We start from the raw sequence: 57,671 nt of genomic DNA, 5'->3' as shown, positions 1-57,671 counted from the left end.
ACGGCGAGGATGCCGGCCATGACCAGCGGGGCCGGCGCGGTGAGAACGGCGTCGATGCCGTCGTACAGGCCCTCGACCACCGCGCGGATCGCGTCGAACAGCCAGGACATGTGGGCGACCAGCCAGTCGACACCCGAGTCGACCCAGTCGCCGATGTGCAGCCTAGGCACGGGCGATCACCTTCTCCCCGTCGTTCTCCGGGTGGTCGCAGGCGGTCGGCTCGCTCTCCTCGTCGCCGAGGAAACCGACCAGACGGCCGCGGGGCACGACGCCCACGAGGGCGCCGTCGGCGTCGAGCACGGCGACCGGGTGGGTCAGCCGGGCGCTGAGGGCGCACAGCTCGTTGAACGGCGTGTCGGGGGTGGCCGTCGCACAGGCGCAGTCGGCCTCGTCGCCGCGCACCTCGGTGTCCATGACGGCGGTGGCGGTCAGCACGCGGGAGCGGTCGACGTCCTGGATGAAGGAGGCGACGTAGTCGTTGGCCGGGCGCAGCAGGATGTCCTCGGCGGTGCCGTCCTGCACGATGCGGCCGTCGCGCATGACGGCGATGCGGTCGCCCAGGCGCATGGCCTCGTTGAGGTCGTGGGTGATGAAGACGATGGTCTTCTTCAGGCTCTTCTGGAGTTCCAGGAGCTGGTCCTGCATGTCGCGGCGGATCAGCGGGTCCAGGGCGCTGAAGGACTCGTCCATCAGCAGCAGGTCGGCGTCGGTGGCGAGGGCGCGGGCGAGGCCCACGCGCTGCTGCATGCCGCCGGACAGCTCGTCGGGCCAGGACTTCTCCCAGCCGGCCAGGCCGCACAGAGCGAGCGCCTCGTCGGCGCGGCGTTCGCGCTCGGCGCGGGGCACGCCCTGCACGGCCAGGCCGTAGGCGGCGTTGTCGCGGACACTGCGGTGCGGGAAGAGCGCGAAGTGCTGGAAGACCATGCTGATCTTCCTGGAGCGGACCTCGCGCAGCTCGCGGTCGCTGAGCGCGGTCAGGTCCTGGCCGTCGAAGCGGACCCGGCCGTCCGTCGGCTCCAGCAGGCCGTTGAGCATGCGCAGCAGGGTGGACTTGCCCGAGCCGGACAGGCCCATGACCACGAAGATCTGGCCCGGCTCCACGGTGAAGGAGGCGTCGATCACCGCCGCGGTGGTGCCGTCGGAGCGCAGCTCCTCCCGGTCGGCGCCCTGTTTCAGCCGCTCCACCGCCTGGTCCGGTCGTCTGCCGAACACCTTGAACAGGTGCTCGGCCTCAAGCCTGGATGACACGCGTACCTCTCGTCTCTGCCGACAGAAAGGGAGCGACCGGCCACCAACAGTTGAACAGGCAACCGGCATCGCTCCGAGGCCGCGCCTGCCCGGGTTCCTTCACCACAAACGCACAAGTGGGCCGCCTCACGGCGATGCGCATACCGCAACGCGTTCCGGTGCGTCCCGGCGCGGGGGCCCGCTGTCGGTGCCGTGCGGCATGATGCGAGCGTGACCGGACGACTGATGCTTCTCGACACCGCCTCGCTCTACTTCCGCGCCTACTTCGGCGTGCCGGACTCCGTGCGGGCGCCCGACGGCACGCCGGTGAACGCCGTGCGCGGACTGCTGGACTTCATCGACCGGCTGGTCAAGGACCACCGTCCGGACCGCCTGGTGGCCTGCATGGACGCCGACTGGCGGCCCCAGTGGCGGGTGGACCTCATCCCCTCCTACAAGGCGCACCGCGTCGCCGAGGAGCACGAGGCGGGACCGGACGCGGAGGAGGTGCCGGACACCCTGGCCCCGCAGGTGCCGGTCATCGAGGAGGTGCTGGACGCGGTCGGCATCGCCCGCGTCGGGGTCGAGGGGTACGAGGCCGACGACGTGATCGGCACGTTCACCGCGCGCGCGGACGGCCCGGTGGACATCGTCACCGGCGACCGCGATCTGTACCAGCTGGTCGACGACGAGCGCGGGATCCGGGTGCTGTACCCGCTCAAGGGCGTGGGCACGCTGCAGCTGACCGACGAGGCGGTGCTGCGCGAGAAGTACGGGACCGGCGGGCGCGGGTACGCGGACCTGGCCCTGTTGCGCGGCGACCCGAGCGACGGCCTGCCGGGCGTGCCCGGGATCGGCGAGAAGACGGCCGCCAAGCTGCTGGCCGAGTTCGGGGACCTGGCCGGGATCGTCGCGGCGGCCGAGGACCCGGAGGCGAAGCTCACCCCGACGCAGCGCAAGCGGCTCACCGAGGCGGGACCGTATCTGGCCGTCGCGCCGAAGGTGGTGCGGGTCGCCGACGACGTCCCGCTGCCGGACGTGGACACCGCGCTGCCGCACGCACCGCGCGACCCGGCCGGGCTGGACGCGCTGGCGGCCCGCTGGGGGCTGGGCGGCTCCCTGCAGCGGCTGCTGACCACGCTGGAACGGTGAAGCCGATCATGCCCGAGCGGTGAAGCCGATCACGATCGAGCGGCGGATCAGGAACCCTGGGACCCGGCGCCGGACGCTTCGGTGCCGATTCCACGGGAATATTCCGGCAAAGGGATCTCATTCCCCACCCGGGAAAGGCTGTTGACCGAATCAAGATGCTAACTTAGGCAAACCTAACCAATACCGCAGCAGTGCAGCAGGAGGCCGCCATGGCAGAGCGTCCGGGACGAAAGCCGCGCAAGCCGCACACCGCACACGTGGTGCGCACCGAGCGGCTGACCCCGCACATGCAGCGCGTGGTGCTCGGCGGTGACGGACTGGCCGGATTCACGGCGGACACCTGCACCGACCACTATGTGAAGCTGCTGTTCGGGCCCGCGGGCGTCACCTACCCCGAGCCCTTCGACCTGGAGCGGATCCGCGCCGAGTTCCCGCGCGAGCAGTGGCCGGTGACCCGGACGTACACCGTGCGCGGCTGGGATCCCGAGCACCTCGAACTGACCCTGGACTTCGTGATCCACGGCGACGAGGGGCTGGCCGGCCCCTGGGCCACCCGGGTACGGCCGGGTGAGACCGTGCGCTTCATGGGACCCGGCGGCGCCTACGCGCCCGACCCCGGTGCCGACTGGCATCTGCTCGTCGGCGACGAGAGCGCGCTGCCCGCGATCGCCCGCGCCCTGGAGACGCTGCCCTCGGGTGCCCGTGCGCACGCCTTCGTGGAGGTGTCCGGGCCCGAGGAGGAGCAGAAGATCGACTCCGATGTGAAGGTCGTCTGGCTGCACCGCGGGGACCGGCGGGTGGGCGAGGCCCTGCTGGAGGCCGTACGAGCCCTGGAGTTCCCGGAGGGCCGGCTGCAGGCGTTCGTGCACGGCGAGGCGAGCTTCGTGAAGGAGCTGCGCCGGATGCTGCGGGTCGACCTGTCGATCCCGCGCGAGGACCTGTCCGTCTCCGGGTACTGGCGCCTCGGCCACGACGAGGACGGCTGGCAGGCCTCCAAGCGGGACTGGAACGCCCGTATCGAGGCCGAACAGGAGAGCGGCGGCCGGGCGACCGACGGCGCGGCGGCCGCCTGAACGGCACCGGGCGGATTGGGCTGACGGCGCGGGATCGGTGACGGTGCGGGATCAGTGACGGTGCGGGATCAGTGACGGTGCGGGATCGGTGACGGCGCGGGATCGGTGACGGCGCGGGATCGGTCACGGCGCGGGATCGGTCACGGCGCGGGATCGGTCACGGCGCGGGATCGGTCACGGCGCGGGATCGGTCACGGTGCGGGATCGGTCACGGCGCGGGATCGGTCACGGTGCGGGACTGCGGGGAGGGCAGGACTGCTTACAGGGTGGGAGCGGTGACCGCGCGGGATCGCTGAGAGAGCTGGACCGCTGACCGCGCGGGAATCAGCCCGTCCGTGATCAGTCCGTCAAGGGTCAGTGACCGTGCAGGATCGGTGATAGCGCGGGATCAGCCCGTGCGGGAATCAGTCCACGCGGGAATCAGCCAGCGCGCGATCAGCCCACGCGGGAATCGGTCCGCGCGGAATCAGTCCGTGCGCAGGCGTGCGTGCAGATGCATGTCGTGCCAGCCGTCCCGGTGCAGGAATCCGTTGCGCTTGGTGCCCTCCAGGGCGAAGCCGGTCTTCGCGGCGACGCGGCAGGAGGCCGGGTTGGCGGTGGAGTGCAGGAGCTCCAGGCGCATCAGGCCGACCTCCTCGAAGGCCCAGCGGGTCACGGTGGTCGTGGCACGGGCGGCGACACCCCGGCCCCGGGCCCCCGGCACGGTCCAGTACGCCACCTCGGCCACGCCGTCGCCGAGCGCGATCTCGCGCAGCGCGACCCTGCCCAGCAGTTCGTCCGTGTCCGCGTCGGCGACGGCCCACTGGGCGTTGTCCTCACCCTCCCAGGCCGTGCGCCACTCCTCGATCCAGCTCGCGGCCTCCTCCTCGGAGTCGCAGGAGCGGATGTGCCACTGGTGCAGCACCGGGTCCTGGAAGGCGGCGTGGACGGCGGGCGCGTCCCCGGCCCGCCAGGGGCGCAGGACCAGACCGTCACCCGTCAAAAGCACGGGCTGCGGGGCACGGGCGAGGGTTCCGGCGGCCAGCACCGGTGCGGTGAGATACGGCATGATCCGCATCCTGCCAAGGCGGCGGCCCGCACCCCGGCGCTTTCCCGCCGCCGTACCCTTGTGTCCTGATGAGCCGCCGTACGCCTCCCCCGCCCGCCCCGCTCCCCCAGCGCGACGGTGTCGACCCCGTGCGGGTGCGGCTGCCGTTCGACGGGGCGTGGGCCACGGTGCGGGAGCATCTCGTGGAGCGGCTCACCGGCGCCGGGCCCGGCGTGGTCGAGGCGATGTTCGGCTCGGGTCTGATCGTGGGCGCCGACGGCCGGGCGGTGGCGCCGGACGCGCCGTACGAGCCGGGGATGTTCGTGTGGTTCCACCGGGAGCGGGCCCCGGAGGTGCCGGTGCCGTTCCCGCTCGACGTGGTGTACCGGGACGCGCACATCGTCGTCGCCGACAAGCCGCACTTCCTGGCCACCACCCCGCGCGGCTCCCATGTCACCGAGACCGCGCTGGCGAGGCTGCGCCGCGAACTGGGCCTGCCGACGCTGACCGCCGCACACCGTCTCGACCGACTCACCGCCGGGCTGGTGCTGTTCACGGTGCGGCCCGAGGAACGGGGCGCCTACCAGACGCTGTTCGGGGACCGCCTGGTGCGCAAGGAGTACGAGGCCCTCGCGCCGTACGACCCGACGCTCGCCCTGCCCCGGACCGTGCGCAGCCGGATCCTGAAGGAGCGCGGGGTGCGGGCCGCGCGGGAGGTCGAGGGCGAGCCGAACGCGGTGACCCACGTGGAACTGGCCGAACGGCGGGGCGGCCTGGCCCGGTACCGGCTGCTCCCCCGCACCGGTCAGACCCATCAGCTGCGGGTCCATCTGAACGCGCTCGGCATCCCCGTCCTCGGCGACCCGCTGTACCCCGAAGTGACCGCCCCCGTGCCGCCGGGCGACTTCCGGCGCCCGCTGCAACTGCTCGCGCGCAGGCTGGAGTTCACCGATCCGGTCACGGGAACGGAACACCGGTTCGTCAGCGGCCGCACACTCCAGGCGTGGACCGACCCGCAGAAGTAGGCCGACGGAGAGCCGTAGCGGACACACACTCCGCGCTCTCCGCCGCCGCTCACTTCCTCACCGCGTCCTGACTCCCCGCTTCCTCGCTCTCCGCACCCTCGCTCTCCGCACCCTCACTCTCCGCTTCCTCACTCTCCGCGCCACCAACGCAGTACGCGCCGCCACGCGTTCGGGCGGCGGGCCGGTTCCGGGGCGGCCATGGGGGTGGGCGGGGGCCACTCGGGGGCGGGCCGTGGTGCGGCGAGCGTGGGTGCCTGGCTGGGCGGCTCGGGGGCCGGTGCCGGGTCCGTGCTGAGGCTGCCGACCTGCCAGGCGGCCCGCTGCGGCGGGATGGCCGAGAGGCTCGGGGAGTGGGAGACGTCCTGCTTGGGCTGGGCCTCGAAACGCACCGGCAGGGACACCAGATGCCGTGAGGCGATCGAGGAGCGCCAGGTCAGCTCATTCTCGTGGCAGTCGAGCCCGATGTCCGGGAGCCGGGTCAGCAGGGCGTCCACACCCACGTCGGCGATGGCCCGGCCGATGTCCTGGCCGGGGCACTCGTGCGGCCCGCCACCGAAGGCGAGGTGGGAGCGGTTGCCCATCATGTTGGCCCTGGGCTCGGGGCGCACACGCGGGTCGACGTTGCCCGGGGCGGGGGCGAACAGCAGCCCGTCGCCCTTGCGGATGCGCTGTCCGCCCAGCTCGGTGTCCTGCTTGGCGTAGTAGCCGAACACCGTGCTGAACGGCGGCTCGTCCCACAGCGACTGCTCGATCGCCTCCGGCACGGTCATCTGGCCGCCGTTGAGCTGGGCGCGGAAACCCGGTTCGGTGAGCACCATGCGCAGCGCGTTGGCGAGCAGGTTCGCGGTGGCCTCGTAGGCGGCGAAGAGGACGAGCCGCAGGTGTTCGCGGACCTCGTCGTCGGTCAGGCCCACCGGGTGGATGACCAGGTGGCTGGTGATGTCGTCCTCGGGGCGGGCGCGGCGGCGGGCGGTGAGCCGGCTGAGCGCGTCCATGACGTAGGCGTGGCTCTGGATGGCGGTCTCGGTGCCCTTGAGCGCGTCGCGGGCGGCCTGCACCATCCGGTCGTTGTACTCCTCGGGCATGCCGAGGACCTCGCACATGACGGCCATCGGCAGGTGCTCGGCGAACTGGGAGACCAGGTCGGCCCGGCCCCGCTCGCAGAAGCCGTTGACCAGTTCCTGGGTGGAGCGGCCGATGTGGCGGCGCAGGGCGCGCTGGTCGATGGTCGCCATGGCGGCCGTGACGGCGGAGCGCAGCCGCTGCTGCTCGTCGCCCTCGGCGTGCGAGCAGATGGGCTGCCAGGCGATGTGCGGCATGAGCGGGTGGTCGGGCTTGACCATGCCCTCCAGCAGGGGCGTCCAGACGCGGCTGTCGCGGGTGTACTGCGAGGGGCTGCGCACCATGTGGAGGTTCTCGGCGTGCCCGAGGACCACCCACATCGGCACGTCGTCGTGGAGCAGGACGGGCGCCACCGGGCCGTGCTGTTCGCGCAGCCGCTCGTAGAGGTCGTCCAGGACCTCGGCGTCGGGGCCGTAGAGGCGGTGCAGTGCCCCGGGGCCGAGGCCGTGCGCCGGGCAGCCGGGCGGCGGGCCCGGGGTGGGTTCATAGCCGGGTTCATAACCGGGTTCGTGGGCGGGTTCGTGGGTTCCGGTCAGGGATCGGGATTCTGGCGTCACAGTGGTCGCTCCGGAACGGATGGGGTGGGGGTGGGTCGGATGGACACCGGGTCAGGTGAGGGCGCCTGACATGGCGAGGGAGTGCAGGAAGTGCATGAGCGTCATCAGCGCCTCCTTGCTGGAGGCGCGTCGGCGTACGTCGCACTCGACGATCGGGATCTCCTCGGACAGGTCCAGCGCGGTGCGCAGTTCCTCGACCGGGAAACGGGGCGCGTCCGGGAAGGAGTTGACGGCGACGATGAAGGGGACTCCGCGCTCCTCCAGCCGGCCCATCACGTCGAAGCTGACCTCCAGGCGCCGGGTGTCCGCCAGGACGACCGCGCCGAGCGCGCCTTCGAACAGGCCGTTCCACAGGAACCAGAAGCGCTCCTGGCCGGGGGTGCCGAAGAGGTAGAGCACCAGTTGTTCGGTGATGCTGATCCGGCCGAAGTCCATGGCGACGGTGGTGGCCGTCTTGGACTCGGAGCCGTAGTCGTCGTCCACCCCGATGCCGGCCTGGGTCATGGTCTCCTCGGTGGTCAGCGGCCTGATGTCGCTGACGGAACCGACCATGGTGGTCTTGCCGACACCGAACCCGCCCACGATCACGATCTTCACGGCGGCCTGGGCCGTGTGCGGGAGCTGGTCCTCGGTCCGTGGACCTGGGAGGGTGTCAGAGCCGTTGAAGTCCATGCATCACCGCTTCGAGGAGTGAACGGTCGGGGAGCGCCTGGCGGACGATCGGGGCGCGCGCCTGCACCAGTTCAGCCGTGATCAGCTCGGTGATCAGTACGGTCATCGCGCTGAACGGCAGGCTCAGGTAGGCGGACAGTTCGGCCACGGACAGGGGGGCGGTGCAGAGCCGCAGCACCGCGGCCTGCTCGGGGGTGGCGGAGGGCTGCGGTGCGGAGCGGGAGACGATCAGGGTGACCAGGTCGAGTTCCGCCCGTGCCCCGTCCGCGAGGCCGGTGACGGCGTAGAGCCGCTCGGGGTTCTTCGGCGGACGCTCGCCGTCCGCCTGCTGCGGGCGTGGCGGCGGCGGAGGGGGCGGCAGGTCGTCGGGGCGGCGCCGTTTGCGTCGTGGAGGAGTCATACGGTCTGCCCGTTCCGCCGGGGCGGACTGGTGAGATGCGCGCCGATCCGGACGACGAGGTCGCGCATCATGCCGCTCATCCGGCCGGGTTCGCAGGTGACGTCGGCGAGCACGGCGAGAAAGGCGTTGTCTCCCGCGTTCATCAGATAGAAGTAGCCGCCCTCGATCTCGATGACGACGAGCTTCATGTCGCCGGTGCCGTGGATCTCCTGGATGATGGCGCCGGCCAGGCTCTGCACGCCCGCGCAGGCGGCGGCCACGCGGTCGGCGGCGTCGGGTTCGCCGCCGTAGCGGGCGATGCGCAGGCCGTCGGCGGAGAGGACCACGATCATCTGGATGCCCGGCACACCGTCGTTGAGCTGCTTGAGCATCCAGTCGATGTTGCCTCGCTGCTGGATCACTTGAAGTCCCCCTCGTCGTCGGCGCCGGTGGCGGCCTCGGGTGTGAAGTCCGAATCGTCGAGCAGGTGGACGTACTTTTCCGGATGCCGCGTGAAGTCGGTGAGTTCGGGCGCGGTGGCGTCCGCGGGCATGCCCTTGCGCAGGCCGTCCCAGAACGCGTCGACCCACATGCCGGGCGGACGCTCCATCAGCTTCTTGCGCTCGGGGTCGATCTCCGGCTCGGGCTCGGGTTCGGGCTTGGGCTGCGACCAGATGGTCGGCCTGCCCTCGCGCTCGGCGCGCTCGATCTCGGCCTGTTCGCGCAGCCGCTGGCTGAGCGGGGTCTTCATCCGGCTGCGGCGCTGCGGCAGCCCGCCCGCGGTCCACTCGGTGACGACGGGGACGTCGTCCTCCATGGAGATGCCGGCGGGGATGCGGGGGCTGGTGGGGCGGCGCTTCTTCGGCGGGCGCTTCGGGCCTTCCACGGCGCCGAGTTCGGGCATCGGAATGCCGGTGGCGCCGATGCCGTGGGCCGCTCCGACGCCGGGCTCGGTGGTGGTCATGACGCGCGGTACGACGAGGATCGCGCGCACGCCACCGTAGGCGGAGGCGCGCAGCGAGACCTCCATGTCGAACTGCCGGCACAGCCTGCCGACGACGGCGAGGCCGAGACGCGGGTTGTCGCCGAGGTTCTGGGCGTCGTCGAGCCTCTTGGCGTCCTCGATCATCTTCTCGACGCGTGCGCGGGACTCCTCGTTGAGGCTGACGCCGGAGTCCTCGATCTCGATGGCGATACCGGTCTGCACCTCGACGGCGGTGACGTGCACCTTGGTCGAGGGCGGCGAGTAGCGGGTGGCGTTGTCGAGGAGTTCGGCGGCAGCGTGGATGAGCGGCTCGACGGAGGTGCCCTTGATGTTGATGTTGACGATGGAGCTGAGGTCGATGCGCCGGTACTCCAGGATCCGGGACATGGCGCCGCGCAGCACGCTGTAGAGCGACACGGGCAGGGGCCACTGACGCCCGGGGCGGCCACCGCCGAGGACGGAGATGGAGTCGGCGAGCCGGCCGATCAGCGAGGTGCCGTGGTCCAGGCGCAGCAGGTCGTCGAAGACCTCGGGGTTGCGGCCGTGGTCCTCCTCCATCTCGCGCAGTTCCTTGGCCTGCTGGTGGACGATGGCCTGGACGCGCCGGGCGATGGCGACGAAGGCACGCTCGGTGGCGTCACGCATCGAGATCTCGTCGTCCGCGCCCTTGAGGGCGGTGCGCAGCAGGGTGCGCTGGGACTCCGGGAGGTCCCGCAGTTGGGGGTCCTTGTCGATGACGTTGATGAGCACGTCGCGCATCGACTCGCCCGCCCGCAGCCGGTACAGCGCGGTGGGCAGGATCTCGCTGCCGAGCCGGACGATCTCGGCGTCGTGGATCGCGAGGCGGTGCTCCAGGTACGCGGTGTGACGGGCGTGCTCGGCCTGGGCCTCCCGGAGCCTGCGCCCGCGGCGGACGACCTCCGCCGCGGTGACGAGGACGAGGACGGTGGCCACGGCCCCGCTGCAGCCGACGGCGACCCGGGCCGGGGCCGCCACCAGGGCGACGGCGGCACCGGTCGCCGCGGCCATCAGGACGGCGGGCAGCAACAGCACCCGCGCAAGGGGTCGTTCACGGCCACCGGGAGGCTTCTGAACACTCACCATGGATGCCTTCTGAGACGGATCGGCTGGGTGTCGGGGTGCTTGTGGGGGGAAGGTTCATGGAACTGTCGGTATCTTCCGCACATTTGGGAACAGGCGCGCGAATTACCTCAACTCGGTGCACCGCGGGCGAGCTTAGTCCGACCGGATCATCGCCGTGTCATATTCGGCAAGCACCTGAAATCACCCTCGGGACAGGAGTAGCCTCGTCCCATTTACACGCAAGGCATCCATTCGAACACACACAGTAATGGCACGTGGGTATGCGAAAGTAACTCGCTGTGAAGACGAAAAGGGACCTCAGTCCCTGAGATCACCGAGCACGACAGCAAGCCAAAGGGGCGCGGGGCTGTGTCTGATGTGTGGCTCCGCCGCGTGGGCGCGACAAGCCACCGATCACCCGCACCCGCACCCGCACCCGCACCCGCCCGGCGCTGCCTCACCCCACCGACGAGTAGGCCACAACCCCCCTCAGCAGCTGATCAACAGCCTTCCGCGCGGCCTTCGCCACCGTCGAGCCCTCCGCAGGAGAAGCCGCCGAGATCTGCCCCAGCACGTCGATCACCTGCTTGGACCACCGCACGAAGTCGCCCGCGGGCATCTCCGCCTCGCGCAGCACCTCGTCCAGGCCCGCCCCCGAGGCCCACATGTACGCGGCCCAGGCGAACCCGAGATCCGGCTCGCGCTGGCCGACGCCCTCGGTCTGGTTGATCCGGAAGTCCTCCTCCAGGGCGTCCAGCCGTCCCCAGATCCGCACCATCTCGCTGAGCGCGGCCTTCGCCCTGCCGGAGGGCAGCTTCGGCGCCATGGCGTCGTCGCCGACCCGGGACTCGTACACCAACGCCGAGACGCAGGCGGCGAGTTCGGCCGGGCCGAGCCCTTCCCAGACGCCCTCGCGCAGGCATTCGCTGGCGAGCAGGTCGAGTTCGCCGTAGAGCCGGGCGAGCCGCTTGCCGTGCTCGGTGACCTCGTCGCCGCGCAGGTAGTCCAGCTCGGTCAGCAGGGCGACGATGCGGTCGAAGGTCCGCGCGATGGTGTTCGTACGGCCCTCGATGCGCCGCTCCAGCTGGGAGGTGTCGCGCATCAGCCGGTGGTAGCGCTCGGCCCAGCGCGCGTGGTCCTCGCGGTCGTCGCACCCGTGGCAGGGGTGCGCGCGGATCGCGGTGCGCAGCCGGGCGATCTCGCGGTCGTCGGCGGCCTGTGAGCGCTTCTTGCGGGCCCGCTCCGGCGGGATGTGCCCGGCCTTGGTGCGCAGCGCGGAGGCCAGGTCGCGGCGGGACTGCGGGGAGCGCGGGTTGAAGGACTTCGGGATCCGCATCCGGTCCAGGGCCTCGACCGGCACCGGGAAGTCCATGGATGCCAGCCGCTTGACCTGCCGCTCGGCGGTGAGCACCAGGGGGCGCGGGCCGTCGTGGTGCTCCAAGCCGCGGTGTCCGTTGGAGCGGCCGGCGGGCAGGCCCGGGTCCAGTACGAGGGCGAGGCCCGCGTACTTGCCCGTCGGCACGTGGATGACGTCGCCGGGCTTGAGCTTCTCCAGGGCGACGGCGGCCTCGGCGCGCCGCTCGTCGGCGCCCTGGCGGGCCAGTTCGGTCTCGCGGTCCTTCAGTTCGCGGCGCAGCCGCGCGTACTCCTCGAAGTCGCCGAGATGGCAGGTCATGGAGGCCTTGTAGCCCTCCAGGCCCTCCTCGTTGCGCTGCACCTGCCGGGAGATGCCGACGACCGACTTGTCGGCCTGGAACTGCGCGAAGGAGGTCTCCAGCAGCTCGCGGGAGCGGTGGCGGCCGAACTGCTCGACCAGGTTGACCGCCATGTTGTACGACGGCTTGAAGCTGGAGCGCAGCGGATAGGTGCGGGTGCCCGCGAGGCCGGCGAGGTGCTCGGGGCTGGTGGCCCGCTGCCACAGCACGACCGCGTGTCCCTCGACATCGATGCCGCGCCGTCCCGCACGGCCGGTGAGCTGCGTGTACTCGCCGGGCGTGATGTCGGCGTGCTGCTCGCCGTTCCACTTGACGAGCTTTTCCAGCACGACGGAGCGGGCGGGCATGTTGATGCCGAGCGCGAGGGTCTCGGTGGCGAACACGGCCTTGACCAGGCCGCGCACGAACAGCTCCTCGACGACCTCCTTGAAGGTCGGCAGCATGCCGGCGTGGTGGGCGGCGATGCCGCGCTCCAGGCCCTCCAGCCACTCGTAGTAGCCGAGGACGTGCAGGTCCTCCGTGGGGATGGAGGCGGTGCGCTCCTCGACGAGGGAGCGGACCTTCTCCCGCTCGTCCTCGTCGTTGAGCCTGAGGCCCGCGTACAGGCACTGCTGGACGGCCGCCTCGCAGCCGGCCCGGCTGAAGATGAACGTGATCGCGGGCAGCAGGCCCTCGGAGTCGAGGCGCTCGATGACCTCGGGACGCCCGGGGGTCCACACCCGCGAGCGCTGTCTGCGTTCGCGCTCGCGGTCGGCCTCGCGCATCGCACGTCCGCGCCGGCGGTCCTGGTAGGAGGGCCGGCTGGCCTCCATCCGGGCGAGGCGGACGAGGTCGGGGTTGACGGCCCTCTTGTGGCCCTCGCCCTCCTCGAACAGGTCGTACATCCGGCGTCCGGCGAGCACGTGCTGGAACAGCGGCACGGGCCGGTGCTCGGAGACGATCACCTCCGTGTCGCCGCGGACGGTGTCCAGCCAGTCACCGAACTCCTCGGCGTTGGACACGGTCGCCGACAGTGACACCAGGGTCACCGACTCGGGCAGGTGGATGATCACTTCCTCCCAGACGGCGCCGCGGAAGCGGTCGGAGAGGTAGTGCACCTCGTCCATGACCACGTAGCCGAGGCCGAGGAGGGTCTGGGAGCCGGCGTAGAGCATGTTCCGCAGCACCTCGGTGGTCATCACGACCACCGGGGCGTCGGAGTTGACGCTGTTGTCACCGGTGAGCAGGCCGACCTTGTCGCTGCCGTAGCGACGGCACAGGTCGGCGTACTTCTGGTTCGACAGCGCCTTGATGGGTGTCGTGTAGAAGCACTTCTTGCCCTGTCTCAGGGCGAGGTGGACGGCGAACTCGCCCACGATCGTCTTGCCGGATCCGGTGGGGGCGGCGACCAGTACGCCCTTGCCGTCCTCGAGTGCCTGACAGGCCTCGACCTGGAAGGCGTCGAGTCCGAAGTCGTACATCTCGCGGAAGGACGCGAGCGCGGTGGCCTGCTCGGCTGCCCGCAGGCGGGCTGCCGCGTACCGCTCGGCGGGTGAGAGGTCCTCTGTCATCGTCTTTCGAGCGTACCGGGCCGCACTGACAACAGGACGATCATTATCCGTCCCGGTCCCGTGCGGGCCCGCGCACATGCGTGAGGGGCCGGACGGGAGTTCCGAAGTTCCCGTCCGGCCCCTCACGCATGCCGTGACCTGTGTGCCGTGCCGGGCGGCTCAGGTGATGTCGTCGTAGCCGTTGTACTTGCCCGAGTGCGTGCCGTCGACGCCCGCGCCTTCGGGCAGGGCCGAGGCGGCCGGGACGGGTTCCACGTCGTCGAGCGCCTGCGGGGTCAGGTCGAGGGAGGAGGCCTCGTCGTCGTCCAGCTCCGCGTCGGGGTTGGCGCGTCCGCGGCGGCGGTCGTTGAGGATGGAGATGCCGACCGCGATGAAGTACAGCACCACGATGGGGCCCGCGAGCGCGATCATGCCGAAGGGGTCGGTGGTGGGGGTCGCCACGGCACCGAAGACGAAGACGCCCATGACGACTCCGCGCCACCAGCCGAGCATGCGGCGTCCGGACACGATGCCGACGAAGTTCAGCATGATCAGCAGCAGGGGCAGTTCGAAGGCGCCGCCGAAGATGAGGATCATCCGGACGATGAAGTCCAGGATCTTGTCCATCGGCAGGATGTTCGCCGAGCCCTCGGGCGTGATCCCGAGCAGCACGCGCATGCTGATGGGCAGGATCGTGTAGGCCAGCCAGGCACCGGCCAGGAAGAGCGGCGCGGCCGCGGCGACGAACGCGTACGTGTACTTGCGCTCGTGCTTGTGCAGGCCCGGCGCGATGAACGCCCACAGCTGGTACAGCCAGACGGGGCTGGAGATGATCACGCCCGCCATGAAGCAGACCTTCACCGTGGTGGTGAAGGGGGACAGCAGGTCGGTGTAGGCGATGACGGCGCAGTGGCCGCCCGTGGACTCACCGAGGCCCTTGGTGCAGCGCGGGACCGGATGCATGAGGAAGGACATCAGGTCCTGGCTGTAGAAGGCGACCACCACGGAGACCACCGTGATCGCCAGCATGCCCTTCGCGAGCCGGTTGCGCAGCTCCCGGAGGTGCTCCACCAGGGGCATCCGCCCCTCGGGGTCCTTCTCTTTCTTGCGGGCAGACTTGAGCAACCCACGTCCTCATCTCGTGCGGCAGGCCGGGGGATCCGGCCGCGTGTCAGCGCTGGGTGGTGTCCGTCGGCTCGTTGACCGGGCGCGAGCTGCTCACGTCGCCGGGGGCCGCCTGGATGGTGCGCTGGGCCGGGGGCTCCTCCTTGGTGCTCGGCTGGGCGGCCGGGGCGGAGGTGTTGCCCTCCTCCTTCATCGCCTTGGCCTCGCTCTTGAGGATGCGTGCGGACTTGCCCAGCGAGCGGGCCATGTCCGGAAGCTTCTTCGCGCCGAAGAGAAGAAAGACGACGACGAGGATGAGAATGATCTCGGTAGGACCGAGCCTTCCGATCATGAGTGTTTACCTTCTCACCGAGGCGACTGGGTGGGTGCTGTCCGACCTTTCGGACATCCGTCCGAGCGATCGTGCTGGCAGCGATCGTAACGCTCAGGGGTAAACGGCGGGCAATCCCCGTGCGTACTCCCGGTCAGCGGTACGCGCCTCGCTCTTCGCACCGCGAAATGCAGCGTACCTGGCCCGGTGGGCGGCGTGACAGGGCGAAGCGATACAAAACGCGTGCATCACCGCAGCCCAGGCCGTCACTGTACGTGTCACAGAGTGTCGGCGGTGCGGGCCGCGCCGACCGCCGCGCGCTCCAGGTCCTCGGCCGCCCTGTTGATACGGCGCGCGGAGTCCGCGACCTGCGCGCCCAGGCGCCGGGCCTCCAGGAACACCCGGACGGCGAGCACCCCCAGGACGGCGAGACCCAGGAAACCCACGGCTACCGCGAACATCGGCCAGAACATGACACCGAGCCTAGACCGTCCTACACGGTGGAGTGCAGCCGCAGGGTGCTGACACCGCCGCCGGTGAGCAGCTCGACGATCCGCTCTCCCGCGGGCTTGCGCACCGAGGCACCGCAGTCGGGGCAGGTGAAGGAGTAGAACGTCGTCCGGCTGCTCGCGCCGATCGCCAGGCGCAGAGCACTCGCGGCGAGCTCGAAGCGGCCCCGGCAGTCCGGGCAGCCCGCCCTGAACACCACGGGGACCACTCTGCGCATCCCGGCGAAGGCCGCCGCCACCGACATCTGACCCACGTCACCCGCACCCGGCATCGCAGACTCGTTCAAAGCCCTCGCTCCTGCCTCTCGTACGACCCGTCATGAACCGCGTGCGCCGCCACGGGCGCGCTGTCGTAGGCCTCCAGCGCCCCGCCGGCCGCCTGCCGGGCGCTGTCGGCCAGCTCGGGCGGCGAGACGATCCGGCCGTCGCGGCCCAGCCGCAGCGCGAGGCGCCGCAGCGAGGCCGGGTCGGGGGTACGCAGGGTGATCCGCAGCCCGCCGTCGGGCAGTTCGTCGGCGCTGTCGTGCGGGTAGTACTCGGCGACCCACCGGCCGCCCGGGGCCACCTCGATCACGACCTCCGGGTCCTCCGCCGCGGGCTGTACCAGGGCCTCGGACAGGTCGCGCAGTTCTATCTCGGGCGGCGCGGACGGCTCGTCCAGGACCCGGATCTCCGCGACCCGGTCGAGCCGGAAGGTGCGCCGCGCCTCGGAGCGCCGGCACCACGCCTCCACATAGGTGTGGCCGACGCTGACCAGGCGGATCGGGTCGATCTCCCGCTCGGTGACCTCGTCACGGGCCGGCGAGTAGTAGCGGATCCACAGCCGGCGGCGCTCGGAGATCGCCCGGTCGACGTCGGCGAAGACACCGCCCTCGGACTCGAACGTCACCGACAGTCGGGCGCTGGCACCGGCCGCCTCACCGGCCGCCCCCTCCACCTTGGCGGTCGCCCGCAGCAGCGCCTGGCGGTCGCTCTCCCGCAGTCCGGGCAGCGTGGAGACCGCGCGGGCGGCGACCAGCAGGGCGGTGGCCTCGTCGGCCGCAAGGCGCAGCGGCTCGGCCGCCTCCTCGCCGAGCGCGGCCGGGTTGTGCCACCAGATCCGCTCGCCGTCCGTGTCGATGTCCAGCAGATCGCCGCCGCGGAAGCTGGTGCCGCACATGGGCAGCAGATCCAGGTCGGAGACCAGCTCGTCCTCGGTGATCCCGAAGGCGCGCGCGACGTCCGCGATCCGGGCACCGGGACGCTCACGCAGATACGTCACCAGGGAGAGCATCCGCCGGGTCTGGTCGATGGCACTCGCGGGCCTGACCGGTTTTCCTGCCATGGTTCTTCCGCTCCCCCTCAGCCCTTGGCCACGGCACGCAGCCGGTCAACCACGTCCGCGCGCAGCTCGGCCGGCTCCAGCACCACGACGTCCGGGCCGAACTCCACCAGCCAGGCGTCCAGGCCGTGCCCGTACGGAATCTCCAACTCGTCCCACCCGTCGCCGAGTTCCCGGACCCGGGTGGCCTTCGCCCGAAGGGGGTAACCGGCACCGGCGCGCAGCCGGATCAGCGCCGACCGGTCGGCGATCTCGCCCGCCCAGCCGGCGACGGTCTCGCGCACGGTGACGACATCGGGCACGGCAGCGGTGAAGCCCGTACCGCGCGAGCGGACCTTGCCGGTGATCCGGGACAGCCGGAAGACGCGCTCGGCGCCCCGGTCGCGGTCCCAGCCGGCCAGGTACCAGTGGCCGCGCCAGCACTCCAGCGCCCACGGCTCGACATGCCGGGGCTCGGGGCGGGCGGCGGAGGCCTTGCGGTAGTCGAAGACGACCGTGCGCCGGTCGCGGCAGGCCAGCATCAGCGGCTCGAAGGCGGCCTCGTGCACCGGGATGCGCGGCTCCAGCGCGCCGTGCGCCTCGTACGGGTCGACGTCCTCGGGCAGACCGGCCGCGCGCAGCTTCTGCAGGGCGCCGCTGGCCGCACCGGCCAGACGCGCCTGCTGCCACACCTTGGCGGCCAGGCCCAGAGCGGCGGCCTCCTCGGCGTCCAGGGTGATCGGCGGCAGCCGGTTGCTGTCACGGCGGGCGAGATAGCCGACCTCGCCGTCGAGGTTCTCGACGGTCTCGATGACCAGCCCCAGCTCGCGCAGGTCGTCCTTGTCCCGCTCGAACATCCGGTTGAAGGAGTCGTCGCCACCCGCCTCGAGGTACGCCTCGATCGAACCGCGCAGCTCACGCTTGCTGAGCGGCCGCCGTGTGCCGAGCAGACACAGCGCGAGGTTCATCAGCCGCTCGGCCTTGGCAATGGCCATCGACGCCCTTCGCCTCCCTGAAGTGGTCCCGATCAACGACCGTACCGCTCCGGAGTGTCGCGGCAAAAGCCGAAGCCGGGAAGGCGACCGGTCACGGACCGCGAAGAGCACGGCGAAGGGGCCCGTGCGAACAGCACGGACCCCTTCACTGCCATGTCCGGTCGGCTACCGCCAAGTCCGGTCAGCGCTTGCCGACGCCCACCAGGTCGCAGACGAAGATCAGCGTCTCGCCCGGGGCGATACGGCCGCCGGCACCACGGTCGCCGTAGGCGAGGTGCGCCGGGATGACCAGCTGGCGGCGACCGCCGACCTTCATGCCCTGCACACCCTTGTCCCAGCCCTGGATGACCTGGCCGACACCGAGCTGGAAGTCCAGCGGGGTGCCCCGGTTCCAGGAGGCGTCGAACTCCTCGCCCGTGGAGAACGCGACACCGACGTAGTGAACCTTGACGAAGTCGCCGGCCGCTGCGACCTCGCCGTCACCCTCCCAGATGTCCTTGATCTCGAGGTCCGCCGGGGGCTCTCCGCCCGGGAAGTCGATCTCGGGCTTATCGATGTTCACGTCAAAAGCTCCTGCTTGTGTACGACACGAATCACGGACAGTCTGTCATCCCCGCAGGCCCCCCGCCCGCCCTGGGCCACCCCGCCACAGCGGAGCGTCACATCGCCGCCAGGATGTCCACCGTGAACACCAGCGTCGACCCCTTCTTGATGACACCACCGGTCGGCGGCGTGTCGCCGTACCCCAGATCCGGCGGCACGACGACCAGGACCCGGCTGCCCACCTTCTTGCCGGTCACCCCCTGCGCCAGACCCTTGACGATCTGCTGCATCTGCTCCACCGGGAACTGGCTCAGCCGGCCCGAGCCGTACGTCCGCTGGAACGTCTTGCCGCCGTCCCACACCAGCCCCTGGAACTGGCACAGGATCGTCTGGTCCGCCTTGACCTCCTCGCCGTCACCCTCCAGGACGTAGTCCGACACCAGCCGCTTCGGCGGGTCCGTCTTCGGGACGGTGACCGAGGGCACCTTGCCGTCGGTGTTCGTCCCCACCTTCGGCAGCGCCGCGTCGGTCTGCGGAACCTCCGTCCCCTTCACCGAACTCTTCGAGTTGAACGAGTCGATCACATCGATCACGAACACCAGCGTGTCGGTGCCCTTGATACCGGCCTGCGGATTACCCGACTTGCCGTAACCCCAGGTCGGCGGCACCGCGATCTGCACCCGGCTGCCCGTCTTCTTCCCCGCCAGCGCATACCGCCAGCCGTCGATGATGCTGCCCTGCGCGAGCTGCATCACCAAGGGCCGGTGCCGGTCGTAGGAGTTGTCGAAGACCTTCCCGGTGCTCCAGATCTGACCCAGGTAGTTCGCCTGGATGAAGTCGTTCTCCGCGATCGTCCGGCCACCGCCCACGATCACCGCCTTGACCGCCAGGTCTGCGGACGGATCACCCGTCCCCTTGGCGACCGTCGGCTTCTCACCGAACTTCGTACCCGCCGTGATCGCCGGCAGCGGCCCCTCCACGATCTTCGGCGGGGGCGCCGCGGACACCGACGGCGACGGCGACGCACCCGCCTTGTCGGAGCCCGACTTTCCGTCACCGCACGCGGCGAGCGTGACCAGACCTGCGGGTACTGCGGCCAGGAGAAGTGAACGTCGGCGCACGGAGATGCCTCGTAATCGGTCGATCTTGCGGAATGGCGTGCGCGCAACTCTACGACGCGAGAAGAGCGCCGTACGGGAAACGTACGGCGCCCGTGTGGCGTTCCGGCGACGACCCGCCCGAACGCTTGACACACCCTCTCTCGTCACATTCCGGCGATCAGCTTCTCCACCCGGTCGTCCACCGAACGGAACGGGTCCTTGCACAACACAGTGCGCTGCGCCTGGTCGTTCAGCTTCAGATGCACCCAGTCGACCGTGAAGTCCCGGCGCTGCTCCTGCGCCCGCCGGATGAAGTCACCACGCAGCCTGGCCCGAGTGGTCTGCGGCGGAACCGACTTGGCCTCGAAGATCTTCATGTCGTTGCAGATCCGCGTGGCCTGGCCCCTGCGCTCCAGCAGATAGTAGAGACCACGACGACGGTGGATGTCGTGATACGCGAGGTCTATCTGGGCGACCCGCGGATGCGACATCGTCATGTTGTTCTTCGCCCGGTACCGCTCGATCAGCTTGTACTTCATGACCCAGTCGATCTCGGTGCCGATCCGGTCGAGCTCCTCGGTCTCGATCGCGTCCAGCGTACGGCCCCACAACTCCAGGACCTGCGCGACCGTACCCGTGCGGATGCCACGGCGGTCACAGAAGTCCACGGCCTTGTCGAAGTACTCGCGCTGCACCTCAAGCGCCGACGCCTCCCGGCCACTGGCCAGACGCACCTTGCGCCGGCCCGTGATGTCGTGGCTGACCTCACGGATCGCCCGGATCGGGTTCTCCAGCGTCAGATCACGCATCACCGTGCCCGCCTCGATCATGCGCAGCACCAGGTCGGTCGCCCCGACCTTCAGCAGCATCGTCGTCTCCGACATGTTCGAGTCGCCCACGATGACATGCAGACGGCGGTAACGCTCGGCGTCCGCGTGCGGTTCGTCGCGCGTGTTGATGATCGGACGCGAACGGGTCGTCGCCGAGGAGACGCCCTCCCAGATGTGCTCCGCACGCTGGCTCACGCAGTACACGGCACCACGCGGCGTCTGCAGCACCTTGCCCGCGCCGCACAGCAACTGCCTGGTCACCAGGAACGGAATGAGAATGTCCGCGAGACGGGAGAACTCCCCGTGCCGCGCCACCAGATAGTTCTCGTGGCAACCGTAGGAGTTGCCCGCCGAGTCCGTGTTGTTCTTGAAGAGGTAGACGTCGCCCGCGATTCCCTCCTCGTGCAGGCGTCGCTCCGCGTCCACCAGGAGTCCCTCGAGAATGCGCTCGCCGGCCTTGTCGTGGGTGACCAGTTCGGTCACATTGTCACATTCGGGTGTCGCGTATTCCGGATGTGAGCCCACGTCGAGATAAAGCCGGGCACCGTTGCGCAGAAAAACATTGCTGCTTCGGCCCCATGACACGACACGGCGGAAGAGGTACCGCGCCACCTCGTCAGGAGACAGGCGGCGCTGTCCCCTGAACGTGCACGTGACGCCGTACTCGTTCTCCAGCCCGAAAATGCGGCGGTCCATGACTGAACATTACGCCCGATCCCCTGAGCTGAAACGGGGTTCGGCAGCACGATTTGGATCATTTTCCGATGACGCCGCAACAACCCCGTCCCGCACGGGAGCTGCGAGGACCCTCCCCGTCGCCAGCAGGACCAGCAACGACACCGCCCCCGCCACACCCGGCAGCGCGAACCCCCACACCGCCCCGCCCGCCTCCACCACCGGCCCCGCCAGGCCCGTTCCCACCGAAGCGCCCACCGTGAACGTCGTCACCAGCCACGAGAAAGCCTCGGTGACCGTCCCGCCCGGCGCATGCCGGTCCACGATGATGAACGCACACGCGATGCACGGCGCCAGGAACACCCCCGACACCACCGACAACCCCACCATGGCCACCACCCCAGGCATCAGCGTCAACGGCAGATAACACACCGCCAAAAGCGCCACCAGCACCCGCAGTCGCCGCTCCGGCACACCACCCCACTGCCGCGCCCCGTACACCACACCCCCGAACAGCGCACCCAGCCCCAGCCCCGCCATCAGCCAGCCGTACACCGCGTCACCACCATGGCCGTCGGCGTACGACACCGAAGCCACCGTGATCGAACCCAACGCGATCCCCACGAAGAAGAAGGCACCCAGCAACGCCAGCAGCCCCGGCGAACGCAGCGCACCCAGCCAATGCGCCTCCCGCGGCGCCGAACGCCACGCACGCGAAGGCCCCGACACCACCACCGACAGGGCCCCCAGCACCCCCACCGCGTTCAGCACCAGCAGGGCGGCCCGCTCCGACCACAGCGACGCGCACACGGTCACCAGCAACGGGCCCACCGTGAACATCACCTCCTGCGCGATCGCGTCCATCGCGTACGCCGTGTGCACCTGCTCCTCACGGCGCAGCACCGACGGCCACAGCGCACGCAGCCCGCCCTCCAGAGGCGGCGCGAACAGACCCGCCGCCGCGACGGCCACGTACGCCGACGGCAACGGCTCGATACCCGAGAACGCGAACACCGACATGGCGAACGCCGACACCACCGCCGCGGGCAACTGCACACGCGGCTGCCCGTACACATCCACCAGCCGGCCCAGAACCGGCTGACCGACCGCGTTCGCCACGCCGTACACCGCCGCCAGAGCACCCGCCAGGCTGTACGTGCCACCCTGGGCCCGCACGAACAGCACCAGGGCGATCGCCGCCGTCGCGTTGGGCAGCCGGCCCACCAGGGTTCCGGTGAGCAGCCGCAGCGCGTGTCTCGCCCTGAGGATCTCCAGATAACCCGTGGCCATGCCCTGCCCCTCACCAACCGCCCCGGAACGCCGAAGCTCCGAAGTGTTACGTATAACGTCGTCTCCCATACGTACCATGTGCGCTGTTCACCCGTCCAGACGAAGGAGCAGGCACACGGTGGCACGCAGCAACACGCGACCGACCAGCCGTGACGTCGCCCAGGCAGCCGGAGTCTCCCAAGCCGCCGTCTCACTCGTCCTCGGCGACAAATGGCGCGGCCGCGTCTCCGAGACCACCGCCGAACGCGTCCGCGAAGCCGCACGCGACCTCGGCTACCGGCCCAACCTCGCCGCCCGCAACCTCCGCCTCGGCCACACCCGCACCGTCCTGCTCGTCGTCCCCGCCCTCACCACCGAATTCTTCGCCGGCGTCTACACCGGCGCCGCCCGCATCGCCGCCCAGCACGGCTTCGGCGTCGTCCTCTACCCCTCCCCCCAAGGCATCGGCCCCGCACGCGACCCCTTCGCCTCCGCACAAGCCGCCCTCGACGGCGTCATCGCCTCCTCCATGGCCGCCGACGCCCTCACCGCCATCCGCGGCGACCAACTCCCCCTCGTCATGCTCGACAGCGACCCCCACGGCAGCCTCGGCGCCGCCACCGTCAACCTCGACATCGCCGACGGCGTCCGCCAGATCACCGACCACCTCCTCGGCCTCGGCCACCGCCACATCCTCCACCTCGCCGCCGACGTCCCCTCCTGGACCTTCGACGTCCGCGCACAGGAACTCACGGCCCGCCTCGCCGCCGTACCGGGCACACACCTGCGAACCGCCGCCGCCCCCATCTCCATCGAAGGCGCCCGCACCGCCACCGAAACCGCCCTCACCGCACCCGGCCCCCGCCCCACCGCCATCATCTGCGACGACGACAAACTCGCCGCCGGCGCCTACAAAGCCCTGCGCCGCCTCGGCCTCAAAGTCCCCGACGACGTCTCCGTCACCGGCCTCGACGACCTCGCCCTCGCCACCGCCATCGACCCCGAACTCACCACCGTACGACTGGACGCCGAACTCTTCGGAGAACGCGGAATGCAAGCCCTCCTCGCCGTCCTCGACGGCCGGGAACCCGAAAGCGGAGACATCCCCGTCGAACTCGTCGTCCGCGGCTCCACAGCACCGGCACGCCACCCCTGAAAACAGTGGTGCCCCGGCCGGAAACCCGACCGGGGCACCACCGCACGACGTGAATCACTCCTCGTCGGAACTCTCCGCCTCCGTCGCCGCACCGTCCGCCTCCAGCAGACGGGACAGCTGACGCCCCACGATCCGCTTGAACTTCCGCTTCTGCGGACGCGTACGGTCCAGCACCGCCACCTCCAGGCGCTCCGCGGGGATCTCCCGCTCACTGCCGTTGGTGTCACGGGACAGCGCCTGCACAGCCAGCTTCAGCGCCTCCGCCAGACTCATACCGTCACGGTGCTGCTGATCCAGGAAACTGCTGATCTGCTCCGCATTGCCACCCACCGCGACCGAACCGTGCTCATCCACGATCGAACCGTCATGCGGCAGCCGGTAGATCTGGTCACCCTCCGGAGTCTCACCGACCTCCGCGACCACCAGCTCCACCTCGTACGGCTTCTCCGCCGCCGAAGAGAAGATCGTGCCCAGCGTCTGCGCGTACACGTTCGCCAGACCACGCGCCGTCACATCGTCACGGTCATAGGTGTAACCACGCAGATCCGCATAGCGCACACCACCGATGCGCAGATTCTCGTACTCGTTGTACTTACCGGCGGCCGCGAAACCGATCCGGTCATAGATCTCGCTGAACTTGTGCAGCGCACGGGACGGGTTCTCACCGACGAACACAATGCCGTCGGCATACTGCAGCACAACCAGGCTGCGGCCACGCGCGATGCCCTTACGGGCGTACTCCGCCCGGTCGGCCATGGCCTGCTGAGGTGAGACATAGAACGGCGTCGACACCGGTTATCCGTCCCTTTCTGTCATGGTCACTGGATCACCTGGAAAACAACCCGGCCCGCACTCAGAGCAGGGCGGCCTTGGGGCCGTCCGGCTCCTCCAGACGCCGCTGGAGCACCGCGCGGGAAAGCTCCGAGGACTCCGCCTCGGTCAGCCGGCGGAAACCGTCCTCCGTGATCACGGTGATGATCGGGTAGATCCGGCGGGCGACATCGGGACCACCGGTCGCCGAGTCGTCGTCAGCCGCGTCGTACAGAGCCTGCACCACCAGCGTCGTGGCCTGCTCCTCGGACAGGTCGTCACGGAACAGCTTCTTCATCGCACCCCGCGCGAACAACGAGCCCGAACCCGTCGCCGCGAAGTTGTGCTCCTCGGAACGCCCACCCGTGACGTCGTAGGAGAAGACGCGCCCCTTCTCCCGGTCCACGTCGTACCCCGCGAACAACGGCACCACGGCCAGACCCTGCATCGCCATGCCGAGATTCGAACGGATCATCGTCGACAACCGGTTCGCCTTGCCCTCCAGCGACAGCTGCGCACCCTCGACCTTCTCGAAGTGCTCCAGCTCCAGCTGGAAGAGCTTCACCATCTCCACGGCGAGACCGGCGGTGCCGGCGATACCGACGGCCGAGTACTCGTCCGCCGGGAACACCTTCTCGATGTCCCGCTGCGCGATGACATTGCCCATCGTGGCCCGGCGGTCACCCGCGAGCACCACGCCACCGGGGAACGTCACCGCCACGATCGTCGTGCCGTGCGGGGCCTCGATCACGCCCTGCGTGGGCAGCTGCCGCTTGCCGGGCAGCAGCTCGGGCTGGTGGTCCGAGAGAAAGTCCATGAACGACGAGGACCCAGGCGTCAGGAAGGCAGCTGGTAGACGCCCGGTGCTACGAGTGTTGGCTTCCACGCGTTTCCTTCCAAGTAATCGGCAGCTCGGTTCATCGCTTCGGGGTCGTCCCTCAACAGGCCGAGGCCGGAATTGCAGTTGAAGCACAGTACGCCACGGACCCTACCCGTCTCATGGCAGTGATCCACATGCGTTGCAGGGGCGAACAGACAGATGCAACAGACTCCCCCTTGAGAGGCGACCAACTGGTCTCGCCGATCTTCGGTGAGACCGTACTTGCGCCGCAGATGCTGCGCAGGAGCCACCGCCGCCCTACAGGCCTTGCAGCGGCTTGCCAGGCCGTTGCCCTGTCGATGCCACTCGCTGTGCGGCTTCACTTCACCGCACCCGCGACAGCGTTTGTGCCCCTCGGGCACGTGGTCTGCGGGCCCGAGTACCGGAGGCTCCGGAGCCCGGCAGTGATAGTTGGTCGCACAGTCGCGGCAATGGCGCTGCAAGCCATCCAAATTCGACCGCTTACGGGCGAACGCTGCGTGCGACTTGTACTCGCCACACCGCACGCAGCGCTTCACTCTTCCTTCGCTTGCCATCCGAGGAGCCCCCGGCAACCTTCGATTCGAAGGCTACTCGCCGCCCTTCTGAACGAAACTTCGAACGAAGTCCTCTGCATTCTCCTCGAGGACATCGTCGATCTCGTCCAGGACGGAGTCCACGTCGTCGCTCAGCTTGTCGTACTGCTCCTGGCGGTCCTTGGAGGCCTGCGCGTCCTGCGCCTGCTCCTCGACCTCCTCGGTGGAGCGTGTGGCCTTCTGCTGGCCGCCGCCGGTGTCCTTGGTTGCCATAACCCTCACCCCGCTCAGTTCGCCCGACATGATCGACGGGTCGGCTTTCCTGCCGATCGGTGATGATCAGACCCTACAAGCCGGGTCCGACATCGGCCCCGCAGTTTCGACAACGTACGGGGGCCACCTCGATGATTCCCGGGCGGTGGGATTTCCACCCCGTCCGCCCGGGGTGATACGTGTTCCCGCTGGTACCGCTCAGCCGCCTGACAGGACCCTGACCAGGTCTTCCGCCGTGCGGCAGCGGTCCAGCAGTTCCTTGACGTGATTTCGCGTTCCGCGTAGTGGTTCGAGGGTTGGGACCCGCTGGAGCGAGTCGCGTCCGGGCAGGTCGAAGATGACCGAGTCCCAGGAGGCGGCGGCCACGTCGTCGGCGTACTGCTCCAGGCAGCGGCCGCGGAAGTAGGCGCGGGTGTCCTCCGGGGGCTTCGTGCGGGCCCTGTCGACCTCGGACTCGTCCAGGAGCCGCTTCATGCGTCCCCGGGCGGCCAGGCGGTTGTAGAGGCCCTTCTCGGCGCGTACGTCGGCGTACTGGAGGTCGACGAGGTGGAGCCTGGCGGCGTCCCAGTCGAGGCCGTCGCGGCGGCGGTAGCCCTCCATGAGTTCGCGTTTGGCGACCCAGTCGAGTTCGCCGGCGAGGCTCATGGGGTCGTTCTCGAGTCGGTTGAGGGTGTCCTCCCAGCGGGAGAGGACGTCCTTGGTCTGGTCGTCGGCGTCGGCTCCGAAGCGTTCCTCGACGTACTTGCGGGAGAGCTCGAAGTACTCCATCTGCAGTTGGACGGCGGTGAGTGTGCGGCCGCTGCGGAGGGTGACGAGGTGCTTGAGAGAGGGGTCGTGGGAGACCTGGTGGAGGGTGCGCACGGGCTGGTCGACAGCGAGGTCGACGGCGATGAAGCCGTCCTCGATCATGGAGAGGACCAGGGCGGTCGTGCCGAGTTTGAGGTAGGTGGAGATCTCGGAGAGGTTCGCGTCGCCGATGATCACGTGCAGGCGGCGGTATTTCTCGGCGTCGGCGTGGGGTTCGTCGCGGGTGTTGATGATGGGGCGTTTGAGGGTGGTCTCAAGACCGACCTCGACCTCGAAGTAGTCGGCGCGCTGGCTGAGCTGGAAGCCGTGTTCGTGGCCGTCCTGGCCGATGCCGACGCGGCCGGCTCCGGCGAAGACCTGGCGGGAGACGAAGAAGGGGGTGAGGTGGCGCACGATGTCGGAGAAGGCGGTTTCCCGCTTCATCAGGTAGTTCTCGTGCGTGCCGTAGCTGGCGCCCTTGTTGTCGGTGTTGTTCTTGTAGAGGTGGATGGGCTGGGCGCCGGGGAGCTGGGCTGCTCGTTCGGCGGCCTCGGCCATGATGCGTTCGCCGGCTTTGTCCCACAGGACGGCGTCGCGGGGGTTGGTGACCTCGGGGGCGCTGTATTCGGGGTGGGCGTGGTCGACGTAGAGGCGGGCGCCGTTGGTGAGGATCACGTTGGCGAGGCCGATGTCCTCGTCGGTGAGCTGGCTGGAGTCGGCGGCCTCGCGGGCGAGGTCGAAGCCCCGGGCGTCTCGCAGCGGGTTCTCTTCCTCGAAGTCCCAGCGGGCTCGGCGGGCCCGGTGCATCGCCGCCGCGTAGGCGTTGACGATCTGGGACGAGGTGAGCATGGCATTGGCGTTGGGGTGGCCGGGGACGGAGATCCCGTACTCCGTCTCGATGCCCATTACTCGCCGTACGGTCATGCGGCCCTCCTTGCCCGGCGGCACCCTCGGTCGAGGGGGCCGCTCACGTACCGCTGGCGCTCCGGTGCGTGTGCGGTGCCCGTCCCCGCACTGCGCGACTCGGCGGTAGGAAAGAGCCTAGAACGCCTTTGCGCTGGTGGGGAGATCATTTGCGTCATTGCCTGCTTCGGTCGTGGCCGGAAAAGCAGGAGGCTGCGGGTGCCCGGCGAGGGCACCCGCAGCCGCCCTGTCTTTACAGGTACTGACCAGTATTGGCCACTGTGTCGATGGAGCGTCCGGTGTCCGCGCCCTGCTTTCCGGTGATGAGGGTGCGGATGTAGACGATCCGTTCGCCCTTCTTGCCGGAGATTCGGGCCCAGTCGTCGGGGTTGGTGGTGTTGGGGAGGTCTTCGTTCTCCTTGAACTCGTCCACGCAGGCCTGGAGGAGGTGGGAGACGCGGAGGCCCTTCTGGCTCTTGTCGAGGAAGTCCTTGATGGCCATTTTCTTGGCGCGGCCCACGATGTTCTCGATCATGGCGCCGGAGTTGAAGTCCTTGAAGTAGAGGACTTCCTTGTCGCCGTTGGCGTAGGTGACTTCCAGGAAGCGGTTTTCCTCGGATTCGGCGTACATGTGCTCGACGGCCGCCTGGATCATGCTCTGGACGGTCGTTTCCTTGCTGCCGCCGTGTTCGCCGAGGTCGTCGGCGTGCAGGGGGAGGCGCTCGGTGAGGTACTTGCCGAAGATGTCCTTGGCGGCCTCGGCGTCGGGTCGCTCGATCTTGATCTTCACGTCGAGCCGGCCGGGGCGCAGGATGGCGGGGTCGATCATGTCCTCGCGGTTGGAGGCGCCGATGACGACCACGTTCTGCAGGCCTTCGACGCCGTCGATCTCGGCGAGGAGCTGGGGGACGATGGTGTTCTCCACGTCCGAGCTGACGCCGGAGCCGCGGGTGCGGAAGAGGGATTCCATCTCGTCGAAGAAGACGATGACGGGGGTGCCCTCGCTGGCCTTCTCGCGTGCGCGCTGGAAGACGAGGCGGATCTGCCGCTCGGTCTCGCCGACGTACTTGTTGAGGAGCTCCGGGCCCTTGATGTTGAGGAAGAAGCTCTTGCCGGCGGCCTGGCCGGTGACTTCGGCGACCTTCTTGGCGAGGGAGTTGGCGACGGCTTTGGCGATCAGTGTCTTGCCGCAGCCGGGGGGGCCGTAGAGCAGGACGCCCTTGGGCGGGCGCAGCTCGTGCTCCTTGAACAGGTCGGGGTAGAGGTAGGGCAGCTCGACCGCGTCGCGGATGGCTTCGATCTGGTTGCCGAGGCCGCCGATCTGCTCGTAGCCGATGTCGGGGACCTCTTCGAGGACGAGTTCTTCGACCTCGCTCTTGGGCACGACTTCGTAGACGTAGCCGGAGCGGGGTTCGAGGAGGAGGGCGTCGCCGGGGCGGATGGTGACGTCAAGCAGCGGCTCGGCGAGCCGTACCACCCGTTCCTCGTCGGTGTGCCCGAGCACGAGGGCGCGTTCGCCGTCCTCGAGGATCTCCTTGAGGGTGACGATGTCGCCGACGCTCTCGTATTCCATGGCTTCGACCACGTTGAGGGCTTCGTTGAGCATGACTTCCTGGCCGCGCCTGAGGTCTTCGAGTTCGACGCTCGGGCTGACGTTGACGCGGAGTTTGCGGCCGCCGGTGAAGATGTCGGCGGTGCCGTCCTCGTTGGCCTGGAGGAAGACTCCGAAGCCGGCCGGCGGCTGGGCGAGCCGGTCGACTTCCTCTTTGAGGGCGACGATCTGGTCGCGGGCCTCGCGGAGGGTGTTGGCCAGTCGTTCGTTCTGGGCGGAGACGCCGGCCAGGTTGGTCTGCAGCTCGACGATCCGCTCTTCGAGAATCCTCGTGTGTCGCGGAGAGTCGGCGAGCTTGCGGCGCAGGACGGCGATCTCCTGCTCAAGGTAGGCAATCTGCCCGGACGGGTCGTCGGACCCTCGTCCCGGGCGGATGCCGCGGTTCATGTCGTCGTCGTGGGCTGCCACGGTCCTCACCTCCTCCAAGGGGAGCTGGACGCTTCCAGACCCTACCTGGGTGGGTGTCGATTGAAACCCCTAGATCACAAAGACTGTCAAGGTGTGTCGTCGGTCACCCGGTGCGCTCCCTCTCGCACGGAGGGGATACCCACTCAACGTGATTCGGAAGCGACTTGTTCCTGGCTCGGGATGGTCAAAACCCTTCGTGACTGGCTGGAGTTGTCCGTTCCGGGCCGGTCGGCCGGTGTGCGGGCATGCGCGGGGGCGCTCGCGCGGTCATCACGCAGAGCGACGGTGAGGGCGGTCGATGTCACGTCCGGGGTGGCCTGAAGTGATCGCTCGGGCGGTGCGGGGCCGTCGTCCCCGGTCGTGCGCCTCTACCCGAGGGGGTGGGGGAGGAAACCCCGGCACCCTGTCGGACACGGCGGGAAAGCGGGCGGAGGTAGGGTCGGGGGTGTTCAACAGCCGCTGGAGCGGACCCGGCTGGCCTTCGTGCCCCGGTCGCCGCCCGGCGAACCGACGGCAGGAGAGGTGACCGTGCAGCAGGAGGCCCCGGGCGGCGAGGCGCTGGAGGTCTGGATCGACCAGGACCTGTGTACCGGCGACGGGATCTGCGCCCAGTACGCCCCTGAGGTGTTCGAGCTGGACATCGACGGGCTGGCCTATGTGAAGGGCGCGGACGACGAGCTGCTCCAGGACGTGGGCGCGACGACGCCGGTGCCGCTCGCGCTGCTCACGGATGTCGTGGACTCCGCGAAGGAGTGTCCGGGGGACTGCATCCATGTGCGCCGGGTTTCGGACAGGGTCGAGGTGTACGGGCCCGACGCGGACTGAGTCCGGGCCGGGCCCGGTGTGTCACACGCTGTGGGCTTCGGCGGGGGTGGAGCGGAGGAACGCGCTGCCGTTCCACTGCCACTTGGCCTGGGTCTTCACGTCGGGGCAGCAACTGGGCACGTCGTCGGTGGAGTAGCCGAGCAGGGTGGCGGTGACCGCCCGTTCGCGCAGGGCGAAGTCGGTCACGGTGAGCCGGTCCTTGGGGTCGACGAGTGTGGCGACCACGCGGGCGGCGGTGCCGCCGGTGGTACGGGTGAGGACGTAGACGGCGTCCGGTGGGGTGCCCATCGCGGAGTCGCAGTGCACCACGGCGACGGTTTCGGGTCTGCCGTCCCCGTCGAGGTCGCCGGTGGCTTTCTTGGCGACCACCGCCTTCACCGGGCCGCACTGGAGCGGGAAGGTCACGCCGGTGGTGCTGGGCGGGGCGACGGTGGTGGGGGCGGCCTTGGCCTGGGTTCCGGGGGTGGACTGGGCGGCCGTGGCGGACCCGGGCTGTACCAGCGAGGTCAGGGCGATCACGCCGGCGACCGCGGTGGCGGTGCCGACCCAGTGGATGGGCCGGGTGTACGTGTGGGCGAGCTCCGGGACGGCGGATTGCTGCACGAGGAGTGTCTCCTGTGAGGGCTGTGCCGGTGAGGGGGTGGCTGCATGGTGCCACACGTCACAGTGCGGGGGAACAGCGGGGTCGGTCCTTGCTTCGCACGGGCAACGGTTTCGCGCGCGAGGTCGTTCGTGACCCGGTGCCGGGTCAACGCGTGGGCGCCGTGGCCGAGTTCCCGATCTGGGCGGGGAACTCGGGCACGGCGCCCTGACGTTGTGCGGTTGCAGGTGCTGGTGCGAGTCCGGTCAGCGGCCGGCGCCGCCGTCGGCGTTGGGGCCGGCGTAGTCCTCGCCGTAGGCGCCCTTGGCGGGGCGGCGGCGGCGCATGGGGGGCTCGACGCCGTCGGCGAGGCGGCGGGCGGTGAGCAGGAAGCCGGTGTGGCCGATCATCCGGTGGTCGGGGCGGACGGCGAGGCCCTCGATGTGCCAGTTGCGGATCATGGTCTCCCAGGCGGTCGGCTCGTTGAAGGAGCCGATCTCCCGGATGGACTCGACGGTCCGGGCGAGCTGGGTGGTGGTGGCCACGTAGCAGCACAGGATGCCGCCGGGGACGAGGGCCTTGGAGACGGCCTCCAGGCACTCCCAGGGGGCGAGCATGTCGAGGATGACGCGGTCGACGTCGGTGTCGGAGAGGTTGTCCTGGAGGTCGCCGACGGTGAGCTGCCAGGCGGGGTGGGGGCCGCCGAAGTAGCGCTCCACGTTCTGCTGGGCGATCTCGGCGAAGTCCTCGCGGCGCTCGTAGGAGTGCAGCATGCCCTGGTCGCCGATGGCGCGCAGCAGGAAGCTGCTGAGCGAGCCGGAGCCGACGCCGGCCTCCACGACGCGGGCGCCGGGGAAGATGTCGGCGAAGGCGAGGATCTGCCCCGCGTCCTTCGGGTAGACGACGGCTGCCCCGCGGGGCATGGACAGGACGTAGTCGGGGAGCAGGGGGCGCAGCGCGAGGTAGGCGACGTTGCCGGTGGTGCGGACAACGCTGCCCTCGGGAGCGCCGATCAGTTCGTCGTGCGGGAAGGAGCCCTTGTGGGTGTGGAAGTTCTTCCCGGCTTCGAGCGTGAACGTGTAGTGGCGGCCCTTGGGGTCGGTCAGCTGAACCTGGTCCCCGACCTTGAAGGGCCCGCGCCTGCGGGCGGCACCGGTCGGTTCGGACATGTGACCAGCCTACCGGGGTTTGCGGGGGCCGCCGACCATGTGTGCGGTGCCTTCTAGGAGGGTCTGGCCATGGCTTTGACGAAGGCCCGCTCGACGTCGGCGGCGGACAGGACGCCGTAGATCTCGCCGCTCTCCTCGACCACGAGGTATTCGGTGGCGGGGGTGGCGCGGAGGGTGTCGAGGAGTTCCTCGCCGGCCAGCTCGGCGGAGACGCGCATGCCGTCGGTGAGGTCCTGGGCGAGGCCGCTGACGGGGACCCAGGGGCGGCGGTGTTCGGGTACGCCGACGATGGCGGCCTCGCGGACGAGGGAGAGGGGGTTGCCGTGGGCGTCGACGACGACCAGGGCGCGGGCGCCGGCGGCGTTGGCGCGGCGCAGGGCCTCGGAGAGGGGGGTGTCGGTCTCGACGGGTACGGCGCGCCGGGTGAGGGTGCGGGCGCGCAGTTCGGGGAGGTGTTCGCGCAGGCGGGCCATGCGCAGGCTGTTGCCGGCGCCGGTCCAGATGATGGCGGCGAGGATGGCGGCGAGCAGGGCGTCGGTGACGGTGTCCATGCCGCGCAGGTCTGTGCCGCCGCCGAAGGCGTCGGACTGGTTGAGCAGCGGGAGGCCGACGAGGACGCAGAGGGCGAGGGCGCGGCCGACCCAGGCGGCGGCGACGGTGCCGCTCATGGGTCTGCCGGTGATCTTCCAGACGACGGCTCGGAGCATGCGGCCGCCGTCGAGGGGCAGGCCGGGCAGCAGGTTGAAGACGGCGACGATGAGGTTGGAGATCATCAGTCCGGCCAGCAGGACGCCGGGGACGCTGTCGGGCGTGACCGGTTTGAGGGCCAGGTAGAAGACTCCGGCGAGGACGAGGGAGAGGAGGGGGCCGACGAAGGCCAGGACGAATTCGCGTCCGGGGGTCTCGGCCTCTTTCTCGATCTCGGAGACGCCGCCGAAGAACTGGAGCTGGATGCGGCGGACGGGGAGCTTGAAGCGGATCGCGGCGACCGTGTGGGCGAGTTCGTGGACGAGGACGGAGGCGTAGAAGGCGACGGCGAAGAACAGGGAGACCAGGTAGCGGGCGGCGCCGAGTTCGGGCAGGACGCGGTCGAGCTGGCCGCCGAAGACCCAGGTGATCAGGGCGGCGACGAGGAACCAGCTGGGTGCGACGTAGACGGGCACGCCGAAGGGCCTGCCCATGAGGATGCCCCCGCCGGGTTCCTTGGGCCGGGGCTGCGGCGGTTCCTGCCTGGCGATGCCGGAGTGCGCGGGTGTGCGGCGCTGGGCGCCTGCGGCGAGGGCGCCGGGGGCCCGCTCGTCGTCGCGGCCGGTTGCGGACGTCTCGTTGCCGACCCGGCCGTCACGCGCGGGCGTGCCCTCGGGGCTCACGGAGTTCTCGGGGTTCTCGGAGTTCTCGGAGTTCTCGGGACTCTCCGGGTCCTCGGGGTCCCTGGGGTTCTCGGGCCGTGCGGCCTTCGCAGGTTCGGAAGGGTCGGCTGCCGGGTCCTGGTCGTGGGCCGGCTGCGGATTCCCGGCCGGGGTGGCCTTCGGGGACGTCGGCTCCGGGTTCGGCGCGTCGCTGCCGACGGCCGTGATCGGCTCCGTGCTCGGCGCGTCGTTGTCCCCCTGAGCCTTGGGCTGTGGGCTCGTGACGACGCTCTCCGCTTCGTCCTTCGGGGCCGGACCCGCCGTGCCGCGCTCCTGGGCGGTGTCGGCGGCGGGGTCGGTCGTCGGGGTCGGTGCGCCCGCGGGCTGGTCGGTCGGCTCGTCGTTGCCGGACCGCGGTCGCCCGCTGCCGCCGCTCACGTCCACGGTGTCCCCTCGTTCGAAGCATCTTCCGCGCCTGGAGGGACGGAAGGGTCTCGGGTTGATGGTATGCGGCTGTGGTGACGCGTTCCGCCCCGGCACCCCTTGTGTTTTCCCGGGGGACGCCGGGCGGATGCGGGCCGCGGGGCGTGACTGTCAGTGGTGGGCCGTATGGTCTGTGGACATGGACAGCAGCAGCGGAGACACGGGGGGCCTGCCGGGTGGTGCGGGCGAGGGGGCGGCGGGTGCCGCCGGCGGGGGTTCGGGCGGGCCGGGTGCCGAGCGCGCCGAGCGTGTCGTCGTCGCGCCGTCGTCGCTGTCTCCGTCGCGGGCCAGTGATTTCATGCAGTGTCCGCTGCTGTACCGGTTCCGGGTGATCGACCGGCTGCCGGAGAAGCCGAGCGAGGCGGCGACGCGGGGCACGCTGGTGCACGCGGTGCTGGAGCGGTTGTTCGACGCGCCGGCGGTGGAGCGGACGGCGCCGCGGGCCAAGGCGTTGATTCCGGGGCAGTGGGACCGGCTGCGGGAGAGCCGTCCGGAGATCACCGAGCTGTTCGCGGACGACGCGGAGGGCGAGCGGCTGGCCCGCTGGCTCGGTGAGGCGGAGCGGCTGGTGGAGCGGTGGTTCTCGCTGGAGGATCCGACGCGGCTGGAGCCGGCCGAGCGGGAGCTGTTCGTCGAGGCGGAGCTGGATTCGGGGCTGCGGCTGCGCGGGATCATCGACCGGGTGGACGTGGCGCCGACCGGTGAGGTGCGCATCGTCGACTACAAGACGGGCAAGGCGCCGCGGCCGGAGTACGCCGAGGGCGCGCTGTTCCAGATGAAGTTCTACGCGCTGGTGGTGTGGCGGCTGAAGAACGTGGTCCCCCGACGGCTGCAGCTGGTGTATCTGGGCAGTGGGGACGTGCTGACGTACGATCCGGTGCTCGCCGATCTGGAGCGGGTGGAGCGCAAGCTGCTCGCGCTGTGGGAGGCGATCCGGGAGGCGACGCGGACGGGTGAGTGGCGGCCTCGGCCGACGAAGCTGTGCGGCTGGTGCGATCACCAGGCGCACTGTCCGGAGTTCGGTGGCACTCCCCCGCCGTATCCGCTGCCGGTGAGGGCGGGCGAGTCGGGGGCCGGGGCCCAGGGCAGAATGGGGCCGGACTAGCTAAGGAGTGTCACCGTGGCCATCCGTGTCCTACTGGTCGACGACCAGCCGCTGCTGCGTACCGGCTTCCGGATGATCCTGGAGGCCGAACAGGACCTCGCGGTCGTCGGCGAGGCCGGTGACGGTCTGCAGGCCCTCGACCAGGTGCGTGCCCTCCAGCCGGACGTCGTGCTGATGGACATCCGTATGCCCCGGATGGACGGGGTGGAGGCGACCCGGCAGATCACCGGGCCGGGGCGGGACGGTCCGGCGAAGGTGCTGGTGCTGACCACGTTCGATCTGGACGAGTACGTGGTGGAGGCGCTGCGCGCGGGTGCCAGTGGCTTCCTGCTGAAGGACGCGCCGGCGAACGAGCTGGTGCAGGCGATCCGGGTGGTGGCGGGCGGCGAGGCGATGCTGGCGCCCAGCATCACGCGGCGTCTGCTGGACAAGTACGCCACTCATCTGCCGTCGGGCGAGGAGCCGGTGCCCGACACGCTGCACACGCTCACCGACCGTGAGGTCGAGGTGCTGAAGCTGGTGGCGCGCGGTCTGTCCAACGCCGAGATCGCCGCCGATCTGTTCGTCAGCGAGACGACGGTGAAGACGCATGTGGGGCATGTGCTGACCAAGCTGGGGCTGCGGGACCGTGTGCAGGCGGCGGTGTACGCGTACGAGAGCGGTCTGGTGCGCCCCGGAGCGCAGTAGGCGCGCGGCAGGGCGGTACGCGCGCGGTCGGGCGCGGGATGTCGTAGAGGCTCGCGGGATGTCGTAGAGGCTGCGGTCGACGGCGGAGGGCGGTGCTTCCCTGGGGAAGCACCGCCCTCTGTCTGGTTCTGCGGGCGGCCCGCTCAGATCTTGCTGAGTTCCCAGAAGCGGAACACGGTGGAGGCGTCCAGGCAGTACTCGATGCCGTAGACGCCGTCACGGACGACGGCGTACTGCTTGGCCTGCCAGACGGGCAGGACGGGCAGTTCGTCGGCGACGATGTTCTGGAGCGTGCCGAAGTCCTTGTCGGTGGTGGTGCGGTCGGACTGTGCGGCGGTGTCGGGGATGAGGGTGCCGGTGATCCTGTTGTTGGTGTAGTTGTTGTCGAGGACGTTGCCCTTGCCGAAGAAGGGTGCGGTGAAGTTGTCGGCGTCCGGGTAGTCGGGCACCCAGCCCTTGACGTAGACGCCGTACTTGCCGGCGGCGATGTCCTTCTCGTACTGGCCGAAGGTGACGGACTTGACGTCGGCGTCGAACAGGCCGCTGGCGTTGAGCTGGCCGGCGATGGCCTTGAGTTCGGCGTCGGTGGCGGGGCCGTAGCGGGACGGCGTGGACCACAGGGTCAGTTTGACCTTGCCGGTGATGCCGGCGGAGTGCAGCGCCTGGGTGGCCTTCTCCTTGGAGGGACGGGCGCCGTAGGTGTCGAAGAACGCGGTGTTGTGGCCGGCGATACCGGCCGGGATGATCGAGTAGAGCGGGGTGGCGGTGCCCTGGTAGACGTCGTGGATCAGGGCGTCGCGGTCGATCAGGTAGGCCATGGCCTTGCGGACACCGAGCTTTCCGGCGACCGGGTCCTTCATGTTGAACACCAGGTGCTGGACCTCGGCGCTACTGCCCTCGATGACGTCGACGCCCTTGCTGTCGCCCTGCATGTCGAGGCCGGCGATGTCGGTGGCGGTCAGGCCCCGGTAGGCGACGTCGGCGTCGCCCTTGAGGAGGGCCTGCTTGAGGGCGGCGCGGTCGCCGTGGAAGAACGTGAGGGTGACGCCGGAGTTCTTGACCTTGGCGGTGCCCTGGTAGTGGGGGTTGACCGAGAAGACGGCCTTGCCCTTGTCGAAGGAGTCCAGCGCGTAGGGGCCCGAGCCGACGGCCTTGGCGTCGGTGCGCAGTGCGCCGGCCTCGTACTGGCGGTGGTCGACGATGGAGCCCGCGCCGGAGGCGATCTTGCTGGGGAAGGTGGCGTCGGGGACCTTGAGCCGGAAGACGACGGTCTTGGGGTCGAGGGCCTCGACCTTGTCCAGCGACGAGAACATGATCGCCGGTCCGGCCGCGTCGTTGATCTTCAGCATGCGGTCGAAGGAGAACTTGACGTCCTCGGAGGTGAGGTCGTCACCGTTGCTGAACTTCAGGCCGGGCTTGAGCTCGCACCGGTAGACGGTGGCCTGGGAGTCGGTGAAGGTGCACTGCTTGGCGGCCTCGGGTTCGGGCTGTGTGCTGCCCCTGGGGAAGCTGAGCAGTGACTGGAACACGTTGTTGAACAGCAGCCAGGAGCCGGGGTCGTAGCCGGAGGCCGGGTCCGTGGCGAGGACGTCGTCGGACATCCCCACCACCACCGAGGAGCCGGTACCGCCGGAGCCGCCGTCGTCGGATCCGCAGCCGGTCAACAGGCCGGAGGCCAGCCCCGCCGCGATCGTCAGGGCCGGCCACTGGTTGCGCATGTTCACTGCATGTGCCTTGTCGTCGAATCGTCACCCCGGGGCCACCGTCCCTGGCCCCGGGCCCAACAGAGACGTCAGCCGCTCACACCACGGCCGAGTTCCCACAGCTGAAGCATGGAGGTGGAGTTCAGGGCGTACGAGACGCCGGTGATGTCGTCGCGGGCGGCGACGTACTGCTTGCCCTGCCACAGGGGCAGGACGGGCACGTCCTCGGCGACGGTGTCCTGGATCTCGGTCAGGCTCTTGGCGGCGTTGAGGCGGTCCGCCTCGCGCCGGGACTGGGGGATCAGGGAGCGCTGGATCGCCGCGTTCGTGTAGGGCGACTTGAGGACGTTGTCCTTGTCGAGGAACGGGGCGAGGAAGTTGTCGGCGTCCGGGAAGTCGGGGAACCAGCCCATGCCGTAGACGTCGTACTCGCCCTTGAGTTCGGCGGGCCGGAAGGTGTCCCAGGGGTGGCCCTGGATGGTGACGCGGAACAGGCCGCTGCTGTTGAGCTGCTTTCGCAGGATCTCGAACTCCTGCTTGGTGGCCGAGCCGTAGTGGTCGGTGGTGTAGTGCAGGGTCAGCTTCACCGGGGTGTCGATGCCGGCCTTGGCGAGCAGGGTCCTGGCCTTGGCGACGCTGGGCGTGCCGTACTTGTTGAAGAACGAGTTGGAGTGGCCGGTGAGGGTGGCCGGGACGAGCGAGTACAGGGGCTCGGCCTGGCTGCCGTAGACCTTGGAGACGATTTCGCCGCGGTCGATGATCTGGGCGATCGCCTGGCGGACCGCCTTGCCGCTGACCACGGGCGCGTTCGTGTTGAAGGCCAGGTAGCGGATCTCCATGCCCGGCATGTCGACGAGGTCGGCGTTCTTGTCGGAGCCCGCGTCGAGGTTCTGGATCTGGGTGGGCGACATGTTGCGGGTCATGACGTCGATGTCGCCCTTGTCGATCGCGGTGCCCATGGCGTCCGCGGACGCGTAGGAGCGCATCACGACCTTGTCGTTGTTCACCGGGACGCTGCCCTTGTAGGAGGGGTTCTTGGTGAACGTGGCGGTGGTGATCTCGTCGCCCTGGACGTCGGCCTTGAACGTGTAGGGGCCGGAGCCGGTGACGCCGAAGCCGTCGCGCAGCTTGTCCTTGGGGTAGTCCTTGGGGTCGACGATGCCGGCGACCGGGGTGGACAGCTTGAACGGGAAGGTGGCGTCGGCGGTCTTGAGGTGGAAGACGACGTCCCGCTCGCCCTGGGTCTCGACGGTGTCGATCGTGTTGAGCAGGCCGGAGACACCACTGTCCGCGTTGATGCGCAGCACGCGCTCGATGGAGTACTTGACGTCGGCCGCGGTGACCTTGTCGCCGTCGGCGAAGGTCAGGCCGTCCCGCAGGGTGCAGGCGTAGCGCTCGCTGCCGCTGTCGGTGAAGCGGCAGTTCTCGGCTGCCTCGGGCACCGGGTTGCCGTCGCCCTTGGGCTGGGCCATGAGGGTCTGCTGGGTCTGGCGCAGGATGTTCCAGGTGCCGACGTCGTAGGCGGAGGCGGGGTCGAGCGGCGCGGGGTCGTCACTCGTGGCCGCGAACCGGTCCGTGGTGCCGACGACGATGGCGTCGCCGCTCTTGCTGCTGCCGTCGGCCCCGCCGCAGGCGGCGAGAACCGGGGTGAGCAGGCCGGCCACGGCCGGCAGCACCAGAGTCTTGCGGTTCATGCGGGAATTTCTCCAGAGCGTTCGTGCCCGAGCGCCCGGCATGCGAGGGTGGTGCGGCGGGGTCTCGGGGGGTAGCTGCGATGTTCTCGCGACGAGATTAGACCGCGCCCGCAGGAGCGTTCGCAGGAGCGTGAGTTGAGGTCCCATCACGCAGTGAAACCGGGTGCGGACACACCGAAAACCCGACAGCGGCATGATTCGTGCAGTGATCCACCAATCGGGACACAAGGGTGTGCCAGTGTGCCCGCATGCCGGACGGTCGGCACACAGAGTGACCCTTGTCGAGACCGGCCGGAGTGGCGAACGTCACAATTGCAACTGTGCTGGCAGGGAGTGGAATTCAGCGGTCCGGCGCGAATTCGGTGGTCGGCGTGACTTCGGCGGTCGGCGTCACTTCGGCGGTCGGCGTCACTTCGGCGGTCGGCGTCACTTCGGTGGTCGGCGTGACTTCGGCGGTCGGCGTCACTTCGGCGGTCGGCGTCACCTCGGTGGTCAGCGCGTGTCCGTCATCAGTGCGCGCAGGAATGACAGGTCGACCTTCTCCAGGGAAGTGACGACGGTGCGCCGTTCGGCCGGGGCGATGGGGGCGACGGAGGGGACGGCGACCACCACACAGCCCGCGGCCTCGGCCGCGGCGACGCCGGTGGCGGTGTCCTCCACGACGGCGCAACGGGCCGGGTCCGCGCCGAGTCCGGCGGCGGCGAGCAGGTAGGGGTCCGGGTAGGGCTTGGTGCGGGTGACCTCGTCGCCGGCGACGGAGAGGGAGAAGTACTGCGGGCCGAGGATGGTGAGCACGCGGTCGATGATGCGCCGGTGGGAGGCGGAGACCAGCGCGGTGGGGACGGCGTGCTCATGGAGTTCGGCGAGCAGTTCGGCGGCGCCGGGCATCAGCGGCAGGCCGCTGCCGATGCGCTTCTCGAAGCCCTCGTTGAGCAGGACGGAGAGTTCGGGGAGGGTGATGTCGGCGCCGGTGGCCTCGATGAGGAAGCCGGCGCTGCGGGTCATGGGGCCGCCGACCACGACGTGCCGCCAGGACTCGTCGAGGGTGTGGCCGAGCGCGGCGAAGACCTCGGCCTCGACCTCCCACCAGAAGCCCTCGGTGTCCACCAGGGTGCCGTCCATGTCGAGGAGCACCGCCTGCAGGGCGGAGCCTTCGGCTGTTCGGGTTCCGAGCGCGGGGACCGTGCTGGTCATCCGGCGCACCTCCTTGAGGGACGACCAGGCCGGTTCCCGGACAGGGAACCGGCCTGCAGTGGACCGACCAGTGTACGTCCCCCACGACCGAAACGCCTCGTTTACCCCTCCGCCACGGGGGTACCCCTCCCATCACCCCCGGCCCAGGCCAGAGGCCATGCAGCATGCCCGCACCGAGGCGCCCCAAAGGGGCGCGGGGAACTGCGCGACGAGCCCCCACTCACCCGCACCCGCGCACAGGCCTCCCCCACCCCGGCGCCTGGGCACCCTCAAGAGGCACAAGCCCATCTCACCCCCAGGGCCGTCACCCCAAAGGGGCGCGGGGAACTGCGCGACCAGCCCCCACAGACCCGCACCCGGCGACACCGCACCCCTGCCGAACCCCCGGAGGGCTCAGCGGGCGTTGAAGTACTTCGCCTCCGGATGATGGATCACGATCGCGTCCGTGGACTGCTCGGGGTGCAGCTGGAACTCCTCGGACAGGTGGACACCGATCCGTTCCGGCCGGAGCAGCTCGGCGATCTTCGCCCGGTCCTCCAGGTCGGGGCAGGCGCCGTAGCCGAGCGAGAAGCGGGCGCCGCGGTACTTCAGGGCGAACATGTCCTCGATGTCGGCGGGGTCCTCCCCGCCGAAGCCGAGTTCGGTGCGGACGCGTGCGTGCCAGTACTCGGCCAGTGCCTCCGCCAACTGCACGGACAGGCCGTGCAGTTCGAGGTAGTCGCGGTAGGAGTCCGACGCGAAGAGCTTCGCGGTCTCCTCGCCGATGCGTGAGCCGACGGTGACGACCTGGAGGCCGACGACGTCGGTCTCCCCCGACTCCTCCGGGCGGAAGAAGTCGGCCAGGCACAGCCGGCGGCCACGGCGCTGGCGCGGGAAGGTGAAGCGGGTGCGTTCGTTGCCCTGCTCGTCCAGGATGATCAGGTCGTCGTCCTTGGACACGCACGGGAAGTAGCCGTAGACGACGGCCGCTTCCAGGAGGTTCTCCGTCTGGAGCCGGTCGAGCAGGCCGCGCAGCCGGGGGCGGCCCTCGGTCTCCGCGAGTTCCTCGTACGTCGGCCCGTCGCCGGTGCGGGCCTGCTTGAGGCCCCACTGCCCCTTGAACAGGGCGCCCTCGTCCAGCCAGCTCGCGTACTCCTTGAGCTGGATGCCCTTGATGACGCGGGTGTCCCAGAACGGCGGGGCGGGCACCGGGTTGTCGGTGGCGACGTCGGAGCGGACGTGGCCCTCCTCGGGGCGCTCGGTGACCTCGACGGCCGCCGCGGGCCGCACCCTGCGCTGCTTCAGTTCCGGCAGTTGCGCCCCGGGCACGCCGCGCTTGACGCCGATGAGGGCGTCCATGAGGCGCAGTCCCTCGAAGGCGTCGCGGGCGTAGCGGACCTCGCCCTCGTAGATCTCGTGCAGGTCCTGTTCGACGTACGCGCGGGTGAGGGCGGCGCCGCCGAGGATGACCGGGAAGCGGACGGCGAGGCCGCGCTGGTTCAGCTCCTCCAGGTTCTCCTTCATGATCACGGTGGACTTGACGAGGAGGCCGGACATGCCGATGACGTCGGCCCGGTGTTCCTCGGCGGCCTCCAGGATCGCGGAGACGGGCTGCTTGATGCCCAGGTTGACGACGTTGTAGCCGTTGTTGGACAGGATGATGTCGACGAGGTTCTTGCCGATGTCGTGCACGTCGCCGCGCACGGTGGCCAGCACGATGGTGCCCTTGCCCTCGGAGTCCGACTTCTCCATGTGCGGTTCGAGGTAGGCGACGGCCGTCTTCATGACCTCGGCGGACTGGAGCACGAACGGCAGCTGCATCTGGCCGGAGCCGAAGAGTTCGCCGACGACCTTCATGCCGTCCAGGAGGGTCTCGTTGACGATGTCGAGGGCGGGGCGCTCGCTCAGCGCGAGGTCGAGGTCGGCCTCCAGGCCGTTGCGCTCGCCGTCGATGATGCGGCGCTTGAGGCGCTCCTCCAGCGGGAGGGCGGCGAGTTCCTCGGCCTTGCCGGCCTTGAGGGACTTGGCGGTGGCGCCCTCGAAGAGCTGCATGAGCTTCTGGAGAGGGTCGTAGCCCTCGCTGCGGCGGTCGTGGATGAGGTCGAGGGCGGTCTGCACCTCTTCCTCGCTGAAGCGGGCGATCGGCAGGATCTTGGAGGCGTGCACGATCGCCGAGTCCAGGCCCGCCTTGACGCATTCGTCGAGGAAGACGGAGTTCAGCAGGATACGGGCGGCCGGGTTGAGGCCGAAGGAGATGTTGGACAGGCCCAGCGTGGTCTGCACGGCCGGGTGCCGCTTCTTCAGCTCGCGGATCGCCTCGATGGTGGCGATGCCGTCCCCGCGGGACTCCTCCTGGCCGGTGCAGATGGTGAAGGTGAGGGTGTCGATGAGGATGTCGTCCTCGAGGATGCCCCAGTTCCCGGTCAGGTCGTCGATGAGGCGTTCGGCGATCTCGACCTTCTTCTCGGGGGTGCGGGCCTGGCCCTCCTCGTCGATGGTCAGCGCGATCAGCGCGGCGCCGTGCTCGCGGGCGAGCCGGGTGACCTTCGCGAAGCGGGACTCGGGGCCGTCGCCGTCCTCGTAGTTGACCGAGTTGATGACCGCGCGACCGCCGAGCTTCTCCAGGCCGGCCTGGAGGACGTCGACCTCGGTGGAGTCGAGCACGATCGGCAGGGTGGAGGCGGTGGCGAAGCGGCCGGCCAGCTCCTCCATGTCGGTGACCCCGTCGCGGCCCACGTAGTCCACGCACAGGTCGAGCATGTGCGCGCCCTCGCGGATCTGCTCGCGCGCCATCTCCACGCAGTCGTCCCAGCGGCCGGCCAGCATGGCCTCGCGGAACTTCTTGGAGCCGTTGGCGTTGGTCCGCTCGCCGATGGCCAGGTAGGAGGTGTCCTGGCGGAAGGGGACGGTCTGGTAGAGGGAGGCGGCGCCGGGCTCGGGGCGCGGCTGCCTCTCGCCGGGGGTCAGGTCCCGGACGCGCTCGACGACCTGGCGCAGGTGCTCGGGGGTGGTGCCGCAGCAGCCGCCGACGAGGGAGAGGCCGTACTCGCGGACGAAGGTCTCCTGGGCGTCGGCCAGCTCCGGAGCGGTCAGCGGGTAGTGGGCGCCGTTCTTGCCGAGGACGGGCAGGCCCGCGTTGGGCATGCAGGACAGCGGGATGCGCGAGTTGCGGGCGAGGTAGCGCAGGTGCTCGCTCATCTCGGCCGGGCCGGTGGCGCAGTTCAGGCCGATCATGTCGATGCCGAGCGGCTCCAGGGCGGTCAGGGCCGCGCCGATCTCGGAGCCGAGGAGCATGGTGCCGGTGGTCTCGACGGTGACCGACACGATCACCGGCACGTCCAGGCCGAGGGCGTCCAGGCCCCGGCGGGCACCGAGCACGGCGGCCTTGGTCTGCAGCAGGTCCTGGGTGGTCTCCACCAGGAGGGCGTCGGCGCCGCCGGCGACCAGGCCCTCGGCGTTGCGCTGGTAGGCGTCGCGCAGGGTGGTGTAGGGGGCGTGGCCGAGGGTGGGCAGCTTGGTGCCGGGGCCGATGGAGCCGAGCACCCAGCGGGCTCGGCCGTCCTTGGCGGTGAACTCGTCGGCGACCTCGCGGGCCACCCGGGCGCCGGACTCGGACAGCTCGTACACCCGGCCGGGGATGTCGTACTCGGCGAGCGCGGAGTGGTTGGCCCCGAAGGTGTTCGTCTCGACGCAGTCGACGCCCACGGCGAAGTACGCCTCGTGGACGGAGCGGACGATGTCGGGGCGGGTGACATTGAGGATCTCGTTGCAACCCTCGAGGTTCTGGAAGTCCTCAAGGGTGGGGTCCTGCGCCTGGAGCATGGTGCCCATGGCTCCGTCGGCGACCACCACACGGGTGGCGAGCGCCTCTCGGAGCGCGGACACACGGGTCCGGCTGTCGGCGGAAGGGGTCGTTGGCGACGAGGCCATGAAGGGGCTCCCTGGGATGCGACGGCTGTCGGCTATGCGCCCTCTCCCAAAGGACCTGGCGAGGGGCACGGCGTCAGGGTAACCGGGTGTGGGCTTGGATGGGCACCGGCGTCCACGAGGCGGACGCGGATGGCGGAACCCGGGCGGATCGGGGGGAGCGGGGGGCCGGGGCGCCTGACGCGGGCCCGGGTCGTCTCGCGGCACGGTGTCGTATGGGCGGCACGGCGTTGTGCGAGCGGCACGGTGTCGTGTGAGGGGCACGGCGTTGTGTGAGGGGCACGGCGTTGTGTGAGCGGCACGGCGTTGTGCGAGCGGCACGGTGTCGTGTGAGGGGCACGGCGTTGTGTGAGCGGCACGGCGTTGTGTGAGCGGCACGGCGTTGTGTGAGCGGCACGGCGTTGTGTGAGCGGAAAGGTGTCGCGCGAGCGGCAAGGTGCCGTGCGAAGGGACAGGCACCGTCCGGCCATTGGCGGGAGGTCGGCATGGACCGGTAGTGTTCGGCATTGCCGAACGGCATGAGATCGAGCCGGTTCGGTGGTGATCGAAGGGGACGGAGGCAGGACGGCGATGGCACGGAACATCCAGTCGCTCGAACGGGCGGCGGCCATGCTGCGGCTGCTCGCGGGCGGCGAGCGGCGGCTCGGTCTTTCGGACATCGCCTCGTCGCTGGGCCTCGCCAAGGGCACCGCCCACGGCATCCTGCGCACCCTGCAGGCGGAGGGATTCGTCGAGCAGGACGACGCCTCCGGCCGCTACCAACTGGGCGCGGAGCTGCTGCGCCTGGGCACCACCTATCTGGATGTGCACGAACTGCGCGCCCGGGCCCTGGTGTGGACGGACGACCTGGCCCGGTCCAGCGGCGAGAGCGTGTACCTGGGCGTCCTGCACCAGCAGGGCGTCCTGATCGTGCACCACGTCTTCCGGCCGGACGACAGCCGGCAGGTGCTGGAGATCGGGGCGATGCAGCCGCTGCACTCCACGGCGCTGGGCAAGGTGCTCTCCGCGTACGACCCGGTGGCGCACAGCGAGGCGCTGGAGGCCGACCGCAAGCCCTTCACGGACCGCACGGTGTGCGCGGCGGAGGACTTCGAGCACCTCCTGGACGTCACGCGCGCGCGTGGGTACGCGGCGGACGTGGAGGAGACCTGGGAGGGCGTGGCGTCGATCGCCGCGCCGATCCACGACCGGCGGCGCATGCCGGTGGGCGCGGTGGGGATCACGGGCGCCGTGGAGCGGGTGTGCCGGGACGGCGAGGTCCGTCACGAGGTGCGCCCGGAACTGATCGCGGCGGTACGGGACTGCGCCCGAGCGGTCTCCCGGGACCTGGGCGCGGGCCGCTTCTGAAGGTCGGGCGGCGGACGGTGGGCGGCGAGCAGCGCCGGCCGGCGAGCAGCGCTGACCCACGAGCAGCAGTGGCCCGGCGAGTAGCGCTGGCCAGCCAGTAACGATGCCCGGCGAGTAGCGACGGACTGACCGCCCGTACCCCGTCGCGGTCGGCCCAGCCGTGGCACGACCGACCCCGCCTCAGCCACACGTGCCCCACTCCGGCTCACTCACACCATGACCGCCCCAGCCTCGCTCACCGTGACCGCCCCCGGCTCACCCCCGCCGCGTCCGACCCCCACCTCCCCCACACCGTGGCCGATTCCAGCGCGTCCGCCGCGTGGCTGATTCCGACCGTCCAGCGGCATGACCGACCCCGATTCGCCCGCGGCACGACCGATTCATCCGCGAACGACAACCGATGTACCAGCCAACGACCGGGACGCGAAGCGGCGCCCTGGCTCTCGCCATACCCTGAAATAGACATATAAGGCGATATCACCCGCCCATCCACGGAGAGCGATAGGAAACAGCGATCAATAACGATCCTGTTTTCGATAACCGAACTCTTGACTCGCACGTAACCCCAAAGCAAGACTCCCGTCCATCGGTCGGCATTGTCGAACACCTACCGGCAATACGCGCTAGAGTGTGACAACGCCAAGGACCGGTATCGCTCTCACCCCCGAGGGCGCCAGAACCCCCGGAGGGACCCGGGGTTCGGTTTCCCTGGACGAAGGACAAAGGAGTCGCGGGTGTCCAGCTCCGACATCTTCATCGGCGAGACCATCGGTACCGCCATACTCATCCTGCTCGGCGGCGGTGTCTGTGCCGCCGTGACGCTGAAGGCCTCCAAGGCCCGTAACGCCGGTTGGCTCGCCATCGCCTTCGGGTGGGGTTTCGCCGTTCTGACGGCCGTCTACACCTCGGCGCCGCTGTCCGGCGCCCACCTGAACCCGGCCGTGACGCTCGCGCTCGCGATCAAGGACAACGACTTCGGCGACCTGCCCGTCTACTGGGGCGGTCAGCTGCTCGGCGCCATGATCGGCGCCACCCTGGTCTGGCTGGCGTACTACGGCCAGTTCCAGGCGCACCTCACCGACAGGGAGATCGTCGGCGGTCCGGGCGCACAGGCCACGACGGCCAAGGCCGTCGAGGCCGAGGAAAAGGGCGCCGGCCCGGTCCTCGGCATCTTCTCCACCGGTCCGGAGATCCGCAACGCGGTGCAGAACCTCGCCACGGAGATCATCGGCACCGTGGTGCTGGTGCTCGCGGTCCTCACCCAGGGCCTGAACGACAACGGCAACGGCCTGGGCCCCCTGGGCGCCCTGATCACCGCGCTCGTCGTCGTCTCCATCGGTCTCTCGCTCGGCGGCCCCACGGGGTACGCGATCAACCCCGCCCGTGACCTGGGCCCGCGTATCGTGCACGCGCTGCTGCCGCTGCCCAACAAGGGGGGCTCCGACTGGAGCTACGCCTGGGTCCCGGTCGTCGGTCCGCTGATCGGCGGCGCCATCGCTGCGGGCATCTACAACGTCGCCTTTGCTTGAGAAGCCGCTCGAACAAGCCGAGTCTTCCGGTACGCGCCGTACGTACAGCCCCTCACCACGGACCTCTCAGGAGCACACAGTGACCGACGCCCACACCGCAGGCCCGTTCATCGCGGCCATCGACCAGGGAACGACCTCCTCGCGCTGCATCGTCTTCGACAAGGACGGCCGTATCGTCTCCGTCGACCAGAAGGAGCACGAGCAGATCTTCCCGAAGCCGGGCTGGGTCGAGCACGACGCCAACGAGATCTGGACCAACGTCCAGGAGGTCGTCGCCGGAGCCGTCCAGAAGGCCGGCATCACCCGCGACGACATCAAGGCCATCGGCATCACCAACCAGCGCGAGACCACCGTGCTGTGGGACAAGAACACCGGTGAGCCCGTCCACAACGCGATCGTCTGGCAGGACACCCGCACCGACGCCCTGTGCAGGGAGCTGGGCCGCAACGTCGGCCAGGACCGCTTCCGCCGCGAGACCGGCCTGCCGCTGGCGTCCTACTTCGCCGGCCCCAAGGCCCGCTGGCTGCTCGACAACGTCGAGGGCCTCAAGGAGCGCGCCGAGGCGGGCGGCATCCTCTTCGGGACCATGGACACCTGGGTCATCTGGAACCTGACCGGTGGCGTGGACGGCGGCAGGCACGTCACCGACGTCACCAACGCCTCCCGCACCCTCCTGATGAACCTGCACACGATGCGGTGGGACGAGAAGATCGCCGAGTCGATCGGCGTGCCGCTGGGGATCCTGCCCGAGATCCGCTCCTCCGCCGAGGTCTACGGCGAGGTCACCGGCGGCGCGCTCGGCGATCTGCTCGGCGGCATCCCGGTCGCCTCCGCGCTCGGCGACCAGCAGGCCGCCCTGTTCGGCCAGTGCTGCTTCGCCGAGGGCGAGACCAAGTCGACCTACGGCACCGGCACCTTCATGGTGATGAACACCGGCGACAAGATCATCAACTCGTACGCGGGTCTGCTGACCACCGTCGGCTACAAGATCGGCGACCAGCAGACGGTGTACGCCCTGGAGGGCTCGATCGCCGTCACGGGCTCCCTGGTGCAGTGGATGCGTGACCAGATGGGCCTGATCTCCACCGCCGCCGAGATCGAGACGCTCGCGCTCTCCGTCGAGGACAACGGCGGCGCCTACTTCGTGCCGGCCTTCTCCGGTCTGTTCGCCCCGCACTGGCGCTCCGACGCCCGCGGTGTGATCGCCGGCCTGACCCGGTACGTCACCAAGGCGCACCTCGCGCGCGCCGTCCTGGAGGCCACCGCCTGGCAGACCCGGGAGATCGCCGACGCCATGGTCAAGGACTCCGGTGACGAGCTGGTGGCCCTCAAGGTCGACGGTGGCATGACCGCCAACAACCTGCTGATGCAGACCCTCGCCGACGTTCTCGACGCACCTGTGGTGCGCCCGATGGTCGCCGAGACCACCTGCCTCGGCGCCGCCTACGCCGCCGGCCTCGCCGTCGGCTTCTGGTCCAGCACCGACGAACTGCGCGCCAACTGGCGCCGGGCCGCCGAGTGGACCCCCCGCATGGACGCGGAGACCCGCGACCGTGAGTACAAGAACTGGCTCAAGGCCGTCGACCGGACCATGGGCTGGATCGAGGACGAGAGCTGAGCGCCGCCAGACGGCTCGGACATCTCTGACGAGGAGTAAGTACCCGACATGACCAGTCAGTCCACCCTGCAGTCCGTACCTGCCCTGGGCACGCACCCGGCCTCAGGCTCCAACCCGAGCCGCGCCGAGACCAGGGAGCAGCTCGCCAAGGCGTCGTACGACCTTCTTGTGATCGGCGGCGGCATCCTGGGCATCTCCACCGCCTGGCATGCCGCGCAGTCCGGCCTGCGGGTGGCACTGGTCGACGCCGGCGACTTCGCCGGCGCCACCTCCTCCGCCTCCTCCAAGCTGCTCCACGGCGGTCTGCGCTATCTGCAGACCGGCGCGGTGAAGCTGGTGGCGGAGAACCACTTCGAGCGCCGTGCGGTCTCCCGGCAGGTGGCCCCCCACCTGGCGAACCCGCTCACGTTCTACCTCCCCGTGTACAAGGGCGGGCCGCACGGCGCGGCGAAGCTGGGCGCGGGCGTCTTCGCCTACTCCGCGCTCTCCGCGTTCGGTGACGGCGTCGGCCACCTGCTCTCCCCCGCCAAGGCGGCGCAGGACGTGCCCGAGCTGCGCACCGAGAACCTGAAGGCCGTGGCCGTGTACGGCGACGACCAGATGAACGACGCGCGCATGGCGCTGATGACGGTCCGCGCGGCCGTCGAGTCGGGCGCGGTCGTGCTGAACCACGCCGAGGTCACCGGCCTGCGCTTCACCCGGGGCCGGGTCACGGGCGCGGAGCTGCGGGACCGGATATCCGGGGACGAGTTCGGTGTGGACGCCCGTCTCGTGCTGAACGCGACCGGCCCCTGGGTCGATCACCTGCGGAAGATGGAGGACCCGGGCGCCGCCCCGTCCATCCGTCTGTCCAAGGGCGCGCATCTGGTCCTGAAGCGCACCTCCCCGTGGAAGGCCGCGCTGGCCACGCCGATCGACAAGTACCGCATCACGTTCGCCCTCCCCTGGGAGGACATGCTGCTGCTCGGCACCACGGACGAGATGTACGAGGGCGACCCGGCGGACGTCTCGGTCACCGAGAAGGACATCGCCCAGATCCTGGACGAGGCCGCGTTCTCCGTGCGGGACCAGCAGCTGCGGCGGGATCTGATCACCTACTCCTTCGCCGGCCTGCGCGTGCTGCCGGGCGGTCCCGGAGACACCGCCAAGGCCAAGCGGGAGACGGTGGTGACCGAGGGCAGGGGCGGGATGCTGTCCGTCGCCGGCGGCAAGTGGACCACCTTCCGGCACATCGGGCGCACGGTGCTGAAGAAGCTGGAGGAGCTGCCGGGGCATCCGCTCGGCGACGACTTCGAGCCGGTCTCCTCGCTGCCGAAGAAGCTGCCGCTGCCCGGCGTCGCCAACCCGCGCGCGGTCGCCCACCGCCTCCTGGTGGACCACCCGGCGCCCGGCCCGCGCATGGCCGCCGACACCGCCAGGCACCTGGCCACCCACTACGGCTCCCTGGCCTTCGACATCGCCCGCATCGCCAACGAGCGCCCCGAGCTGGCCGGGCGTGTCCACCCGGACGCCCCGGAGATCTGGGCGCAGGTCGTCTGGGCCCGCGACCACGAGTGGGCCGAGACGGCGGACGACGTGCTGCGCCGCCGTACGACCCTGACGATCCGGGGCCTGGCCACGGACGAGGTCCGGGCCGGGGTCCAGGACCTGCTCGACAGGAAGTAGACCCGACGGCAGGAAGTAGACCCGACGGCCGGCCTCGCCGGGAGACGGGGAGTGGTCCGGCGGGGCGGCCGCATAATGTGCTCAGACATCGGATGTCTGGGCGGCGGGGAGGGCGGTCATGGCGGTCACCGACGAGGCGATCGAGAAGATCAAGGCGATGATCGTCTCCGGTGCGCTGCGGCCCGGGGACCGGCTGCCCAAGGAGAGCGAACTCGCCGCCGCGCTGGGGCTGTCGCGCAACTCCCTGCGGGAGGCGGTGCGGGCGCTGTCGCTGATCCGGATCCTGGACGTACGGCAGGGCGACGGCACGTACGTGACCAGCCTGGACCCGCAACTGCTGCTGGAGGCCATGAGCTTCGTCGTGGACTTCCACCGCGACGACACGGTGCTGGAGTTCCTCGCGGTGCGCCGCATCCTGGAGCCGGCCGCGACCGCGCTGGCCGCCTCACACATCACCGAGACCCAACTGGACGCGCTGTCGGCCCGGTTGGACGCGCTCGGCGCCGAACCGTCGGTGGAGGAACTGGTCGCGAGCGACCTGGAGTTCCACCGGGGCATCGTGCGCGGCGCGGGCAACTCGGTGCTGTGCTCGCTGCTGGACGGTCTGTCGGGGCCCACGACCCGGGCCCGGGTCTGGCGGGGGCTCACCCAGGAGGACGCGGTCGGCCGCACCCTGCGCGAGCACCGCGCGATCCTCGCCGCGCTGCGCGACCGGGACGCGGAGGCGGCCCGCTCCTGGGCGACCGTGCACATCGCGAGCGTCGAGCAGTGGCTGCGCAGCAGTCTGTGAAACCCCTCGAGGAACGGGTCGGGCTCCCCGTCGGCAAGGAGTGTTCCGGCCCGGTGATCGGGGCAGTGATCCGGGCATCCCCCGGCCGAGGGGGCTGCGGGCGCCCCCGCCGGACGCGGTAGGTTGGAACGTCAAGCGAGGGCACGTCGGAAGGAGGCACTGGGTGATCGAGCTGGAGGGGGTTCCCGAGCTGATCGACCCAGTCATGGTGGCCGCGTTCGAGGGCTGGAACGATGCCGGCGACGCCGCCTCCACGGCGGTCGCGCATCTGGAACGCGAGTGGAAGGGCGAGGTGTTCGCGGCGCTCGACGCCGAGGACTACTACGACTTCCAGGTGAACCGCCCCACGGTGTTCATGGACGGCGGCTTGCGCAAGATCACCTGGCCCACGACACGGCTGTCGGTGGTCCGGGTGGGCGGCGAGAAGCCGCGCGACCTGGTCCTGGTGCGCGGCATCGAACCGTCCATGCGCTGGCGGTCGTTCTGCAACGAGCTGCTCGGGTTCGCGCACGAGCTGGGCGTGGAGCTGGTGGTCATCCTGGGCGCCCTGCTCGGTGACACCCCGCACACGCGTCCGGTGCCGGTCAGCGGGGTCACGTCGGACCCGGACCTGGCCCAGCGGATGGACCTGGAGGAGACCAAGTACGAGGGCCCCACGGGCATCGTCGGTGTCCTGCAGGAGGCCTGCACGCACGCCGGGGTCCCGGCGGTGTCGCTGTGGGCGGCGGTCCCGCACTACGTCTCCCAGCCGCCCAATCCCAAGGCCACGCTGGCGCTGCTCAACCGTCTGGAGGACCTGCTCGACCTGCGCGTCCCGCAGGGTGAGCTGCCCGAGGACGCGCGCGCCTGGCAGGTGGGTGTGGACCAGCTGGCCGCCGAGGACAGCGAGGTCGCCGAGTACGTGCAGACGCTGGAGGAGGCCCTGGACACGGCCGAGCTGCCGGAGGCGTCCGGGGAGGCGATCGCCCGCGAGTTCGAGCGGTACCTGCGGCGCCGGGACGGCAACCCGCCCGGCGGGCACGCCACGGCGGACGGCGGTGAGGGCGGCTCCTTCCGTCGGGACACGCCCGGCGGTGGCCGCAACCGCCCGCCGAAGCCGGATGCCTCCGGCGGTTCGCCGGGCAACGAGGCGAAGGGCGAGGACGCGAAGGGCGAGGACGCGAGGGGCGAGGACGCGAGGGGCGAGGACGCGAAGGACGAGGACGCGAGGGGCGAGGACCAGGACAGCTCGGAGGACTGAGCGCGCTCGGCGCCTCCGAGAACGGGAACACGGAGAACCTCCGAGGACCGGAACACGGAGAAGGGGCGGTTCCCCTGTCGGGAACCGCCCCTTCCGCGTCGGGTCGTCTGCCGCGCCGTCGTGGCCGGCCGCGCAGTTCCCCGCGCCCCTTCGGGGGCGCGGTTCCCCGCTGCGTCTAGAGAGCTACTCCCAGCAGTGCGTCCATGGCCCGGGAGACCACGCCGGGGGCGCCGGTGTCGGTGCCGCCCTCCGTCTCCTGCCGGGCCGCCCAGCGGTCCACGGCGGCGAGCGCGGCGGGCGCGTCGAGGTCGCTCGCGAGGGCCGTGCGGATCTCCTCGACCAGCGCGTCCGCGGACGGGCCGTCGGGCCGGGAGACGGCCGCGCGCCAGCGCCCGAGCCGGTCCACGGCGTCCCGCAGGACCTGGTCGGTCCACTCCCAGTCGGAGCGGTAGTGGTGGGCGAGCAGCGCGAGGCGGATCGCGGCCGGGTCGACGCCGTCGCGGCGCAGCTGCGAGACGAATACGAGGTTGCCCTTGGACTTGGACATCTTCTCGCCGTGCAGGGCGACCATGCCGGCGTGGACGTACGCCTTGGCCATCGGGAACTCGCCGGTCAGCACCTGGGCGTGCGAGGCGCCCATCTCGTGGTGCGGGAAGGCGAGGTCGGAGCCGCCGCCCTGGACGTCGAAGCCCATGCCGAGGTGGTCGAGGGCGATGGCCACGCACTCGATGTGCCAGCCGGGCCGGCCGCGGCCGAGGGAGCCGCCGTCCCAGCTGGGCTCGCCCTCACGGGCGGCCATCCACAGCATCGGGTCGAGCGGGTTCTTCTTGCCCGGACGGTCCGGGTCGCCGCCGCGCTCGGCGGACAGCAGCCGCATGGCGGCGGCGTCGAGGTTCGACACCTGGCCGAAATGCGGGTCGGACTCGACGGAGAAGTAGATGTCGCCCTCCAGCTCGTAGGCCGCGCCGAGGTCGCGCAGCCGCTCCACGAGCGGGACGATGCCGGGTATCGCCTCGACGGCGCCTATGTAGTGCTGGGGCGGGAGCATCCGCAGGGCGGTCATGTCCTCGCGGAAGAGGGCGGTCTCCTTCTCGGCGAGGGCGACCCAGTCGACGCCGTCCCGGTCCGCGCGCTCGAGGAGCGGATCGTCGACGTCGGTGACGTTCTGGACGTAGTGGACCTGCCGCTTGGTGTCGAGCCACACGCGCTGAACGAGGTCGAACGCGTTGTAGGTCGCCGCGTGACCCATGTGGGTCGCGTCGTAGGGCGTGATGCCGCAGACGTAGATACGGGCGACGGGACCGGGGTCGAGGGTGACGAGGCCGCCGGTCGCGGTGTCGTGGATCCTCAGGTCGCGGCCCTGACCAGGCAGGGCGGGGACCTCGGAAGCGGGCCAGGCATGCATGTACATGAGCCTAACCCGGCGGCGAGTCGCGTATACGAACGGGATCGGGCCGGATGGCCGGTCGGGCGGTCTTGTGCGGTCGCGCTTCTTGTGCAGGCCGTGCCCCACCGGTGCGTTCACCCTGCGGGGCGCACACAGCGGTCGGTTCACAGCGGTCGGTTCACAGTGGTGGGTTCACAGCCGTGCGCTCGCACCGGCGGGTTCACAGCAGGTTCACGCCGGCGGGTTCACGCCAGTGAGTTCACAGCTGTGCGCTCACACCGGCGGGTTCACAGCAGGCATTCACACCGACGGGTTCACACCGTGCACTCGCACCAGCGGGTTCACGTCGTCGCGCTCGCATCGGTGGGTTCACAGCAACGGGTTCACACCGATGCGTTCACAGCAGCAGGTTCACACCGGTGCGCTCACACCGTGGGTTCACACCGGTGCGCTCACACCGGTGTGCTCACACCGGTGTGCTCACAGCGACGGGTTCACACCCTCGCCCTCACACCGGTGGCCAGGGGATCGCCGGCCACTCCCCCCTCGGCTCCGGGTGCACCCCCAGCGTGAGCAGCGCCTCCACACGCGCGCGTGTGGCGTCGATCTCGGCGGGGGTGATCAGGGGGGTCAGCCGGGCGGACAGCTCGCCGCCGTCCGAGAGGCCCTTCCTGAGGCCCTTCAGCACCTCGACGGCCTCCTCGGTCAGGGGCTCGCCCGCCCACCCCCACAACAGCGTGCGCAGCTTGTTCTCGACGTTGAAGGTGACCCCGTGGTCGATGCCGTACAGCCGGCCCCCTGCGGTGGGCAGCAGGTGGCCGCCTTTGCGGTCGGCGTTGTTGATCACGGCGTCGAGGACGGCGAGCCGGCGCAGCCGTTCGTCGTCGGCGTGCACGAGCAGCGCGGTGCGGCCCTCGCCGACCTCGGCGAACCCGATCGCCTTCCAGCCCGGTTCCGGTTCCTCGCCGTCCACCAGGGCGAGGAGTTCCGCCTCGGCGGCGACGTCGATCCACAGCTGGCACATGCCCTCGCCGTACGGGCCCTCGCGCAGCACGGTGGGGGGCACGAGACCCCAGCCGGTGGCCTCGGAGACCTCGTAGGCGGCGACCTCGCGGCCGGCCAGGGTGCCGTCGGGGAAGTCCCACAGCGGGCGTTCCCCGGCCACGGGCTTGTACACGCACGTGGCGTCCCGGCCGTCGTACGTGATCGCGCAGAACAGCGCCGCGTTGGACGCCTCGCGGATCCGGCCGCGTACGGTCAGTTCACCGCGGGTGAGGAGTTCGGCGAAGGCGGCGTCGGCGTCGGCCTCCGGGTCGGCGGCCGTCACGCTCCGCGGCGGTATCCGTTCTGGCGCGGACATACGTGTCCTTCCGGATCGAGCGGGAGGCTGCACAGCGGGCACGGCGGCCGCCCGGCGTTGACGACGTCGAGGGCGCGCTTGGCGAAGGCCCTGGCCTGCGCACCGGTCAGCCGGACCCGCAGCATCGGGGGTCCGTTCTCCTCGTCCTGGAGCAGCCGCTCCTCGGCCTCGGCGAGGTCCTCCTCCGTCTCGGCGTCCAGCTCCACGAGGGCCTGGGCCTCGACGATCATGCGCTGCTCCTCGCCGTCCCAGGCGAGGGCCATGGTGCCGACGCGGAACTCCTCCTCGATGGGGGTGTCCAGCGGGGCCGAGTCGGAGATCTCGGTGGGCGCGACGGCCGGGACGGCGGCGTTGCCGCCACTACGCCGTACGACCTCGTCGAGCAGTTCGTCCATGCGCTCGGCGAGTGCGGCGACCTGGGTCTTCTCCAGGGCCACGCTGGTCACCCGGGGGCCTGCGGTGGCCTGGAGGAAGAACGTACGGCGCCCGGGCAGCCCGACCGTGCCGGCGACGAAGCGGTCCGGCGGATCGTAGAGGTACACCTGACGGGACACGTCCTGTCTCCATGGGAATCGAGGGTTTCGGCAGTGCTGGCCATGCGGGGGTGCGACGAGGTGGGTCGCTTCACCCTACTGCGGCCGACGATCACGGTGCTCCCGCACCGCCACCGACCGGTGCGTCGCCCTCCGGGGGTGTCTCGCGCGGTGCGAGGGAGGCGAAGTCGCCGGTGTCGCCGAGGCGGACGAGGTAGGGCCTCAGGCGGGTGTAGCGGATCGCGGTGACGGAACAGGGCTCCACGGAGATCCGCTGGAAGAGGTCGAGATGAAGTCCGAGTGCGTCCGCGACGAGGGACTTGATGATGTCACCGTGCGAGCACATGAGGTACAGCGCGTCGGCGCCGTGGTCGCGCTCCACGCGCGCGTTCCACTCGCGTACGGCCTCGGCGGCGCGGGCCTGCATGGAGCGCATGGACTCGCCGCCGGGGAACGCGGCGGCCGACGGGTGGGCCTGGACGACCTCCATGAGCGGCTCGTCCGTCAGCTCGGCGAGCTTGCGTCCCGACCAGTCGCCGTAGTGGCACTCCCCGATCCGCTCCTCGGTGTGGGCGCGCAGTCCGGGCCGGGCCTCCAGCAGGGGCCGGACGGTCTCCTGGCAGCGCTGCAGGGGGCTGGCGACGACCTCGGCGAGGGGCAGCCCGGCGAGCCGTCCGGGCAGCGCGGCGGCCTGCGCGACGCCGCGTTCGTCCAGGGCGACGCCCGGCGTCCAGCCGGCGAGCACGCCCGAGGTGTTGGCGGTGGAGCGTCCGTGCCGGACGAGGATCAGCGTGGGCATGCGGCCCAGCGTAAGCGCTTCACGACATGCGTCCGGGGTCGGCGGGGAGGAGAATACGCTCCGTGATCGTGGACTGCGCGGTGTACCGGGACGGTCGCCGCTCCGAGGGTCCGGAGGACCTGTCCGACGCACTGGAGGAGGCGCGGGCGGCGGGCGGGTTCGTGTGGATCGGTCTCTACGAGCCGTCGGCGCACGAGTTCGACCTGGTCACGCGGGAGTTCGCGTTGCATCCGCTGGCGGTCGAGGACGCCCTGAAGGCGCACCAGCGGCCCAAGCTGGAGGTGTACGACGACTCGCTGTTCATGGTCCTCAAGCCGGTGTGGTACGAGCCGGAGAGCGACAGGGTCTCGGCGGGCGAGGTCATGGTCTTCGTCGGCGACTGTTTCGTGGTGACCGTGCGGCACGGCGAGGGTTCGCCGCTGGCCGCCGTGCGGCACCGGCTGGAGGACGACCCGGAGATGCTGGCCACGGGTCCCACCTCGGTGCTGTACGCGATCTCCGACACCACCGTCGACCACTACCTGGACGTGGCGACGGAGCTGCAGACGGACCTGGAGGAGCTGGAGGCCGAGGTGTTCCAGCCGGAGCGCGGCGGCACCCGCCACACGGCGTCCCGTATCTACAACTTCAAGCGGCAGGTCCTGGAGTTCCGCCGGGCGACCGTGCCGCTGGTGGTGCCGCTGACCAGGCTGGGCGCGACCGGTCCGATCGGCATCGGGGTGCCGTTCGTGCACGACAAGGCGCGGCCGTTCTTCCGGGACGTGAACGACCATCTCGCGCGCGTGAACGAGTCCGTGGAGGGCCTGGACCGGCTGGTGTCGGACATCCTGGCGGCGCATCTGGCGCAGATGAGCGTGCGGCAGAACGACGACATGCGGAAGATCTCCGCCTGGGCGGCGATGGCCGCCGTTCCCACGATGATCGCGGGCATCTACGGCATGAACTTCGACCACATGCCCGAACTGCACTGGCTGTGGTCCTACCCGGCGGTGATCCTGCTGATGGCCGGTCTCGAGGTGCTGCTGTACCAGACGTTCAAGCGGCGCGGCTGGCTGTGAGCGGGGCCCGGACGAGGCTCAGACGAGTTCGGGTGCGGGGGTGGCGGGTCCGCCGAGGGCGTCGCGGTGCTCGGGCATGCGCAGGCTCACCATGCGGCGCCAGCC

General features: G+C 70.1%; 51 protein-coding genes and 1 pseudogene (2 of these 52 running past the window's edge). 14 read left to right on the top strand and 38 right to left on the bottom strand.

Features of this window, described 5'->3' with window-relative positions; all coding sequences use genetic code 11:
* A protein-coding gene (locus ACGFYV_RS00700; protein WP_393876148.1) for an ABC transporter permease/substrate binding protein crosses the window boundary here: on the bottom strand, positions 1-170 show its beginning. It extends 1,675 nt beyond the left edge of the window; only the first 170 of its 1,845 coding nucleotides appear in the window; its start codon is at positions 168-170; its stop codon lies off the left edge, out of view.
* The gene (locus tag ACGFYV_RS00695; protein WP_393876147.1) at positions 163-1,248 is read right to left on the bottom strand and encodes a glycine betaine/L-proline ABC transporter ATP-binding protein; all 1,086 of its coding nucleotides are present in this window, start codon (positions 1,246-1,248) and stop codon (positions 163-165) included. The genes ACGFYV_RS00700 and ACGFYV_RS00695 overlap by 8 nt, the downstream gene beginning before the upstream one ends.
* 210 nt (positions 1,249-1,458) lie before the next feature.
* Here ACGFYV_RS00695 and ACGFYV_RS00690 point away from each other — a divergent pair, with 210 nt between their 5' ends.
* Both ACGFYV_RS00690 and ACGFYV_RS00685 read left to right on the top strand, forming a co-directional pair.
* On the top strand, positions 1,459-2,379 hold the full coding sequence (locus tag ACGFYV_RS00690) for a 5'-3' exonuclease H3TH domain-containing protein (protein ID WP_393876146.1): 921 nt from the start codon (positions 1,459-1,461) through the stop codon (positions 2,377-2,379).
* 209 nt (positions 2,380-2,588) lie between these two features.
* The gene (locus ACGFYV_RS00685) at positions 2,589-3,452 is read left to right on the top strand and encodes a siderophore-interacting protein (protein ID WP_393876145.1); all 864 of its coding nucleotides are present in this window, start codon (positions 2,589-2,591) and stop codon (positions 3,450-3,452) included.
* Between the two features lie 466 nt (positions 3,453-3,918).
* On the opposite strand, the gene ACGFYV_RS00680 is transcribed toward ACGFYV_RS00685, so the two are convergent.
* The gene (locus tag ACGFYV_RS00680; RefSeq protein WP_393876144.1) at positions 3,919-4,500 is read right to left on the bottom strand and encodes a GNAT family N-acetyltransferase; all 582 of its coding nucleotides are present in this window, start codon (positions 4,498-4,500) and stop codon (positions 3,919-3,921) included.
* A gap of 68 nt (positions 4,501-4,568) precedes the next feature.
* Here ACGFYV_RS00680 and ACGFYV_RS00675 point away from each other — a divergent pair, with 68 nt between their 5' ends.
* A complete protein-coding gene (locus ACGFYV_RS00675) occupies positions 4,569-5,504 on the top strand; it encodes an RluA family pseudouridine synthase (protein ID WP_393876143.1) in 936 nt (311 codons plus the stop codon).
* 128 nt (positions 5,505-5,632) lie between these two features.
* Here ACGFYV_RS00675 and ACGFYV_RS00670 read toward each other — a convergent pair whose 3' ends face one another.
* From ACGFYV_RS00670 to ACGFYV_RS00595, 16 genes and pseudogenes are all read right to left on the bottom strand, one after another.
* Positions 5,633-7,183 (bottom strand): cytochrome P450, encoded by a 1,551-nt coding sequence (locus tag ACGFYV_RS00670; protein ID WP_393876142.1) that lies wholly within the window; start codon positions 7,181-7,183, stop codon positions 5,633-5,635.
* A gap of 51 nt (positions 7,184-7,234) precedes the next feature.
* Positions 7,235-7,855 carry an ATP/GTP-binding protein gene (locus tag ACGFYV_RS00665; protein ID WP_393876141.1) on the bottom strand — a complete coding sequence of 207 codons (621 nt, stop codon included), beginning with the start codon at positions 7,853-7,855 and terminating at the stop codon, positions 7,235-7,237.
* On the bottom strand, positions 7,836-8,255 hold the full coding sequence (locus ACGFYV_RS00660) for a DUF742 domain-containing protein (protein ID WP_393876140.1): 420 nt from the start codon (positions 8,253-8,255) through the stop codon (positions 7,836-7,838). The genes ACGFYV_RS00665 and ACGFYV_RS00660 overlap by 20 nt, the downstream gene beginning before the upstream one ends.
* A complete protein-coding gene (locus tag ACGFYV_RS00655) occupies positions 8,252-8,656 on the bottom strand; it encodes a roadblock/LC7 domain-containing protein (protein WP_393876139.1) in 405 nt (134 codons plus the stop codon). Before ACGFYV_RS00655 ends, ACGFYV_RS00660 begins: the two co-directional genes overlap by 4 nt.
* The gene (locus ACGFYV_RS00650; protein WP_393876138.1) at positions 8,653-10,323 is read right to left on the bottom strand and encodes a sensor histidine kinase; all 1,671 of its coding nucleotides are present in this window, start codon (positions 10,321-10,323) and stop codon (positions 8,653-8,655) included. The genes ACGFYV_RS00655 and ACGFYV_RS00650 overlap by 4 nt, the downstream gene beginning before the upstream one ends.
* Positions 10,324-10,759: 436 nt before the next feature.
* Positions 10,760-13,611: pseudogene (locus tag ACGFYV_RS00645) on the bottom strand (DEAD/DEAH box helicase).
* 115 nt (positions 13,612-13,726) lie between these two features.
* Positions 13,727-14,626 (bottom strand): twin-arginine translocase subunit TatC, encoded by a 900-nt coding sequence (tatC, locus tag ACGFYV_RS00640; RefSeq protein WP_393876376.1) that lies wholly within the window; start codon positions 14,624-14,626, stop codon positions 13,727-13,729.
* Between the two features lie 91 nt (positions 14,627-14,717).
* Positions 14,718-15,002 carry a Sec-independent protein translocase subunit TatA gene (gene tatA / locus ACGFYV_RS00635; RefSeq protein WP_393876137.1) on the bottom strand — a complete coding sequence of 95 codons (285 nt, stop codon included), beginning with the start codon at positions 15,000-15,002 and terminating at the stop codon, positions 14,718-14,720.
* 257 nt (positions 15,003-15,259) lie between these two features.
* Complete coding sequence (locus ACGFYV_RS00630; protein ID WP_393876136.1) at positions 15,260-15,454, bottom strand: hypothetical protein; 195 nt, start codon at positions 15,452-15,454, stop codon at positions 15,260-15,262.
* Between the two features lie 20 nt (positions 15,455-15,474).
* A complete protein-coding gene (locus ACGFYV_RS00625; protein WP_393876135.1) occupies positions 15,475-15,777 on the bottom strand; it encodes a hypothetical protein in 303 nt (100 codons plus the stop codon).
* Complete coding sequence (locus tag ACGFYV_RS00620; RefSeq protein WP_393876134.1) at positions 15,774-16,814, bottom strand: helix-turn-helix transcriptional regulator; 1,041 nt, start codon at positions 16,812-16,814, stop codon at positions 15,774-15,776. The genes ACGFYV_RS00625 and ACGFYV_RS00620 overlap by 4 nt, the downstream gene beginning before the upstream one ends.
* A 17-nt stretch (positions 16,815-16,831) precedes the next feature.
* On the bottom strand, positions 16,832-17,785 hold the full coding sequence (locus tag ACGFYV_RS00615; RefSeq protein WP_393876133.1) for a helix-turn-helix transcriptional regulator: 954 nt from the start codon (positions 17,783-17,785) through the stop codon (positions 16,832-16,834).
* A gap of 181 nt (positions 17,786-17,966) precedes the next feature.
* The gene (locus ACGFYV_RS00610) at positions 17,967-18,347 is read right to left on the bottom strand and encodes an FKBP-type peptidyl-prolyl cis-trans isomerase (protein WP_393876132.1); all 381 of its coding nucleotides are present in this window, start codon (positions 18,345-18,347) and stop codon (positions 17,967-17,969) included.
* Between the two features lie 97 nt (positions 18,348-18,444).
* Positions 18,445-19,449 (bottom strand): FKBP-type peptidyl-prolyl cis-trans isomerase, encoded by a 1,005-nt coding sequence (locus ACGFYV_RS00605; protein WP_393876131.1) that lies wholly within the window; start codon positions 19,447-19,449, stop codon positions 18,445-18,447.
* A 143-nt stretch (positions 19,450-19,592) separates the two neighbouring features.
* Positions 19,593-20,954, bottom strand: coding sequence for a Pup--protein ligase (pafA, locus tag ACGFYV_RS00600; RefSeq protein ID WP_393876130.1), 1,362 nt, complete (start codon positions 20,952-20,954; stop codon positions 19,593-19,595).
* Positions 20,955-20,963: 9 nt separating this feature from the next.
* Positions 20,964-22,223, bottom strand: a complete 1,260-nt coding sequence (locus ACGFYV_RS00595) for an MFS transporter (RefSeq protein ID WP_393876129.1) — start codon at positions 22,221-22,223, stop codon at positions 20,964-20,966.
* Positions 22,224-22,341: 118 nt separating this feature from the next.
* Between ACGFYV_RS00595 and ACGFYV_RS00590 the strand changes: the two genes are divergently transcribed.
* Positions 22,342-23,358, top strand: a complete 1,017-nt coding sequence (locus ACGFYV_RS00590; RefSeq protein ID WP_393876128.1) for a LacI family DNA-binding transcriptional regulator — start codon at positions 22,342-22,344, stop codon at positions 23,356-23,358.
* Positions 23,359-23,412: 54 nt separating this feature from the next.
* Here ACGFYV_RS00590 and prcA read toward each other — a convergent pair whose 3' ends face one another.
* From prcA to arc, 6 genes are all read right to left on the bottom strand, one after another.
* Positions 23,413-24,150 (bottom strand): proteasome subunit alpha, encoded by a 738-nt coding sequence (gene prcA, locus ACGFYV_RS00585; protein ID WP_393876127.1) that lies wholly within the window; start codon positions 24,148-24,150, stop codon positions 23,413-23,415.
* 61 nt (positions 24,151-24,211) lie between these two features.
* A complete protein-coding gene (gene prcB / locus ACGFYV_RS00580) occupies positions 24,212-25,054 on the bottom strand; it encodes a proteasome subunit beta (protein ID WP_393876126.1) in 843 nt (280 codons plus the stop codon).
* Positions 25,006-25,584: an endonuclease VII domain-containing protein gene (locus ACGFYV_RS00575; protein WP_393876125.1), complete on the bottom strand. Its 579-nt coding sequence runs from the start codon at positions 25,582-25,584 to the stop codon at positions 25,006-25,008. Before ACGFYV_RS00575 ends, prcB begins: the two co-directional genes overlap by 49 nt.
* A 33-nt stretch (positions 25,585-25,617) precedes the next feature.
* Positions 25,618-25,836, bottom strand: a complete 219-nt coding sequence (locus ACGFYV_RS00570) for a ubiquitin-like protein Pup (protein ID WP_393876124.1) — start codon at positions 25,834-25,836, stop codon at positions 25,618-25,620.
* 198 nt (positions 25,837-26,034) lie between these two features.
* The gene (gene dop / locus ACGFYV_RS00565; protein ID WP_393876123.1) at positions 26,035-27,546 is read right to left on the bottom strand and encodes a depupylase/deamidase Dop; all 1,512 of its coding nucleotides are present in this window, start codon (positions 27,544-27,546) and stop codon (positions 26,035-26,037) included.
* A 232-nt stretch (positions 27,547-27,778) separates the two neighbouring features.
* Entirely contained in the window at positions 27,779-29,545 is a 1,767-nt protein-coding gene (gene arc, locus ACGFYV_RS00560) for a proteasome ATPase (RefSeq protein ID WP_393876122.1), read from the bottom strand.
* Positions 29,546-30,067: 522 nt separating this feature from the next.
* Between arc and ACGFYV_RS00555 the strand changes: the two genes are divergently transcribed.
* On the top strand, positions 30,068-30,370 hold the full coding sequence (locus ACGFYV_RS00555) for a ferredoxin (RefSeq protein WP_393876121.1): 303 nt from the start codon (positions 30,068-30,070) through the stop codon (positions 30,368-30,370).
* Between the two features lie 21 nt (positions 30,371-30,391).
* Here ACGFYV_RS00555 and ACGFYV_RS00550 read toward each other — a convergent pair whose 3' ends face one another.
* The 3 genes from ACGFYV_RS00550 to ACGFYV_RS00540 all read right to left on the bottom strand — a co-directional run bounded on the left by ACGFYV_RS00550 (position 30,392) and on the right by ACGFYV_RS00540 (position 33,912).
* Positions 30,392-30,973, bottom strand: coding sequence for a hypothetical protein (locus ACGFYV_RS00550; protein ID WP_393876120.1), 582 nt, complete (start codon positions 30,971-30,973; stop codon positions 30,392-30,394).
* Between the two features lie 243 nt (positions 30,974-31,216).
* Complete coding sequence (locus ACGFYV_RS00545; RefSeq protein WP_393876119.1) at positions 31,217-32,119, bottom strand: tRNA (adenine-N1)-methyltransferase; 903 nt, start codon at positions 32,117-32,119, stop codon at positions 31,217-31,219.
* A gap of 53 nt (positions 32,120-32,172) precedes the next feature.
* Complete coding sequence (locus ACGFYV_RS00540; RefSeq protein ID WP_393876118.1) at positions 32,173-33,912, bottom strand: site-2 protease family protein; 1,740 nt, start codon at positions 33,910-33,912, stop codon at positions 32,173-32,175.
* Between the two features lie 178 nt (positions 33,913-34,090).
* On the opposite strand from ACGFYV_RS00540, the gene ACGFYV_RS00535 reads away from it, so the two are divergent.
* A complete protein-coding gene (locus ACGFYV_RS00535; protein WP_393876117.1) occupies positions 34,091-35,056 on the top strand; it encodes a RecB family exonuclease in 966 nt (321 codons plus the stop codon).
* A gap of 15 nt (positions 35,057-35,071) precedes the next feature.
* Complete coding sequence (locus tag ACGFYV_RS00530) at positions 35,072-35,743, top strand: response regulator transcription factor (RefSeq protein ID WP_073899715.1); 672 nt, start codon at positions 35,072-35,074, stop codon at positions 35,741-35,743.
* Positions 35,744-35,886: 143 nt separating this feature from the next.
* Here ACGFYV_RS00530 and ACGFYV_RS00525 read toward each other — a convergent pair whose 3' ends face one another.
* The 5 genes from ACGFYV_RS00525 to metH form a co-directional block, all read right to left on the bottom strand.
* Complete coding sequence (locus ACGFYV_RS00525) at positions 35,887-37,467, bottom strand: ABC transporter substrate-binding protein (RefSeq protein WP_393876116.1); 1,581 nt, start codon at positions 37,465-37,467, stop codon at positions 35,887-35,889.
* Positions 37,468-37,535: 68 nt separating this feature from the next.
* Positions 37,536-39,140 carry an ABC transporter substrate-binding protein gene (locus tag ACGFYV_RS00520; protein WP_393876115.1) on the bottom strand — a complete coding sequence of 535 codons (1,605 nt, stop codon included), beginning with the start codon at positions 39,138-39,140 and terminating at the stop codon, positions 37,536-37,538.
* 340 nt (positions 39,141-39,480) lie between these two features.
* Positions 39,481-39,624, bottom strand: a complete 144-nt coding sequence (locus ACGFYV_RS00515) for a hypothetical protein (RefSeq protein WP_393876114.1) — start codon at positions 39,622-39,624, stop codon at positions 39,481-39,483.
* Between the two features lie 8 nt (positions 39,625-39,632).
* Positions 39,633-40,334, bottom strand: a complete 702-nt coding sequence (locus ACGFYV_RS00510; protein WP_393876113.1) for an HAD family hydrolase — start codon at positions 40,332-40,334, stop codon at positions 39,633-39,635.
* A 393-nt stretch (positions 40,335-40,727) separates the two neighbouring features.
* Complete coding sequence (gene metH, locus ACGFYV_RS00505; RefSeq protein WP_393876112.1) at positions 40,728-44,243, bottom strand: methionine synthase; 3,516 nt, start codon at positions 44,241-44,243, stop codon at positions 40,728-40,730.
* Between the two features lie 567 nt (positions 44,244-44,810).
* On the opposite strand from metH, the gene ACGFYV_RS00500 reads away from it, so the two are divergent.
* From ACGFYV_RS00500 to ACGFYV_RS00475, 6 genes are all read left to right on the top strand, one after another.
* Positions 44,811-45,587 carry an IclR family transcriptional regulator gene (locus tag ACGFYV_RS00500; RefSeq protein WP_393876111.1) on the top strand — a complete coding sequence of 259 codons (777 nt, stop codon included), beginning with the start codon at positions 44,811-44,813 and terminating at the stop codon, positions 45,585-45,587.
* A gap of 734 nt (positions 45,588-46,321) precedes the next feature.
* Positions 46,322-47,116, top strand: a complete 795-nt coding sequence (locus ACGFYV_RS00495) for an MIP/aquaporin family protein (protein ID WP_393876110.1) — start codon at positions 46,322-46,324, stop codon at positions 47,114-47,116.
* 79 nt (positions 47,117-47,195) lie between these two features.
* Entirely contained in the window at positions 47,196-48,734 is a 1,539-nt protein-coding gene (glpK, locus tag ACGFYV_RS00490) for a glycerol kinase GlpK (protein WP_393876109.1), read from the top strand.
* A gap of 48 nt (positions 48,735-48,782) precedes the next feature.
* Positions 48,783-50,399 carry an FAD-dependent oxidoreductase gene (locus tag ACGFYV_RS00485; RefSeq protein WP_393876108.1) on the top strand — a complete coding sequence of 539 codons (1,617 nt, stop codon included), beginning with the start codon at positions 48,783-48,785 and terminating at the stop codon, positions 50,397-50,399.
* Positions 50,400-50,517: 118 nt separating this feature from the next.
* Positions 50,518-51,189 (top strand): FadR/GntR family transcriptional regulator, encoded by a 672-nt coding sequence (locus tag ACGFYV_RS00480; protein ID WP_393876107.1) that lies wholly within the window; start codon positions 50,518-50,520, stop codon positions 51,187-51,189.
* Between the two features lie 163 nt (positions 51,190-51,352).
* Positions 51,353-52,429 carry a PAC2 family protein gene (locus ACGFYV_RS00475; protein ID WP_393876106.1) on the top strand — a complete coding sequence of 359 codons (1,077 nt, stop codon included), beginning with the start codon at positions 51,353-51,355 and terminating at the stop codon, positions 52,427-52,429.
* A gap of 175 nt (positions 52,430-52,604) precedes the next feature.
* Here ACGFYV_RS00475 and mshC read toward each other — a convergent pair whose 3' ends face one another.
* From mshC to ACGFYV_RS00455, 4 genes are all read right to left on the bottom strand, one after another.
* A complete protein-coding gene (gene mshC, locus ACGFYV_RS00470) occupies positions 52,605-53,834 on the bottom strand; it encodes a cysteine--1-D-myo-inosityl 2-amino-2-deoxy-alpha-D-glucopyranoside ligase (RefSeq protein ID WP_393876105.1) in 1,230 nt (409 codons plus the stop codon).
* A 490-nt stretch (positions 53,835-54,324) separates the two neighbouring features.
* Positions 54,325-55,176: an SCO1664 family protein gene (locus ACGFYV_RS00465; RefSeq protein ID WP_393876104.1), complete on the bottom strand. Its 852-nt coding sequence runs from the start codon at positions 55,174-55,176 to the stop codon at positions 54,325-54,327.
* Positions 55,140-55,730, bottom strand: coding sequence for a DUF3090 domain-containing protein (locus tag ACGFYV_RS00460; RefSeq protein WP_393876103.1), 591 nt, complete (start codon positions 55,728-55,730; stop codon positions 55,140-55,142). The genes ACGFYV_RS00465 and ACGFYV_RS00460 overlap by 37 nt, the downstream gene beginning before the upstream one ends.
* Before the next feature lie 91 nt (positions 55,731-55,821).
* Positions 55,822-56,508: a histidine phosphatase family protein gene (locus tag ACGFYV_RS00455; RefSeq protein ID WP_393876102.1), complete on the bottom strand. Its 687-nt coding sequence runs from the start codon at positions 56,506-56,508 to the stop codon at positions 55,822-55,824.
* A 62-nt stretch (positions 56,509-56,570) separates the two neighbouring features.
* On the opposite strand from ACGFYV_RS00455, the gene corA reads away from it, so the two are divergent.
* Complete coding sequence (corA, locus tag ACGFYV_RS00450) at positions 56,571-57,566, top strand: magnesium/cobalt transporter CorA (RefSeq protein WP_393876101.1); 996 nt, start codon at positions 56,571-56,573, stop codon at positions 57,564-57,566.
* Between the two features lie 18 nt (positions 57,567-57,584).
* On the opposite strand, the gene ACGFYV_RS00445 is transcribed toward corA, so the two are convergent.
* Positions 57,585-57,671: the 3' end of a ferritin-like domain-containing protein gene (locus tag ACGFYV_RS00445; protein ID WP_393876100.1), read on the bottom strand. Its footprint extends 702 nt past the window's final position; only the last 87 of its 789 coding nucleotides appear in the window; its start codon lies beyond the right edge, outside the window; the stop codon is at positions 57,585-57,587.

It is taken from the genome of Streptomyces sp. NPDC048297 (genome assembly GCF_043201585.1).
Classification (GTDB): domain Bacteria; phylum Actinomycetota; class Actinomycetes; order Streptomycetales; family Streptomycetaceae; genus Streptomyces.
This window is presented reverse-complemented; position numbering and strand designations above follow the sequence as displayed.

Bases quoted from the DNA above. Each gene is read 5' to 3' on its own strand.
- ACGFYV_RS00615 (WP_393876133.1), bottom strand. From the start codon at position 17,785: ATGGCCATTGCCAAGGCCGAGCGGCTGATGAACCTCGCGCTGTGTCTG.
- ACGFYV_RS00685 (WP_393876145.1), top strand. From the start codon at position 2,589: ATGGCAGAGCGTCCGGGACGAAAGCCGCGCAAGCCGCACACCGCACAC.
- tatA (WP_393876137.1), bottom strand. From the start codon at position 15,002: ATGATCGGAAGGCTCGGTCCTACCGAGATCATTCTCATCCTCGTCGTC.
- mshC (WP_393876105.1), bottom strand. From the start codon at position 53,834: ATGCATGCCTGGCCCGCTTCCGAGGTCCCCGCCCTGCCTGGTCAGGGC.
- ACGFYV_RS00535 (WP_393876117.1), top strand. From the start codon at position 34,091: ATGGACAGCAGCAGCGGAGACACGGGGGGCCTGCCGGGTGGTGCGGGC.
- ACGFYV_RS00660 (WP_393876140.1), bottom strand. From the start codon at position 8,255: ATGACTCCTCCACGACGCAAACGGCGCCGCCCCGACGACCTGCCGCCC.
- ACGFYV_RS00480 (WP_393876107.1), top strand. From the start codon at position 50,518: ATGGCGGTCACCGACGAGGCGATCGAGAAGATCAAGGCGATGATCGTC.
- ACGFYV_RS00630 (WP_393876136.1), bottom strand. From the start codon at position 15,454: ATGTTCTGGCCGATGTTCGCGGTAGCCGTGGGTTTCCTGGGTCTCGCC.
- ACGFYV_RS00510 (WP_393876113.1), bottom strand. From the start codon at position 40,334: ATGACCAGCACGGTCCCCGCGCTCGGAACCCGAACAGCCGAAGGCTCC.
- ACGFYV_RS00650 (WP_393876138.1), bottom strand. From the start codon at position 10,323: ATGGTGAGTGTTCAGAAGCCTCCCGGTGGCCGTGAACGACCCCTTGCG.
- ACGFYV_RS00665 (WP_393876141.1), bottom strand. From the start codon at position 7,855: ATGGACTTCAACGGCTCTGACACCCTCCCAGGTCCACGGACCGAGGAC.
- dop (WP_393876123.1), bottom strand. From the start codon at position 27,546: ATGACCGTACGGCGAGTAATGGGCATCGAGACGGAGTACGGGATCTCC.
- metH (WP_393876112.1), bottom strand. From the start codon at position 44,243: ATGGCCTCGTCGCCAACGACCCCTTCCGCCGACAGCCGGACCCGTGTG.
- ACGFYV_RS00575 (WP_393876125.1), bottom strand. From the start codon at position 25,584: ATGGCAAGCGAAGGAAGAGTGAAGCGCTGCGTGCGGTGTGGCGAGTAC.
- ACGFYV_RS00680 (WP_393876144.1), bottom strand. From the start codon at position 4,500: ATGCCGTATCTCACCGCACCGGTGCTGGCCGCCGGAACCCTCGCCCGT.
- ACGFYV_RS00620 (WP_393876134.1), bottom strand. From the start codon at position 16,814: ATGGCAGGAAAACCGGTCAGGCCCGCGAGTGCCATCGACCAGACCCGG.
- ACGFYV_RS00485 (WP_393876108.1), top strand. From the start codon at position 48,783: ATGACCAGTCAGTCCACCCTGCAGTCCGTACCTGCCCTGGGCACGCAC.
- ACGFYV_RS00545 (WP_393876119.1), bottom strand. From the start codon at position 32,119: ATGTCCGAACCGACCGGTGCCGCCCGCAGGCGCGGGCCCTTCAAGGTC.
- ACGFYV_RS00520 (WP_393876115.1), bottom strand. From the start codon at position 39,140: ATGAACCGCAAGACTCTGGTGCTGCCGGCCGTGGCCGGCCTGCTCACC.
- tatC (WP_393876376.1), bottom strand. From the start codon at position 14,626: ATGCCCCTGGTGGAGCACCTCCGGGAGCTGCGCAACCGGCTCGCGAAG.
- ACGFYV_RS00570 (WP_393876124.1), bottom strand. From the start codon at position 25,836: ATGGCAACCAAGGACACCGGCGGCGGCCAGCAGAAGGCCACACGCTCC.
- pafA (WP_393876130.1), bottom strand. From the start codon at position 20,954: ATGGACCGCCGCATTTTCGGGCTGGAGAACGAGTACGGCGTCACGTGC.
- ACGFYV_RS00465 (WP_393876104.1), bottom strand. From the start codon at position 55,176: ATGTCCGCGCCAGAACGGATACCGCCGCGGAGCGTGACGGCCGCCGAC.
- ACGFYV_RS00675 (WP_393876143.1), top strand. From the start codon at position 4,569: ATGAGCCGCCGTACGCCTCCCCCGCCCGCCCCGCTCCCCCAGCGCGAC.
- ACGFYV_RS00500 (WP_393876111.1), top strand. From the start codon at position 44,811: ATGGCACGGAACATCCAGTCGCTCGAACGGGCGGCGGCCATGCTGCGG.
- ACGFYV_RS00455 (WP_393876102.1), bottom strand. From the start codon at position 56,508: ATGCCCACGCTGATCCTCGTCCGGCACGGACGCTCCACCGCCAACACC.
- ACGFYV_RS00595 (WP_393876129.1), bottom strand. From the start codon at position 22,223: ATGGCCACGGGTTATCTGGAGATCCTCAGGGCGAGACACGCGCTGCGG.